Here is a 54,043-nt window from a genome sequence, read left to right as displayed (position 1 = left end):
CACTTGAAAAAATACTTTATGATTTCTGGTGCACATGGAGCATAACGAGCATCATAGCTTTCAAGCTCATAGCAATCAGGAAAAGTAGCCTTTATAAACCTGTCCCTGTAAGCTATTTCCAATTTTCTTTTGCTTAAGTAAACTTTAAGCAAATCTTTGAACTCTCAGAATGCAACCGAAGTGTCTGCAAAGTTCTGACAGTTATCCTGCGCTTGCAAAGATATCATAGTTTTCTATGGCCAAAGAGTTTTCGGATTTGTATTCTTGCGCATAGCAGGATGTTTTTGACCATTAGGCATTGGTCCTATAAAGTTCCTCTTGAAATGGCCACTTATCTTGTTTGAACTGCCACTAGGACGGCCTCTTCCTCTTTTAGGTGCGTTTGGGTCTATCAAGCCGTTCTTAATCGCCTCAATGGTTTTCTTGTTTAGGCTGCCTTTTGGTCGTCCGCGACCTCTTTTAGGAGCATTAGGTACTATAAGGCCTTGTTTCATAGCCTCGATAGTTTTCTTGTTTAGACTGCCTTTTGGTCGTCCTCTGCCTCTTTTTAAGCCGCTATCCTTTGCAGTTTCATTACCATCTGACACTATGGTTTTATGAGCTTGAGCCTCTGAGATTGCATCGACGTTTTGACATGCATCGTTTTGCTTGTCTGTGGTACGAGTTGGCAGTGACTCAACCTTGCTACTTTGCGCTTTTGACTCACGAGACTTTGGAAGTTTAGTGAGTTCTCCAGAAGGGTCATCAACTAAACCAAGCCTTGCCATAAGTGTAAATGAGGCATTTGATGCAGGCAAAACCCAGTGACCATCATCTATAAAAGCTTTAGCAGGGGCATTGACCTCCCTGTAGACATCTCTAAGTTCAGACATTCTAGAGGCAAATGTCGAACCGTCACTGCCGTAAAGCTTATCCATATCATTCATGGCATTTCTTAACTTGCATGCTATGAGCATTGCTACAAAGTTAATGAACTCATTACCAATAACAGATTCACGTGATTGAGCCTTAGTAATATCGAGGTCTAATGTGTTCTTGTATAAGTCGAATATGGTCTCTAACCACCATCTATTCTCGTAATGACTGAGAATGTCTAGAGGCGATAAGTCAAGATCCGACTCATACACAATCATTCCCATCTTAAGAAGCTTTTTTGAGTACTCTTCTCCATCGAAAGTACCATTGTTCTTAAGTCCTTTATGAATCATGCCACTCTGTTCTAACGATGCTCGCGACATATCTCTTATGCTAAAGAGGTACTTACCATTAGGCAAAGATACCTTCTTACAAAGGACATTCACGCCACTAGACAATGTTGCGCATTGTTCATATGAACACAAGTCAAGCTCATCAATCACCTTGGCATTGCATCTGTACGGTGAGATGTAGTGCAGATCAGGGTATTGTTCAATGAGATCCCTAATCTTACTTACAGGAAAGCCTTTATCACAAACAAGAATGCCTTTGGTGACGTTGTTGCTCTTAATAAAGTCTCTGAACGCTTTGTAGTCAAGCATGTTGCCTTGGTAAGCTTTTGAGCAAATTACCTCCTGCATATCGTGGCTATATGCATAGATTACAGAGTTTTCTTTATGATCTTTAAGGTGTGTCTTAGCAGAATCTCTAGAGAGATCATTATTGCCAGTATCTTGTTTAATGACACCATCAATAAAGATATTCTGGTTCTTTGCAACATGAGCAAGTCTGCAGCCATAGAAGCTCTTATGAGCTTGTGTGCACATGCCAAGATGCTTTATGAACTCAGATACCGCATTCTTTGTGAGTCCTATGCAAGGATAGAAGACAGATAAAAATGACCCCTGACTTTTTGAAAGGTAACGATTACAAGCTATACCTGGATCAATTACTCTCAATGAGGCAATGGTCATAATGCGGTTAGCATCTTCAGGATCGAAGCATAAGAGCAAGTCTTGATGAATATCCTTACACTTGTTTGCCACGAACGCCGGAGCGCCATACTGCATAACTGAGCGAGAGTTATGTGTTAGTAGCTTTTTCTCTTCTTGTCTTGGAACATACGCACCATCGATTATGTATCCAATGACTTTGCCATTCCTTGGTCCAGAGTAGTTTCCTTTTGAAGTCTTGTAGCCAGCCCTTTCTCTAACAAGATAACGCTTAGCTCCTTTGGATTTTGAGTCAACAACAACCGTGTTTACTGGTCTGCTAACTGCTCTTACATGCTCTGGTACCACGGTTTAATCACCTTTTAACTACAAGAAAATAATCAAGGTGTGTTTTAGCTTACGATAGTTCATATTCAAACCTTTATGAACTATATTTAACAACTATATATACACAAATTAAACACCACAAATCGTTATTTTACAGAACTTGTTTTGTAGTAATCTAATGGTGCTCTATTCACATAGTTCATAAACTTAGAACATTGTTATTTTGACTAAATCACTTGTTTATGCAGCCATAGCCTAGCTAAATTAGTAGCCACGGCGATCGCTGGTACCAAGCTTATATGGCAGCTACCAGGGTTTAATTAATAGCCACGACGCTCGTTGGTACCACGCTCACCAGTGTATGGGTTGGTATTGCCCTCAGTAGACCAATTGTTATCATAGCTATTGTCAGGTGCAGAACGATAGTGGCCACGTACTTGAGTGCCGTCTGAGCGGGTATAGCCGTTAACATACACGTCTTTTGCCTGAGCGTTCAGAGAAAATGACATTGCAGCGATAGCAAGACCTAAGAAAAATGCTTGTTTGATCATAACGATTACTCATGTGTTGATGCAGATATCCGATGCACAAGAAGAACAATTAACAGATATCTGGCGATTTTAGAAAAGATTGACGCTTTGTCTAAGACTTAGAAAGTGAGTGTATTGAGATCACTGTAAATCTGCTCTTTGCGCCAAAATGTTCTTTAAAAATTAGTCTTGGATATATTGTGGATCTTTCCCCATGTATTTACAAAATACAGTGGTAAAGAGGATATCTACTAGCCTAATGGGCCCCATTGTAACAGGCAAGCTTTATCTTAAGCTGCTCAGTTACGAGTCAAAAGCCAATCACTCACTATTGTAGTTAGATGGGTCTTCATAAAACGGGGGGCTTTGAGTGCACTGATATCAAAACACTTTAGGATGTGTTTAGTACGGCTATCTAAATGAGCATCTACTTTAAATGGCTCTAGTATGCCATCGCCAACAAGTCTGATACTCTCAAGCTGCTCAAGTGCTTTAGTAGCATTTAAGCATTGCTCAGTGTGATCTTTGATAGAACGTTGTATTTTAAGCTTGCTATTTATGTAACTTTCAAGCAAAGAACTTAGCATGCGTACTACACAAGAGCCAATCACAGCCTTTGGAATGACGCCAGATTTTAAACTTTGCTTTAGCAATAATTGAGGCAGCTTAATGACATTTTGCGTCTTTGTAAGACCATAGTAGCTATCGAACGCCGTTAAAAAATCCATACTGCTATCAGTGATAATGCATCTAAAGCCATGCTGATATGCTTGTAGCGATTCAATGATATTTGCGTTCTTAATGAGGCCAGCTTGTTCTTTTTCAATCAGGCCAAGTGCTTTAATCGACTCATCAAAAAACAAATGGCAAAAACGCACTTCACCAAATAAAACTTGGGCTCGAGTTATGCCATGAATATGTGGCAAATCTGCTCTTAATGGATCCTCTAAGCTAAGCAAATCCTCGCCATATTTATTGATTAGATCAGTAATCACATTAGAGCGTGCATCACAGTAGCAAACTATATTAAAGCCATTTGCCTCTAATTCCTGAATGTGCTTTGCACTATAGACGCCTTTATCCATAAATACTGTCTGTCTAGAGCAATCGTAGTCAGGTAGCTTCTTGGCAAAATCAAGTGTGGACTTCAAAGTTGGCTGATATGTCGGATACACGTTTAATTGCACTGGTAGGCCGTCATAAGCTCTTCTTGCAACAAGTGCATGCATAGAGTTTTTACGAATTGTCCTATATTCACCAACGTTTTGAATTATGCTCAGATTTCCTGGGCTCTGAGTATAGTCAGACATATCAACGGTGATGACTAACTCATCTAAGTTCTTAAGATCAGTGGTAAGACGATGACATAGAGGCTCTTTTAGATCAAAGATAGTATCTTTAAGCCAATTAGCAATTAGCTCCTTTTTTACGCACCCTAGGCCTTGAGAAAATAGATAATGCTCATGAGCATATTCATCAAAGTTATAATCGCAGCCTTGCGCGGTAAACAAACTATAAGCTGCAAGATCAATAAGCTCCTCATAGCTTATCTCTTCAGACACATCAGCATGTATCATCGCGCGTTTGATACTATTCTCAAGATTGAGCTCATCTAACACTTTAGCTAAGAGCGCATGAGGGCCATACTTCAGATCGTGTTGCTCCCTTGCCTCATCAACTTTTTCACTGATTACAGTCGGAGCATTGCTACTATCCTTCACTGATTTTGGTAAGGTATTAGCGCTATTAAGAGATGGCCAGAGAGTGTCAGCTACTATCCTAGGAGTGTTAGCCGTCTTAGTCTTTGATATTGCAGTTGCAACAGTTTGAGCACTTGTATCTTGAGCAGAGGATAGTGCAGTAGCTTGGGCGATTGAAGCTTGATTTTGCGCACCGGCTATTGCTGCAGCTTGGGCTCCTGATGCGGTATTTTGCGCTTCTGTAGCTGTCTTTTTAGCACTTTTAGCTTTCTTTTGGGCTGCGATCTGAGCGGCAGTAGTGCCTTCACCCTTTTTGCTGCCGCGAACAAAGCCTTCTTGGCAAAAGGTATATGCTGTACTACGTGAGATGCCTAAAGCCTCTCCAATATCAGAGAATTTAAGTCCCTGCTTGCGCAACTCTCGAGCTTTGAGCACCACAGTGTGATCGTGCATAGGCACAATAACCCTAGGCTTTTTACGCGGCTTTCGTGCCTCAGTGCTATTAAGTAACTCACCCCTGCACATAGCTTGAGCAGTACTATTGGCCATACCAAGAGCCTTAGCAATTTGACCGAATGATGCTCCAGCCTTGCGCATTTCACGTGCTTTTAGAACAACACTTTGATCGTACATAATCTTGCCCTGATCCTTACAGCCAAACCATACGTGAGTGCAATTATTACCCCCAAGTCTACTCTAGAATATACCACCTAACTAAGGCTAGCATTAGCATTTTTGATCTTTGCACCAGCATAATAGCCTTGAGGCAAGAGGTAGAAGTCTCAATAACAGCCCCGTTCTTGAGGTAGCTTACTTGTCTCTATCATCCGCTGTGGAAGGCGCATTGATTGAGGCTGTTACCTAATCTTGGCTGTTATCTAATCCAGTATGATACTATCTCTAGTCTGATACCTTCTTATCGGCTGATGCCGTCTTCTGGCCAGATGCCTTATCCTCGTGTGCTTTGTAGCCGTATGGATCATCACGATCAGAAAAGCTTGCAGCCATGAGTGAGGCAAAGCCGCCTTCTGCAAGTGGAATCTTAGCCTCGTTTTTAGTTGAGTTCTCACTCTTGCTCTCTTGGCTATCTGTGCTGTGGCGACTACTCTCAGGACTATAGTATGGGATGCCGCTAGCACCTGAGATAGCATCGACGCCTAAGGCCTCAGGTGATATGGATGTTGGCTCATCGATAAGTTTTGCTAGCAACATAGCATCCGTTTCTTCGGAGTTGATTCTCGATGGTTTTTGCTTGTGGTACAAAATGCCTTTAAAGTGTAGTGGTAGATTCAGCATAAACACAGTATGCATCATGATCAATGCAAGCTTGTCTGATAGCGTGCTGCTTACCTCTGCATTCGCTATGTATTTAACTTTAGTATCGATATAGTCGATGATAAGACCTCGACGGTAGAGTTTTATCAAAATATCGATATCAAAGCCAACTCTAGGCCTAAAGCCATCCTCCTTAAGACAAGCGACTGTGCTTGCGACAGGATAGACTCTAAAGGAGCAAGTACAGTCCTTAACTGCTAAGGTTAAAGTCTCAAAGGCCGCCATAAAGTTATGGAGTTTACTTCCAACTATCAATGAGAAAGGAGTTTTCTCATCATATTGAGGATCGCCTGAGATTACAAACGGAGGGAAGCGCAGTGACCTTAAAATCAAGGCCTTAATATCCTCAAAGTCATAGCGCAAATCGGCATCTAACTCGATTGCATGGGTATAGCCTTGCTCTAATGCATAGAAAAGGCCCTGTGCAATAGCATAACCTCTACCCTGTTGCTCAGGGTAAGATACCAAGTGCACTTTAGCTTTTGCATTGCGCCCAAGTACACTCCAGTCAAGCGCTTGTGCATTTGCACCTGCAGCATCGTCCTCTACTTTTGCATGTGTTGGCGCTGCACTTGCCTTGGCAGTATTTGAATAATAATCGTCGCAAGCGGCTTTAATAGCAGCACGCTCTTGCTCGGAGTTACCATCATCTACCAAGATTACAGGGAAGTTATATTGCCTGATAGCCTCAAGCAAAGTAGCGACATTATTGCTATTGCGACAAACTGGCACAACGAAACAGAACTTTTGGTAGGCCATAACTAATCCCTATCTTTTCTGATCTGTACTAATCTCAATCATGATTAGTAACACTGAGCTTGCACAACGCCACTTGCCTCAAGCCGATGATGTTAAAGTCTTTGATTATTTTGCTGCGTGAGCTTACAGCTACATCACAACCTATCTTAGAACCATGCTCATACAGGCACTGCTCAGATTATTAGCTGTTAGTGCTGAAAAACTCAACAATTAGCACTGAAATGTCATAAGTTGATCAAGACTTTTGTATCTACATTGAGAGCTTTGCTCATTAGAGCAGCATATTCCTGTCGTGCTCTTTTAGTTATGGCTAATGCTTTTGGTTTTGGTTTTGCGCATAGTCTCTTTTGATAAAAATCGGGGCGTTGCTTGCGCATCCACTTTTTTCAATCATGACGACGCTTTTGTCTCAGGTCATGCAGCTTTAACTTAAGAACGATCCATAATGTCGCATCGAAATAGTCTTCGCCTATTGCTTTAAAGTCGCTAATGGGCGCTACATAGGCAAAATGCCTTATATACAAAGATATTCTTTTGCTTAGATGCAAGAATACCAAGCGTTAGCTCAAATGTAGCTGCAAAGTATGGTATCTTGAGACTCTATGACGATTAAGCAACAATGATCAGCATTCATGCAAGCTTTGACAGTTAATCGATTTACCAACACTTTACTTTCACGAAGCTTAGTTAATTTGCGTACACCTGTATATATGCAGACGGCAAAGCACAGGTCGTGCACTTTACTTTAGAGGATTAATAATGGGCAAAAAGTCTCGCACTAAAAAACTGCGCCAATCTGGTGATTTGCCAAAGTTTTCAAGAAAAGATAAGAGTAATATCCGCTATCAACCATACAAGCAAGATAGCGACGATGGTGATTTATTACAGTCGCTATATCAAATGAAACATCAACTTGAGTCAGGGCAAGCTGATATTTATGATGTGGTTGCGCAGCTAATGAATAATGCAGGCATAGATCTTGGTCTAGGCCCATCAGAGGGCTCAATCAATCATGCACACAGTCTTCGTGCATTTATAGAAGAGAGCAAAACTAAATATTTAACTGGTCTTGAGAAAATAGCTGACTATCAGTCTTATTCACCAGAAAAGTCTTTGAAAGACGAAACAGCTAAAGCTGCAGGTTATAGCGATGAAGAGCTACAAGCTCGTGCATCTGTAACCGACTCTGACTCGTATCAAAAGAAGGTTGCCGATCTTCTAGGCATCAAGCGTACTGATGATCCTGAGCAGTTTAATTTAGGCGCTGCACCTATTATTGCTGGTGCACTAGAAAAAATTGGTGTGTTATCAACTATTGTTAAGCATATCGGCAACGAAAAGTTCAAAGGGCTTGTCAGCAATGAGCTCTTAGTTGGCAAGTTGTTCATCGACATGTTCCGTGACATGAACAAAAATACGCAGTACTTACAACTAGAGCGTCACAATTACAACAATCTGTATGCTGCATTGCTATTTACAGACTTTGAAGAAAGCTCTGCACAACTTTATCTCAACGAATACACTGGTATTTTAGGTGCTAAAAAACTTGGTCAATACAAGAACCATCAGAGCATCTATACTGACGTAATCAATAAACTTTTTAAGTTCTATTTTACTCCAGGTTTTAATCTAACAGCAGTACAGCTCATACAAATACCAAGAAACTTCATCAAGTTTGCTCATATCAATGAAAGCATGAAGGTAGAAGAGTGCGCAGATCTTAATAATAAGCTCATCTGCTTTTGCGATATATGGACAGGAGTACCTGTCTTAATTTGCCGCTCTAAAGGAAACTCTACCAAGAAATCAGCCGTTGTAGACTTAGCTGTCGAAAACTTAGCTTTACTTAGAAAACATTACCCAACAGTCAACACTATTGCTGTTAATGATAAATATGCAACCCCTAGTCTTTTAGAAGGCTGCAAAAATGCAGGACTGCAAGTCTTTTCCTATATCGAGGATGCGCAGAAGGCTGCTTCAATTAAAAACTCCTATTCAGATAAACTCGTCGACATAATATCCGGAAAACCTGATGATGCCATTGCAGTAAATATGAGCGAGAAAGGTGAGCAAGTAGAAGGCTTAGATGGTTTAATGCGCTATGGAACAATCGTTAGGAACGATTCCTATGAAGCACAGCTAAAAACAGAGCAAGCCATACGCAGACTGAGAACTAGTCTAATTGGATACTTTACTCATAAACCATTTAAATCTCAGCTTGAAGCCCAAAATGCCATAAAAGCACATGAGTCTACATTTAAGCTAGTTTCGGTTGATATTAATAAAATTGCTTATTTAGATCTCGACGATGGCAAAGTGGAAGTCAGCTTTTTTGGCGTAGATGATTCTTCTGAAGAAAGCTTGGCAATTAGAAACAGTGCATATGCTTTTAGCCTCTACAATAATCTTGTAGGATGTAAGGTACCATTGCTTTACCATATGTGCGAAGAAACTCGTCACAATGAGGAGCTTTGGAGCAAGTTAAAACCTTTCACTGCAATTGTGCCTGATTGCGCCATGCGCGATGAAGACATTAAAGCCGGCTTATTCTTGGTAAGCGATCTAATGATGGCTATTTGTACTGTCCTTGACAAGCATGTTAAAGCGCTCATGAATGATACTGTTGCAGAAGAAACTAAGTCAGCCAAGATCATGTCTATTGCGCCAACCCTCTACAAATACATCAATATGTTTGAACTGGAAGAAGGCTTAGAAGTAAGTTTCGACAGCGACGATATTACATTGGAAATAGATCCGTTAAGCGATTTCGATTCCATGAGTATTGAAAAGACCTGTGATGGCTTTGATGTTGATATTTTCGATTTAGACGCTGTTCACCTGCTTCAAAACCTAGGCTATGAATGGGAGCGCTTCCTAAGCGGTGAAGTTATTCGAGTATGCAGTTATTCTAAAGACGAATGGATTGGATGCACTATGGGCATTCCTTCCATAAGACAAGCTGACTACGACGATTATCAAACTGCCTCAATGCAATCGGATCTAGAAAATGCAAGTAGGTAAAGCCTCTTAGATTAGCATTGTGTCATTGGCTAAATATGCAACGGCGCAAGGTACATCTTGCTAAGGTACATCTTGCTAAAATACATCTTGCTAAGGTACATCTTGCGTCGGCACAGTGCTAATTTGAGCTAATCACCCTATCTTATGGCTCACTCCACATTAATATGAATGTCAGAGTGCATCAGGAGCATGCTAATAAGCTTAAGTTTGCGTCATTTTAATGCTCAAGGCAGACAAATGGCGCTTTGACTCACTTTTATAGCTCAAAGAATACCAAAGCCTTCATTTCTTTAATGATTTAGCCCATTTTGTGCTTTCTTTTACCTCATTATTGAGCTGTATCATACGACTACATACTTGCGGTGATTTTTATGCTGTACAAGTCAACCGTCAATCTTTCAGATATTCCTTGTCGCTACTACCTATCCAAGGCTAATGCTCAGGGTAGCCAATACGTATACGCGCACGTTGGCGATAAGTACAACAAGGAAAAGAAGTACAGTGTTCCAGTACGTTTAGCCATTGGTAAAGTCTGTGCTGACGATTCTGGCAAGATGTATCCAAACAATAACTTTTACGAGAAGCTCCCTGATGTCATAGTTAAAGAACAGCACCCCTCTCGCAGCATGAGTCAAGATATTGGGGCTTTCTTGCTAATACAGCGCGTATTCCATGAGCTTGGAATAGTCTCACTTCTTCAAAAGCATTTCTTAGATAAGTCTGCATTAGTCCTTGATTTGGCCACATTCATGATGATCTGTGAGGACAAGGCTTTATGTCATTTTAAGGACTATGCTCGCACCCACCCTCTATTTAGAGAGGATCAGCATATTGTCAGTGACGAAACTATCAGTCGTTTCTTATCAGATACCTCACAAGATCAGATATATAACTACATAGTTGATTGGAACGCTCAGAACAAGAATGGTGCTGAGATTTTCATCTTATATGACGCTTCAAATAAGAATTGCCAAGCTGGTGACATTGATTTCGTAGAGTTTGGTCATGCCAAAGCAAATGCTGACAGCCCAATTGGGAACTATGGTATCGGACTTGATGCTCATAAGATGCTGCCACTCTTCTACGATGGTTATCAAGGCTCAATACCTGACGTTTCACAGCTTGAACAGCTAGTAAACAAGGCAACTAAATTTGGCTATCAGAAGATAACTTTCATATTAGACAGAGGTTTCTTCTTTGATGGCAACATACGATACATTGATGAGTCAAAGTGCAACTTTATCCTCATGGTTAAAGGAAATAAGAAGCTTGTAGGCGAAATCATCGATAAGCTCAGAGGCAGCTTTGAGATGGATCATAAGTATCTTATTAAGACCACATCAGGAGTGTATGGATGCACAGAGAAAAGAGAATTTGCTGGTAAAGATCGATACTTTCATGTCTACTGCTCAACGCAAAAGCTTCATACTGAAAGTGACAAGCTATCTAAGCAGATTGAAGACCTAGAGGTCCATCTAAGAAGATGTAAAGGAAAAATCCTAGACTCAACCAAGGATTTTGACCCTTATTTTGATCTACAAAAAGATAAGTCAGGCAAGCTAATCTTCTTCGAGCGCAAATACGACGCAATTACAGCAGAGCTTAAAAGAGCAGGTTACTTCACGATCATTACATCTGAAAAGATGACAGCACAAGAGGCTTACCTGCTATACAAGAAACGTGATAGCTTTGAGAAAATCTTCTGTGATGATAAGGCATTTTTAAGCTCAGACAGCTCAGTTGTTCGCTCTACTCAAGCGCTTAGAACCAAGATGTTTATCGAGTTTATCGCTCTTATCGCACGATCTAGACTCTACTCTCTTATTCAAGATGCATCTATCAGAGTGAAAGGTTGCATGGTTGTACATAACGTTCCTGATACTTTAATTGTTCTTGATAGAGTCAAAGCTATTTCTCTTAAACCTAATGGCAGATACACTCTTCAAAATGGCTTATCGCGAACAACCATGCAGATTTTTAGCTATTTTGGTGTAAGCGAGATAGAGCTTAACAATATGGTCTCTAAGCTTTTATCTAGGCTATCGGCAGCATCAATAGAGTATGAAAACGATCTGCCTATTAATGCTACAGATAAGCTAGAAGATGGTTCTGACAAGTCATCCCATGATAGATAGTTTAGCTAAGCTACATCAATTCACAAGCTTGGCATGTACACATATCCATGGGTTAAAGGGATCCTTGTATGCAAAGTCGTAAACATTTTGCGCGCAAGCTGTAGTTGCAATAAAACAAGCTTATTGCGCGTAAACAAGTGCTAACTAAGGCCTATGATGGTAGATTAGATAGGCTAGTGTTCAGGCAACAATTTGTGGGGCTAAAGATTAAATGGCTAAAGTAGACAGTGATGAAGTTCTTTTAGACAATGCTCTGGTTGAGCTTTTAAGCAGCTTTAAATTTCCCTTGTTTGCTCAATTTGCAAGCACTGTTGGCAAAGACTACAGCAAGTTTAAAGTCAGCTCCCTTAAAGAAAAAGTCGCTATACGCGACATCTACAATCTTTGCATGCTTGAAAGCTTTGTCACTATGGGGCTTAGCGCCTCTGATCTAACTAGATTTGATTTCTACACAAGAAGCTATTTTTGCGATAAGAATGCCTTTGTCCGTGTTCAAGATCTATACAATTTCATTACTTTGGACAAAGGTGCGCTTAATAAAGAGTACGATTTAGACTTCTTAACTCTACTTAGTGGCGCTCTTGACCGCTTTGGGATTATCAAGAAATTAGTGGATATCCTTGGCCAAAAACAAACAGTTGGACTTAACACTGATGTCTTGATTGCCAAAGCTCTTTTTGACATGTACAGCGCCATGCATGAACAGTGCAAGTCATATCCTAAGGAGTTATCAAGCCCGCGCTTAAATATCTTTTACCCTGCCCTTATCAAGCTTAATCGCGCTCAAGACTATCTCTTATTCAATGAGTGCACTAGTTCTCTAGCATTTGCTGAGCTTGGTAAGCATAAGGATCTTGATGGTCTTTACACTGCTCTGTCCAAACAAATAATCGCCAGTATTGCACCTAATCACAAAGTCACATCTGTCTTTATTGTTACCGTACCACGTAGACTGTTCAGTGTTGACTATAATGATGATGAAAGCTACGAGTTTATCTGTGATGCAGCTACCGGAATACCTTTAGCCTACGATGTATCTACTACTACACCGCGTAATCGCACTGAGATAAAAGTATTTGTCTGGAATCACCTGCGTCGTGTGTTAGAACAATATCCTGACATTCAGAACGTCATTATTGATGGCCAGCTTATCTCTAATGCGTTAATTGAAAACATCAACAGTGAAGGTCTTAACCTCATTTGCAGGATGCAAAAAAATAGCCCCTTACACCTCGATCTTGTGCATGTTGATACTAAATACTTTCAACCTGTTAAAGATAAGCAGGACAAAGAGGTAGCTTATGGATTTCATTCTACATATAGAAGAACACTGCCGACTAAAAATAAGTCTTGGTTTAATTATGATCATTATTATGATGATGAGGACGAGGATAGTGCTCTAGATTTATCAGTTCTGGCTGACAAAACGCTTGTTGTTCAGTACTGTGACAAAATTTTAGATAAAGCGCGCGCAGAGACTATCGTATATCAACAATACATCAGCAAATACAATAGCCATGAGAGCGAAGGTTATGCCTACAGGCATCTAAAGGATTTATTAAGACAACTGAAGTACTGTCAGGCTATGGCCAAAGATGGTGGTGATCCCAAGATCTATCAAAACGAGCACGGCTCTTGGAGTCTCGATATACAATTTGCCATTAATGATGATGAAATAAAGAGATTATCTATATCTGAGACTGCTTTTGTTGTAGCTCAATCTAAGTTAGATAATCCTCTGACTTTAGAAGCGCTCTATCCACTCATGCTTAACTTTGACAAGTTCCAAAAACGTTGGCATGACTTGGCATCTACTAAACTCAAACTCCCAGCATACTACTCAAATTGTGAGGGCGCTACTAAAGGCTTTGTCTTCTTATCTAATGTGCTATTAATGACCTTAATCGCTTTAGGTCACCACATTGAGATCAATACTGACACCAAGATTACTCTGCGTAACTTTAAGAACGATGGTTTTGCTGTTAGCCCGTATGTAACTACACTTGCTGCCATGGCATGCTGCCTTAGCTCAGTAAAAGTTGCTTTAAAGCTAGCAATAATCGAACGAAGAGAGGCAGAGGATGATGATCTGATAAGCGATATAGCTGATGATGATCTCAAACTTAACTATATTTATGATGAGGCTAAAGACACATTAAAAAAGCTAGGTCCTGAGTGGTCTCGTTTTGCCAAAGGCCATATTTTACGCAACAGAAACTACTTAGAAGTGCTCAGGGAAAAAAGTCCATTAGAGCTCAAATTTGAAAAGCTTGTTAAAGATCAAGCTAAGGCACTCAAGGCCCCCGTACACAGCGAGGGTTCATTTGAACCAGACAGCATCTGTGCGGCTATCTTAACAGCGCTACAAAATGTTAATAATACTTCACACATAAGTAAAAAGAACAAGCATAGAACAACTATAAGTGAGATGGATGAGTTCTTAAACACACTTAGCAGCTACGAGTTGGCCTCTGAGAGCAAGGCATAGAGTTCTAACAACACCGCTACCTATCACTATAGGCTACATAGATAGCTCTTAGGCCGCCTCTAGTACCTTGTGCTGTCGAGGCAGACGGTATCGTCAGTGCCATGGTCACTACCTTGCGATGCCGAGGCAGACGGTATCGTGAGTGCCACTATTAGTGCCTACGCTTAATGCTTGGTAGATAGCATTGCTTTTCCAAGTCTTAGTCTGCTTGAGTGCAGAGCGAGTCTGCCAAATTAGCAACAAATGTAGGATCAATATCAAAGCACTTGAGGATGTGCTGTGAGTGTTGGTCGAACGGAGTTGCTAGCTTTAAAGGTACTAAATCGCCTCCACTAATGAGCCTAATCTTGTCTAAGTGCTCTAAAGCTGACAGTGTACTTAGGCTTTGCTCATGATTATCGGTTTTATCAGGATCAAGAGCTAGTTTGCTATTGATATAAGCTTGCAGTACAGAGCTAATGAAGCGTACTACACACGAACCAGTTAGTAACTGAGCAATGTCGTTGTAGCGTAGGCTTTGCTTATTTATGTTGCTTGGTACTTTTAACAAACTTTGAGTTTTAGTCAGTGCGCTATAGCGATCGTAGGCTTGAGCAGCATCCATTAGTTCAGTGGTAGCAATACAGCTAAAGGCATGTAACTTATCTTTAAGCGTATCATTAATTTGATTGCCACTCTTAACTTTTACCTGATTATTAAAGCTTATAGACGGAGTGCTAGCACCTCTATCATAGAAAAAGTGCATGTAACGCTCTTTGCCTAAAAACTTACCCTTGATGGTCTTTCCTGAAATTAATGGTGCTTTTTCACTAAGCATTTGCGCAGAGCTTGACAGTTCCATTCCATGCTCATTAACAAGCTTAGTGATAACAGCACTTCTGCCATCGCAATATAAGACTACATTGAAACCACGATGCTCAAGGTCATTAATAAAGCTGTCTGTGAATGTACCCTTATCTAAAAAGACGGTATGCCTGTCATCAGTGTCATCAGGAAGTGTGTTGTCAAACTCACTTAGGCTTTTTAAGCTTGGCAATGACTCTTTGATAAGCTCAAAGGTAAAAGGCATGCCATCATAAGCCCTGCGAGCCTGAGCTACATAAAAACCATCTAAAGTAGAGGCTGAACGAAACGATCTGCCATTGATAATGTTGAGGTTGCCAGAGGTCTGTAAACTATCTGATAAATCGTATGTAATTATCAGCTCATCTGATTTTTCAAATGTCTTAAAGAGTGTTTCGCTTAAGGCATGCTGCAGATTAAATAAAGGGCCATCAAGCAGTTGTGCTAAGTCACTTTCTCCAGGAAATTTTTGGTCCTGGTTAAATAAGCAGTGGTCAGCGGCATATTGCTCTAAGCTAAGAGCCTTTCCATCAGCAATAAAGATACTATAGCAAGCTAAATCAATAAGAGTTTCCACATGCACCTTGCTCTCAAGATGAGCAAGCTTGATGGCGCTCTTTAACGTTTTGTCCAACCTAAGGTCGTATATAGCTTTGCTTATGAGCGCATAAGATCCAAACTTAATACTTACATCTTCACTGTCTGAGTTAACAGATGGCGTAGATGATGGATTTGATGAGGCTTTTGATGGTGGATTTGAAGATGAATGTGATGATGCTTTTGATGCTACCGTTGAAGACGGCGTAGGCTCTAAAATTGAGCTCTTATCTTTAGTGCTAGCTTGAGACTCGTCATCTTGGCAATCACTGTTAGCTGTACTATTTGCGTTGGGCGCATTCTTAGCAATGTTAGCAACAGATGCACAAGTGTTAGTCAATTCATGAGTATTATCATGAGAAGATTGCTCATGCACTGCAACCACAGTTGTAGGGCCGCTGCTTTCTTTGCTGTTACGTCCTCTTGTCTTGACGAGATCCTTGCAAAAGGAGTAGACGCTGCTACGTGAGATATCAAGAGTCTCGGCAATTTGAGCGTAAGTATAATATCCAGATTGGTACATTTGACGTGCTTTTTCGACAACACTTTTATCCAACATACTGCTTATAACCTCGACTACTCAAGATATTACTCACCCTAAACGTTATAGCCCAAAACGCAAGGATCTTGCACGAAACTTTTAGATCTCGATGAAAAAAGGCAGCTGACGCTGCCTTTTTTGTGCCAACTAAGCTTTAGAGCAATGCTGTTAATTGCTCTAGCCTTGCTTGTGGTGTTGCTCATGCAAGGCTTGGCTTTGCTCTTAAGCTCTCTTAGCAATGCTCTTGTATAGCGTGGAGCATTGCTGTTAATTGCTCTTTGGTACTTAATGGGGCTTGGCCAAGTTCAAAAGAACTTGGCTTGTGTGCGTAAATTACTGCACGATCTCAAGACGCTTTTGGGCATCGTCGCGACGACGGCGGCGAGTTGGCTTTGGAGTTTCCTCTTCGTCCTTGTTGTTGTGAATTTCACCAACAGCGATCTCGGAGGAGTCTTTGATCTCCATAGCGTACTTGCGCTCTTCAGCTTCGGCACGCAATTTACGTTGTGCCTCACGCTTTTCATAGCCACTTAAGGTCCAATCCTCTGGAGTAGTTGGCTTGAACTTACGTGGATTGCTCTCAAGGGCAATATCGAGCACTTCATCGATAGTCTTAACTGGAACGATCTTAAGACCCTTAGTTACGTTCTCAGGGATATCCCACAGATCTTTCTTGTTATCAAATGGAATACATACAGTCTTAACACCACCACGCAGTGCAGCAAGGAGCTTCTCCTTAAGACCACCGATGGCCAGCACGTCACCTCGCAGTGTGATTTCACCAGTCATAGCCACATCAGAGCGCACTGGGTTGCCGGTTAAAGCAGACACAATAGCGGTGGTGGTAGCACTACCTGCTGATGGACCATCTTTCTTGATAGCACCCTCAGGGAAGTGAACGTTAAGGTCAACACTTTGATAGAAGTCTGGAGCTAAGGAGAACTCACGTGCGTGGGAGCGAACCCAAGCAATAGCAGCAAAGACAGACTCCTTCATCACTGAGCCAAGCTGACCAGTGAGCAGGTGCGTACCCTTACCCTCATTAGCGATAACTTCAACTTGCAGCATATCGCCACCAACTGAGCTTACTGACAGACCGTTGACGACGCCAACACGATTGTCCTTAAGCTTAGAGGTGTAGTCGTAGCGCTTAGGGCCAATGAGCTTTTCAATCTCCTTAACGCCTAAAACAGTCTTTTTAGGAGTCTTAGGAGGGTTAAGCATCAATTCCTTAACTACCTTACGGCACAGCTCTGCGATGATGCGCTCTAAAGCACGAACACCAGCTTCCATAGTGTAGTGCACGATCAGCTGCTTTAAGCCTGCATCAGAGATATCAAACTCATCCTCGCTTAAGCCATTTCTGCGCAGCTGCTTTGGCAGTAAGTGCTCACGAGCAATATGGAACTTCTCATCTGCAGTGTATGAGGACAGATCAATGATCTCCATACGATCAGACAATGCAGGTGGGATGTTGTAGCTGTTAGCAGTTGCAATAAACAGCACCTTAGATAAATCGTACTCAAGGTCAACGTAGTTATCTGAGAAGGTGGAGTTCTGCTCTGGGTCTAACACTTCAAGTAAGGCTGCAGAGATGTCGCCATGGTAAGTATTTGTTGAAATCTTATCGATCTCATCGAGCAAGAACAGTGGGTTATTCACCTCGCACTTGATCATGCCCTGAATAATACGGCCTGGCATAGCACCGATGTAAGTACGACGGTGACCACGAATCTCAGACTCATCATACATACCACCAAGAGCAACACGTACATACTTACGACCAGTTGCTTTAGCAATGGAGGCAGCTAAAGAAGTCTTACCGATACCTGGAGGGCCCATTAAGCATAAGATCTGACCATGGGTGTCAGTCTGCTCACGACGGCTTTGTACTGCAAGGAACTCTAAGATACGGTCTTTAACTTTCTTAAGACCATAGTGCTCTTGCTCTAAAACATCACGTGCCTTAGCAAGCTCCTTATTGATTTCGGTGCTCTTAGACCATGGGATGGAGAGCAAGGTATCAATATAGTTGCGCACCATGGAGTTTTCGCCAGTGTTAAGCGGCATGATGGCAAGACGAGAGATTTCCTTTTGCAGACGGTTAATAACCTCTACAGGAGCATCTAAATTAGCAACCTTATTGCGGTACTCTTCAAGATCATTGCTGTCATCTACCTGAATGTTAAGCTCACGCTTAATAGCCTTGAGCTGCTCATTTAAGTAGAAGTCACGCTGTGATCTATCCATAGCAGCACGAGCATCTTCAGCGATCTTCTTATCAACTTCAGCCTTGTAGGAGAAGTTGTTTAAGAAAGCGATCACTGCCTTAGCACGAGCAACTGGATTTAAGGTCTCTAAGATGTACTTCTTGTCGAAGAATGGCAGATTTAAGATCTGAGCTAAACCATCAGCAAGCTGACCTAATACAGCAAGCTCACGAACAGCGACAATTAACTCAGATGGAATGTTCTTCTCGATGATATTGCGGCCACCGTGCTTTTGCACCTCAAGAGCATTGTCTAAGGCGTTTCTTAAAGCGTCGATGTAACGCTTCTCGATAACTGGGTCGACCTCAACTTCCTTTAAGAACTTGACCTCAACATGGCGTACTTGATCGGCTGGATCATCGATGATACGAGAGATCACAACACGCTCGTAACCACGAATAGTGGCACGGTACTGTTCTTTGTCGTTGTAAGCGGCGCTTAAAACCTTTGCCACTACACCCACACGGCCTAACTCATCTTTAGTAGGACGTACATCGGAGTCAGCAAGCTGTGTAAATACAGCAATATTCTTGTCGCTCTTTAATGCCTCTTGCAAGGTGAGCACGGTGTTTTCGCGTGCTGCAATCAGTTGCACATTGGCAGATGGAGTAATAACAATCGAGCGCAGAGTTATAAGCGGGAACTTAGCAGTACGAGTATTGCCTTCATTATCGGTTACCACCTCGTAATCAGAGGTTGATGTATTCTTGTCAGCAGACACGTCTTTCTCCTTATCTGCGCTTAAATCATCACTATCAGATTGCTTAGTTGAAGAACGTTTAGCTCTCTTAGACTTGACTGTATTCTCTTGAGTCTCAACCTTTGAGCTATCAGTAGCGTCAGCATCAGTTACTAGCGCTGCCTTATCTTCTTTAGTCTCTTCAACAGTCTCATGAACTGCAGCGGCTACTTCTTGTTCCTCATCAACCTTTGCTTGGGCCTCTTCATTGGCCTTGTTCTTACGTCGTTGTAAGAAAGCGTTGATGGCAGCAGCCTCTGCCTCTTGAGCTTCATTCTTAGTTAAAGTTGCGCCCTTAACCTGATCTGCGCTGACATTTTCCTCAGCTACAGGATCACGAGCGATACGATCTTCGGCCATAGCTGCACTTTTTACAGTGCTCTTTACCTGGCTCTTAGTTACGCTCTCTTGTGGCGCTGCCTCTTTTGTAGAGGCCTTTACATTCTTTGAGCTTGCGCTCTTTGCAGCACTATCAGTAACAGCACGCTTAGACACGCTCTTAACACTTGCACTCTTTGCCTCAGAGGCAGCCTTGCTCTTAGCGCTAGTGGTGCCTTTTGCAGCAGTCTTGCTAGCAGCGCTCTTGGTAGCTGCAGTCTTACTAGCAGATGCCTTGGTAGCTGCACTCTTGCTAGCAGCGCTCTTGGCAGCTGCGCTCTTAGCACTCTTGCTTGAACTGCTCTTGCTTGCACTAGCGGTGCTCTTTAAGGTCGAGCTATCCTTAGTTGCTGATGCAACCTTGGTGCTAGAGGTGCGTGAGGATGATGCACGTGCCTTGGTGGCAGATGCTTTAGATGTCTTTGCAGCTGCTTCAGCCTTAGCATTAGCTTCTTTCTTATCACTAGAGGCACTAGCTGGTGCCTTAGTTTTGGCATTTGTATTTTTTGATGAGGCCATAGAATTAGACTTAGTGGTAGTTGCAGAGGCTAATGTAGTTTTATTTCGCACAGTGCGCTTAGAGCTGCTAGTCGTCGCTGCAGCTTTAGTTGCGCCTGACTTACTTACCTTATCCTTTTGCTCGATATCTGCTTTGACAGAACTATTAGCTTTCTTTGCTCGTACCATATTGTGTCTTAGCGGCTAATACAAGCCGTCACTGAAAGTGGAAACGAAATCTTTTAATGGTAAGGCTACAAGAGTAAGTGCTCTTAAGCGCCATCCATTATTTTTAGCAGCTTTGTAGATAAGCTATACGTAAAGCATGCATAAGTTGAAGATCTTAAATCCTAGCTTCACAATTAAGCGCATTGACCTAACTTATAGGCCAGTTGTTGCCATCTTAATATGCTCTGATGAGCCATATTTGGTAGGCTCAATTGAACCAAATTAAGATGGTTAATTGCTATTGTTCATGTAAGCATAGCGTATCTGTTTTAGCTGGCACTTAGTAGACCTTAGATAGTGCGTGCAAAATGAACCACGCTCTAAGACAACTTTGTGCAGCTATGATTATTACATCTATAGAGCGGTTTTTAACGAAAAGTGCGAAATAAGTTGCAATAAGGCCTAAATATGCCCACTGCTTAACACTTCTAGCAAGTTATAAATGCCAAAATATGGTTGCAATAACAACACCATGAACCACTTTTCACCATATATGCATCGCTAAAACATCAAAATTACATCTAGAGCGCTCAAAAAATAACATTGAGCCAAAAATTTTAACCTCGCCAAAGCTCAAGTCGACACATACAAGACCATGTCCATTTTGCTAACTGCAATCAGCCAGCAAGCATATAGTCACTAAGCGGCATAAGCGCCAATTCGCTGTAATACCTATTTTCATCATTCAATCGTGCTTCGCAAGCTGCAGCTGATCTCTTTGGTGCTTTGCTGCTGTTTATTGAGCTGAATGGCGCTGTAGCATTTTGCGTGTGCTTTTGCTTTGCTCGCGCTTTTTTGAGTTGCTTCTGCTTTGTTGCTTTGCTTTTGATTTGTTGGTTTTGCTTTGTTGCTTTTGGGGCTGCTGTTTTGGCTTGTGGCTGTGGCGCTTGGGGCTTTGCTTTACAGGTTGGAGAGTTGGTTGTGGGCGGCCTAAAAGGGCAAAGGGCAGCTAAGGTTGAGTTTTACCTTGGCTACCCTTTGCAAATCACTGATGGTGATGATCTAGATTAGCTGTTGGAGACTAACTCAGACTCTTCAGTGCTCTTAATGATCTTAGGCTCGGTACCGTTGCGTACGCAGTCCTCGTCCACGATAACCTTAACTACGTCTGATACTGATGGCAGATCGTACATGGTGTTGAGGAGGAGGTTTTCTACTACGCTACGTAAGCCACGAGCGCCAGTCTTACGCTCAATAGAGATGTCAGCGATAGCTGAGAGTGCATCTTCGGTGAACTCAAGCTCTACTCCCTCAAAGCGGAAGATGGTCTCGTATTGCTTAATTACAGCGTTCTTTGGCTCAGTTAACACGCGTACTAATTGCTCGCGGTTAAGCTCTTCAAGAGCACTGATAACTGGGAGACGACCTACAAACTCTGGGATGATACCAAACTTAACTAAATCATCAGGCTCAACCTTTTGATACTTCTCAGTTAAGGTCATGCGCTCATCTTTGCCTTTAACCTCAGCGCCAAAGCCCATGCCAGAGTTCTTGGCAAGACGCTTATCCACAATCTTCTCCAGGCCATCAAATGCACCGCCACAGATAAAGAGAATCTGAGAGGTGTTAACTTCGACCATTGGCTGATTTGGATGCTTTCTGCCGCCAGTTGGAGGCACGGAAGCGGTGGTACCTTCGATGAGCTTTAATAAAGCCTGCTGCACACCTTCACCTGATACGTCACGGGTGATGGATGGGTTTTCACTCTTACGTGCAATCTTATCGATCTCATCGATATAGATAATGCCCTTTTGAGCCTTCTCAACATTACCCTCACAGGAGTTGAGCAGACGTACGATCACATTCTCTACGTCCTCACCTACGTAACCTGCCTCGGTTAAGGTGGTGGCATCAGAGATAGCAAAAGGTACATTTAAGAACTTAGCTAAGGTCTGTACAAGCAGAGTCTTACCTGAACCGGTAGGACCAATCATTAAGATGTTGGACTTGCCAAGCTCAACATCAGAGTCCTTACCAGAATGTCTTAAACGCTGGTAGTGGTTATAAACTGCTACAGATAAAACCTTCTTGGCATCTTCCTGACCGATTACATACTGATTGAGGTGATCTGCAATCTCATGTGGGGTAGGAATGGTATCAAGGTTAATATAACCTGGATCGTTCTTGCTCTCTGCAATCTTTTTCTTCTGCTTGATGATATCAGCGCAGCGCTCAATACACTCTGAGCAAATGCAATAGCCAGAGTTGGATTGAATTAAAGCACGGGTATCTGATGATGACTCACCACAAAAGAGACAGGAGTTTTTATTCTTGTCAGTCATTAGGCACCTCTATTACTTTCTGCTGTCGCCTGAATTGTCGCTCTTGGATCTAGACTTGCCCTTGGAAGTCTTAGCGCCAGTAAATAAACGATTGTCCTGCTCAGGCTTTTGCTGATTTGGCCACATAGGAGGCTGCATTTGACCAGGCATCTGATTAACACCTGGCATTGGCATACCTGGCATTGGTGGCATATTGCCCTGCATGGCAGCGCTTTGCATAAAGGCCTGCATAACTGGATTTACGCTAGCCATACCCTGCAGTGCTTGCATATTAGGAATTGGCTGATTTGGGTTTAAAGGCTGATTTGGAGCCTTATTGTTATCCATCATGGCCTGATTATTGGCCATCATGTTTTGCATCATTGGGTTAACGCCCATAGCGTTAAAGCCCTCTGACATAGAAACTTGCTGGCTAATCTCTGGGAAGAACTCTGGGCCTGGACCTGATGAGCTTGGACCGTTGCCATCAGGATCGCCATCAGGACGCTCAGCGCCATCCTCACCACGGCGAGTAATGACCTTATCAATGAGGCCATAAGCTAATGCCTCGTAAGAGGACATAAAGTTATCACGCTCACAGTCAGCCATTACCTTCTCGTGTGGCTGTCCAGTGTTTTGAGAGAGCAGTGAGGTCAGAGTGTGCTTGATACGCTCAGTTTCACGAGCGTGGATCATGATATCAGTAGCCTGACCTTTGTAACCGCCTAATGGCTGGTGGATCATGATACGTGAGTGAGGCAGCGCCATACGCTTGCCTTTAGCACCACCGGCAAGTAAGAAAGAGCCCATGGAGCATGCCTGACCGATACATAAAGTGCAAACATCTGGCTTGATGTACTGCATGGTATCGTAAATGGCCATACCTGCAGTCACTACGCCACCAGGGCTGTTGATGTACAGGTAAATATCCTTATCAGGATCATCTGACTCTAAGAACAAGAGCTGAGCAATGATGAGATCAGCCATGCGATCTTCGACTTCACCAGTTAAGAAGATCACGCGATCTTTTAACATGCGTGAGTAGATGTCGAAAGAACGTTCGCCACGTCCTGTTTGCTCGATCACCATTGGAACGAGACTGGACATTCTAGTTGGAAGGTCAAATCCTGACATGAAGAGCTCAACTCCGGTTAATTAACAGTACTCTCAGTGTAATGAGTTTAGGGCAAGTATAAGCACCTTACATCTAAGCGACAATAAAGCCTAGTGATAAGTTTGCTAAAGATAAGTGCCTGATCTTATCTATGATACCCCCGCAATAGATGTTTTGGCTATCGATCGCGATTAAATTCTTTGAAGGCACCTAGATCGCCTTAAAACAACTACGCTTGCCACGCCTTTAAATGCAATGGCTATTGCGATCGCGGAGCGCTAGCAATGCTATGGCACATGCGATCGCAGTGCGATAGCAAGTGCAATCGCATCTGCGATTGCGACTGCCGATGCGAGTGTAACTGCAGTTTTAACTGCAGTTGTTCTTGCGCGAGCTTGAGCACAAGCTGACAGCAAGATCGCCACGCGATGATTGCGAGTTGTACGCTAAATAAGATCGTGATGATCTAGGCTTTAAGGTACTTAATTTTAAGATCTTAGCTTATTGTGTAGGCACAGCACCCTAAAAAAAGAGCCCGCTCGTAAGAGAAGGCACTTTCTTTAAGAAACTGATGGCAAGTAATTGCCCTTGAGTAGCTTCCTGTCTAAAGAGGCCTCCAATTGGAAGCCTCTTTTTAAGCATTTAAGCTTATGACTATACTAACTTAAAGTCAGTATTACTCAGCATCCTGCTCAGACTTCTTAGCGATAGAAGCCATCATACGCTCACGAGCACGCTCCTGAATAGCGTTCTCCTGCTGCTCGCGTAACTTCTGGAACTCTTCAAATGACTTGTCAGCAGTGTTAGCGTTTACTAAGCCAGATAAGAAGTTCATGAGCTTAACGTTGCCAGCAGCGCGAACTACGTTCTCGAGTAATTCCTTGTCCTTACGAACCTCAGTCTTGAACTCTTCTGGATCGTCGTAAGAAATAGCAGCCTTAGCGATCTGAGCATCAACTTCAGCGTCTTCAACCTGAACCTTGAAGTTCTCAGCAGCAATCAGACCCTCTAAGAGGCACTGCTCATTAGCCTGATCCTCAACCTGAGCGGCAAAGCCACCTAACAGAGCGTTCTTTAACTTGTCGTCGAGCTTACCGCCGAACTGACGGGAAAGCTGCTGCTCAGCGATGTAGTTAACCATTGCACGTGGAGCAACAACATCAGGATACTTAGTAGCAATTGCCTTCATTAAGGCAGTGATGTTGTAGTTGGTTGAACCGATCTCAGCCTGCTGCTCAAGGTTAGACTTTAATGAGCCCTTGAGTGCCTCAATACCCTTATCCTCAAAGCCAAAAGCCTTTAAGAAGTCAGCGTCGATCTCTGGGAGAACCTGCTTAGATACTGAGTTAACAGTAATGTCAAAGGTAGCCTTAGCACCCTTTAACTCTTCTGCGTGGTAGTCCTCAGGGAAGGTGCACTCGATGGTGAAGCTATCGCCAGCCTTGTGACCAATGATGCTCTCAGTGAAACCTGGGATCATCTTAGCGGTCTTGATGTTGAGGTTGAAGCCTTCAGCCTTGCCACCTTCAAATGGAACGCCGTCCTTCTTACCTAAGAAGTCGATGTTAGCGGTGGAGTCCTGGTCTACTACAGCACCGTCTACAACCTGCCACTTGCCCTGCTGCTGGCGCAGACGCTCGATCATAGCATCAACATCAGCGTCAGAAACGGTTACATTAACGAGCTCAACGTTAACGTCCTTGAGATCCTTCTTCTCAACGGTTGGATAGATTTCACACTCGCAGGTGTAAACAAAGTCGCCAGACTCGTTGTTGGTGATTTTGGTTACGTTTAAGGAACCTGGGTATACCTTAAGCTCAGTCTTCTTTACAGCCTCTGGGATAGAGGAGTTTAAAGCATTGTCTAAAGCTTCGCTGTTAATACGCTGGCCATAAGCCTCTAAAACTACGTTGCGTGGAGCGTGGCCCTTACGGAAACCTGGAATAGTAACGGATGCGGCTACTTTCTTGAAGGCCTTATCAACATAGGTATTAAACTGTTCAGCTGGAAGTTGAACCTCAAAAGAAGCATTGATGCCTTCTACTTTAGTTACATTAACCTGCATTATCAAACCTCAAAATGCGAGTGCAGTACGATTAAAATTAAACGTGTGGACTGTTTGCAGCTGTTACTGCTTGCCGCACCAAGTCGCAGCTCTTTAAAAAGTCGCAGTTCTTAATAAAAGATGGGAGATTAAACCTCCCCAAAGCTTTAGCTTTGCGCAAAAACTGCCACTTGGTGCAACAAGTCGAACCGCATCGGTTCAAAAGAGCAAAGCCCCTTACTTGTCCTTCACAGTCTTACGAAACTCAAGATTATAATAGCAACTTAGGTAAAATGCCACATTCGGACGCAAAAACAGGCCAAAATCAGCGTAAATCAACGCAAAATCACCTGCAAAAGCCCCTTAAATCCAACAATTGAGCCTAGATAAGCAAGCTTACTTAAGCAAATGATCTTAACTTTTCCCCCTGCAATATGTTTATAGTGACACTATCGTGCCCGTCATAAGCAATGTTGCCAATTTTATGTATTTGTTGAACGATACCTTACCTACCAACTTCAATGACCATGATCCTAAGCTCGCCAAGAGCCCCCACTCTCTTTAACAGATTTCGCGTCTATTCAATGCCCTTTCTTTCCTGATGCTACTTTTCTTAGCTTATGCTCCTTTGCCCTCCAAATGTTATGAAGACATCGATGGCTAATTGACATCAAATGTTGTGGGGTAGTCAATTGATTTTGGGTCATAAAATTCTGTGAAGTCATCAGATGCTGTGGGGGTCATAAAATTCTGTGAGGTCATCAGATGCTATGGGGTAGTCTATTGTTTTTGGGCATCATGAGGTCAAAGGATTCTCTTTAAGTCATCTGATGCTCTTTGGCTATCTACCGCCTGCCTATCGCCATGATCTTATTTAGCGAGCTATCTTTTTCTATAAGCTTACTGCTAGGATGTCTCACAGCATCTTTACAATAAGTTCTAGCCTGATGACTAGATGTATTTAGTGACTGATCTTGCAAAGATTAGTGGGCATAGTTGACAAGAATTATCACAAACCTACAATTGCAACATTGAGCAATTTACTCGTAATCTCGCCATTTTATTTGGCATTTTTACCAACGTTTTATAGCGCTGCATTGCTACCTTGTACTTAAGAGACAAGATAGTAATGAGTTGGTTAGCTTTTTTTGGTAATTATGACCTTGTTTTGATTTTGGTATGAGCACTCTTATCCGTGCTACAAGATCATGGCCATGTAGATGACACGGGCTGACTGCTTTTATAGATTTGCTAGTATGCACTTATATTACAAGCTAGCGATCTTAGTTAATATGGAACATTTGATCTTGGCTTGTTTGATCAGTTGTATGAGTTTGACAATGCTGATCTTATGAGATGATTTGTCTCGTTTGCTCTAAGGGAGTTTGGTTTTAGATGGACGCAGCTTATCTAGGTATTATCGAGGGCTTCTATGGCAAACGTTACGCCACAGAAGAGCGTGAAGCTATCTTTAATTTTGCAGCCAACAATGGCTATAGCTTCTACATCTACGCGCCAAAGGCAGATAAGCAACTGCGCGATGAGTGGTTAAATGAGATCTCTCAAGAGTACAAAGAAGAACTTAAAGATTTTGCATCTAAAGCTCATGCAAGTGGCATCGACTTTGGTGTGGCCTTATCTCCACTCAAGCTAACTGCTAATTTTGAAGAAAACCAAGCCGTTCTTTTAGAGCGCGTAAAAGAGCTTTGCGCTGCATCTTCTTGCGATATCTTCTGCCTCCTCTTTGACGATATGGTCAAGGACTCTGAAGACTTTGGCAAGGTACAAAATAAGATCATCAAGCTTGTTGAATCTCAGCTCCCTGAGCATGTTAAGCACTTTATCATCTGTCCTTCTTACTACACTGATGATCCTATCTTAGACAAGCTCTTTGGTCAGCGTCCTGAGCATTACTTTGAAGACTTGCTCGAGGGCATGCCAGAGCGTGTCAACATATTCTGGACGGGACCTGAGGTCTTATCTAAAGACATCACTGTTGAGCACCTTGAATATGTAACCAAGTTACTTTGCCGCAAGCCTTTTATCTGGGATAACTACCCTGTTAATGATGGCAAGAAGATCCATAACTTCTTATACATTAACAAGTTCCAAGGTCGTCGCGGATTAGCTCCATACGTAACAGGCCATGCCGTTAACCCAATGGTACAACCTCTCCTTTCAACCTTAGCTGAGGTTACACTGCCGCTCATCTATCAAGATAAGACCAACGAAGAGATCAACTTTGCTCACTTACAGCGTGCACGTGAACTCTTTGGTAAAGCAACCTCAATGATCATCAAGTACGACAATCTCGACCTGCTCACCAGAATTGGTCTAAACAATATGTCTACTCGTGACAAGGTACGTTTCCTTGAGTTTAGCCAGATGGAAGATCGCCCAGCTTTAAAAGAGCTTGCTGACTTTATTCAAGGGGATGAGCGCTTTGATCAAACCATCATCAATGGCACTCACATCATCACTCAGGCCTAAAGAAAACGCTTAAGCCTAGTTTTACAAATACAAGCCATATACATCACTTGAAGCTACTCAAACCAAGCTTCAGTGGTCGCTATAAAGCCCATTAGCAACTAACCTTGCTCATGGGCTTTGTCTTTTTGCAGCCATGCATACACAAAAGAAGACCGCTGCCCTACTCTCCAGAACAGGTCATGTATAGCCTTGATCTTGGCATGAGCATGCTTGTTGCCTTTAGCTCTATGCCTAGAGCAGATGCTGCATAAATACAGCATAGGAATGTGCCAAGCACATGAGACCACGGCCTTGTCTTGGCAATTTGCTTTATAAACGATTGAGTCTAGTTGGTAGTTCTCAAATGAGCTTTATGGCTCATGTGCGCTATATGTGATGAAGCGGCTGCATGTACTTGAGTGTGAGGATGAAAGTGGTGGAGTGGCTGCATGTGCTTGAGTGTGAGGATGGAAGTGGTGAGGTTAACAGTTGCGGGATACGTGGTGCTGTGTCTCTTAAGGCAAATTGCTATGGCGCATAAACAACAAAGCCACCGCATGGTGGCCTTGCTGTTAAGTACTTAATGGTACTTTAGTAGATCTTGTTGAGCTGACCTGTTTCTTTGTTGCGCAGTGGCTGTACCTCTAAGAGAGAAACAGGAGGCACAAAGTCATCCATGTTATAGTCAGATGGGCTTAATGGAGGCTCAGGACGTGGCATCTTGGTATCAGCAACAAAAGGTGCAACACCAGTAGATGGCGAGTACTGCACGATTACCTTCACAAGCTCTGGGCTTAAGATTGGCTCATTGTTAACTGCCAGCTTAGAGATGTCAGTTACACTAGTGAAGTTACGAGCACCGTAACGATCTTTAAAGGCCTTATCTAAGGTGCTAACTGACTCATAAAATGAGAATGGTCTATCCATGACCTCGCCAGTGGTTGGATCCTTAATCTCTTGCTGAGCTACAGGATCACCTTCACGATAAGCGATATTACCGCGCAGCACATTGTTTGAAACTACTAAGACCTGCTTTAAGATATCAGCCGGCTCAATACGCTGCTGCAGTAAGTCGATGATGCTCTTAGCTGGGCCATAGACTTTAGAGATCTCAAGTAAGTCATCAAATCCACGGCTAAACTCTTTACCAGCACCAATACCTGACATGAGCATTAAATCATAGATAATGCGGCCAGAGAGATCATTTTGCTCAACAGCTGCAATTCTAATCCAGTTACCTGCCTTAGTAAGTGCATCAGGAGTATCGGTTTCAGTTAAAGCAAATACGCCTAAAGCAGTAGATGCTGGACCATAACCATTAGCAGCTGCAGTATTAAACAGCTGAATACCCATCTCATCGCCGCCCTTAGCTCCAGAACGTAATGAGATTAAACCTAAAGAGTACAGAGCAATTGGATTTTTCTTATCCACAGCTGCAGAGTACATATCGATAGAATCTTGAGGATTACGCTTAGCTGCATAGCCGTGCCAATAAACACCACCAAGACGTACATAAGCATCGGTAATGCCCTTGTCTAAAGCAGCTTTCCAGTACTCTAAAGCAGCCTGAGCATTAGATGAAATCTTGTCGTTACCCACAAAGAGCATATCGCCCATTTGCATCTCAAGATCTTTAGCACCCTTTTGCTTAGTCTTTAAAATAAAGTCGATATAGTCTTTTTCATTGGTCAGCAGTGGCAGTGCACGCTTAACCATTTGTGAGAAGTACTCAGTTGCCTGTAAGTTGATATCACGAGGAACCATGTTAAGTGGATCGCCGTTATACCAATTGTTCTTAACCTGTAAACCTTGCTTAATGAGAGCAGCTTCGTCATTGGCTCGACGGATAGCGCCTTGCTCAAAGAAAGAAATGGCCGCATCAACACCTTTAGCACGACCAAAACCGATTAAGGCTAAGTCGCCTAAAATCTCATAGGCAGTGTGGCGCTTAAATTTAACAGCCTTCTCTGCATATAAAGCAGCGTTATCGTACTGACCACTTGTGACGTAGAAGTAAGACAAGAACTCAGAAGCGTATGGGTCTTGTTCTGCATCAGCTTGCTTTAACAGTGCTTCAGCGCGATAGAAGTCAGAGTATGCTAAAGCCTTGATACCCTCGGCAGTAATTGCCTTACGCTCAGACTCTGCATTCATGGTATATGCGTAGAGCAATCCATAAAAGATAGCAGCAAAGAACAATACGCCAATAGCTACCATTGCATAGCGCTGGCGCATACGGTTTCTCTCCCTATGCTCCATTGCCTTGATCTTTTTTAACATGTTTGCCATAGCAAAATTTCTCTCTAGACTTAGTTCTAGCGCAAGCTTGCTACATGACCAAGTTCGTCATTCAAGCCTGACCTCATCACCTTTAGTAAATTGACAGCAATTGAATTACTAAAGTACAAGGATTTGTCTTATGGTCGAGTTTTTAAGGTAAAAACAGACCGCTTATAGTGTAAAACAGCATGCCTTTTCAGGTCATGCTGTTGTAAAAGTAATATAAAACTTACTACTCGTTCTCGGCAGAGTACCAATCTTCTGGTACACCAACATCAGGCATTTCAACCTCAGTTCTACTGTCAATCTTGAACTGATCACGTTGCAGCTCAACAATGGCTTTAGAAGACTGTCTGCGCTCTGAATCGGTATAGCCAGTAGTAGCTAATTGCTCATCACCGTAAGTACGAATTTCAATGATGTCCTTGTTAATACCAGCATCAGTGAAAATCTTGGCAATATTGTCACCACGGCGCTTAGCAAGATCGATATTATCTAGGTTATCTTCGCTACCTGAGCCGAATGATGAAATGATGATCTTATTTACAGAAGTATCAATCTTGCAGTACTCAATCTGCTGATCTAGACGCTGCTGTGAAGAAGGAGTTAGACGATTCTCGGTCTCGTAGAACATTAAAGCTACTAAGTTAACATCGGTATAACCAAATGGCAGCAGCTGAGCTGAGCAGTCAATAAACTCCTTGTATGGCTTAGCAAAGCCCATTGGGCTTAATACTGGCACGATACTCTCAACGAAGTTTGGATGCTCACTTAAGTATGGGAATAAGATACGCTGACCGTTGCTAAGCTCACGGAGCATAGACCAGGATACAGAGTCACCCACGAATGGACGGAAACCACGGTATAAATCGATTTCACCGATCTCGTTTTCTACACCCTGTGGACGCCACTCTGGTGGAGCGGAGATGATACGCATCTTAGATCTTGAGATGATCTGAGTAGATGGGAAAATTTCAAGGCTCAGACGGCGCTTTACGCCAGACAGTAAAGTAAAGTCTGCGCGACCATAACCACTAATGTTAGAGGACAGCACACAGGAGATCCTTGATGAGGCTGTAGACCAGTCTTTGGCCTGAGTATCGCTAATGCTTGCCTCGTAGCGTACATTAGCTGAAGCACTTGTAGCACTAAGCAAAGCTGCTAAGGCCAAGCTAATCAATCCTGCTTTACGCATACGTTTAAGGTCTCCATCTTTTACGTAAACTGCCAACATAGGCAGGCGGTATCGGCATAAACTTTTACATGCACCGAGTTTTAATCGGCACCTAGCGTGTCTCAAAGCGCATATAAATGGGCAAATAGCTATTTAAACACTAAGAAACAGCGTTGTATTTTAGCACGAGCGCTAATGCTTATCTTTGCATAACATCACGCATCTATAACAGCGACTATAAATCGCTTAAAAAACGTAGCTTTATGCACAGGCCTTGTGCATTCTTAGGATTGCATTATGTACTAATGAGACAAAATAGAGAAACTTTTAGCTCAAAGTCATAGCCTACAAGCCTTGTGCACACAAAGGCGCTCATCGCACTGTTAGCAAAGACAGTGCCAATAAACTCGTCTCACTTTTTCGACACCATCTAAACAAATGCCGAATCTAAGCCATTTTCATCGCCTAATCCGGCCTTTTTAGTGACAAACTAGATAAACACCAGTCCACAAGCGTTAAGCACTAATAAGCACTCAAGTGCAACAAGCGTTCAGATAAACATATCTCAAACTGCTAACTAGCAAACATATCCCTCATGAGGGCAAGGCAAAACGTTAGTTATAGTCTGTGAAGCTATTTCGTAAGCGCTGTGAAAATTTACAGAATGTTACAAATTTTCATAAATTTTTGTCAAAGCAACTGTGATTTTATCTAAGAGTTCACACTTTTATGGTTACTAATTGCTAGATTTATTCCACAACTGTTAGCTTTGCAGTACAATCAAAAGTTAAGCGCTATTATTTTTTATGGGCGCAACATTTTCAGCATATTTAGGCAGATTTGCCTATAGCCTGGATAACAACGCTTTAAGTACAAGCCATCTCTTTTCACTTGGCTTTACTTAGGCCGATACACACTTTTATGCCAATGGCTTTTTCTAAAGTGCATAGCACTTAGAGCATTGCCCTTGTGCACAGCACCTTTGATTCATCTGCTAAGGAATAGCTTTCTTAATGAGAGCACCATTCCTTGCAGGTATTGTTTAGGAAAGAGGCATACCCCTCAAGCACTACGCTGCAATAAATCTGCAGACTGTCAGTTTGGTCAAATACTGCCGATGCTCCTAGAGCAAGCTTGAGTTTCGTATAGCCATAATCCTTAATGGAGATAGGTATGGGCTTTTTTGACAAACTCTTCGGCGGCAACAAACCAGCAAACATTACTTTAAAGTCACCAATCAAGGGTGACATGATCAATGTTACTGAGATTCCTGACCCAACCTTTGCTGAGTCTGTACTCGGTCCTACCACCTGCTTCAAGCCAGGCGATGATGGCACTGTTTACGCTCCTTGTGATGGTGTTGTAACTCAGATCTTCAAGACTGCTCATGCTGTTACCCTGACCTCTACTGACAATGTAGAAATCCTCATCCACGTTGGTATCAACACTGTAGACTTAAAGGGCGAAGGTTTTGAGGCCTTAGTAAAGGATGACGATCAGGTTAAGGCTGGTCAGCCACTCATCCGTTTTGATAGCAAGGTAATTGCAGATCACGGTTTATCAAACCTTGTTCCTGTTGTTGTATGCAATGCTAGCGACTTCAAGAGCGTGGAGTTTATCGCACCTAAGGCCGTAACCACTGACGACGACATCTGCACCATTCAACCTGCGGAGCAGTAAACCATGTATACAGGAAAAGGTCGTTGTGCCTGTGCCGGTATTACCTTTGGTAAAGTCCTGCACATTAAAACCCCTGAAGTGGTTGCATCTGACAGAGATTGCCTAAGTGTTGATCAAGAGCTTGAGCTCTTTGAGGGCGCTCTTAGCAAGGCTGCCACAGAACTTGATCGTCTTATCGAGAAAGCTCGTGAAGAGATCGGTGATGAGCAGGCAGAAATCTTCGAAATTCACCGCATGATGCTCGAAGATCCGGACATTTGCGACAACATTCGTGACCGTATCAAAAAGGGAGGCATCAATGCAGCTGACGCTGCTGTTAGCGTTGGTAAAGAGCAGGCTGCTGACTTTGAGGCCTTAGATGATCCTTACATGCGTGAGCGTGCTGCTGACGTTAAGGACGTAACTGGCCGTATTGCCCGTATTTTACGTGGTGGTGAAACTGTTGAGCTTACCGAAGCTTGCGTTATCGTTGCTGATGATCTGCAGCCATCACAAACTGTAGCTTTAGATCGTTCCTTAATTTTAGGTTTTGTGCTGCGCCATGGCACTCAGAACTCTCATGCTTCGATCTTAGCTCGTACCATGAACATTCCTCTTATCATCAACTCTAATCTGCCAAGCAGCCTTGATGGCGATGGTAAGGCAGCAACTGAGTCTGAAGAGGCAATGGACTTAACTGGTCATACCATTGGTCTTGATGCTGTAAAGGGCGAGTTCTTCATAGATCCTGATCAGAGCACCATTACCAAGCTCATGGCTGCTAAAGACGCATTTGAGCAACAGCGTATTCGTCAGCTTGCTCTGCGTGGTCAGCCAGGTATTTCTAAAACCGGTCACCGTGTTTATACCTTTGCCAACATCGGTCAGCCTGATGATGTTGAGCAGGTATTAGAGAACGATGGTGAAGGCATTGGTCTGTTCAGATCAGAGTTCTTATACTTAGGTAGATCTGATCCACCTAGCGAAGAAGAGCAATTTAAGGCCTACGCTAAGGTAGCTTCCGCTATGAACGGCCGCCTCGTGATTATCCGTACCTTAGATATCGGTGCGGATAAGCAAGTAGATTACTTCGATCTGCCGCATGAGGAAAACCCAGCATTAGGCTTACGTGCTCTGCGTATTTGCTTAACCAAACCAGAAATCTTTAAGACTCAGCTGCGTGCTATTTACCGCGCTGCAGCTCGTGGCAATATCGCTATGATGTTCCCAATGGTTACCCGTCTTAAGGAAATCGAGCAGGCGAAGGCCATCTGTGCTGAGGTTGTTGCTGAGCTTAAATCTGAGAACATCGAATACGGCGAGCCAAAGATTGGCATCATGATCGAAACTCCTGCTGCAGCAGTGCTCTCACGTCAGCTTGCTGAGCATGTAGACTTCTTCTCTGTAGGTACTAATGACCTCAATCAGTACACCACTGCTTGTGATCGTCAGAACCAAAACTTAGGTGACTTCTACGATCCTCATCATGAGGCTGTATTAGAGCTGTTACGCCAGATTGCATCTAATGCTCATGCTGCCGGCATTACCGCCGGTATTTGCGGTGAGCTTGCTGCCGATCCTGAGCTTACTGATAAGTTCATCGAGATGGGCTATGACGAGCTGTCTGTGTCTCCTGGTGCAGTATTAGCATTAAGAGAGCGCGTACGTAACAGTGAAGCTGTATGCTTAAGCTCACTTAAGAACCCAAAGATCTCCTTAGATCCAGTCAAGAAGATCCACAGCTAAGTAATACAAGGCAAATCATTAACTGATTAAGCCACAGCCAAGTTCTAAGTCGCTTGGCTTTCAAATGCCAGACAGCCCCAAAGGCTCTCTGGCATTTTATTTTTTATCAACCAATGCCCCACCTCCACTCACTATTCTGATTATTCTTTCCAGCTTTACTCACCTACCTACTCAAATCTGAAAAAAATCTCCAAATATACTTATCAATACAAATTTAACTCATATGTAAGTTAAAGGTTAAAACTCTATCATCACACCCAAAATTTCCCCTAAAAACATGGTTATGTCATATATATTTTGTTAAAAGATGGCTTAAATACTATGTTTGAAACTTTTCTAGACACAACGTGAAACGTTTCTAATGTAAAGGCAAATTTCGTTTTGTGTAATCCACGCTATTACTTTAATGGTACAAACAAAAAACTAAATGCGTTGTATATGCGCTAAATGTTATATCTAGATTTGGCCTTTTTACTTAGTTGTAAAACATATTTGGAGTGAATTTTCAGATTTTTCATAAATGACATTCACTCCCTAGATACAAAGTCGTTAGCTAGAAGAGAAGAACGACTGCACAAGTCGTATCTAAAAGATTCAAACAAACGTAAGGAGTTACGTTATGGCTGTATATGTAAATACTAACTACAGCGCCCTTCAAGGCCAGCGCAACCTTAGCAATGTCCAGAACCAGCTCACTACTACATACCAGCGTTTATCAAGCGGTATGCGTATCAACAGTGCCAAGGACGACGCTGCTGGTCTTCAGATTTCTGACCGTTTAACTTCCCAAATCAACGGCCTCAATCAAGGTAACCGTAACGCTGCTGACGGTATTGCATTAGCACAGACCATCGAAGCTGGTATGGACGAAATCTCTGGCATGCTCCAGAAGGTTCGTACTCTTTCAGTACAGGCTGCCAATGGTACCAACACTCAAGCAGATCGTGATGCTTTAGCAAAAGAAGCTTCATCTTTAGTTGCTGAAATGCAGCGTATCTCTCAGCAAACCACTTACGGTGGCAAAAAGATCCTTGCTGGCGGTGATGCAGCAACTGGTGGTACATCAACCATCTACGGAACTGCTGGTGCTGGTGCTAATGGTGGTTCTATGACTTTGCAGGTCGGCTCCAACAAGGGTGATACTATCTCATTCTGCGTAGCAAACTTTACTTTCTCAACCTTAGCTAATGGTATTACTGAAGGCTTTAATAGCAAACAAGATACTGGCACCAAACAAGTTTCAAGAGGAACTGCAGTAGCATTCTCAAGTGCTGAGCAAGCAGCAAAGCTTATTGACTCTATGGATAAGCTCATCGCTAAGGTAGACGGTCAACGCGCCAACTTAGGTGCCATGCAGAATCGTCTTGAGTCATCTATCCGCAACCAGTCAAACGTTGCTGCTAACGAAGCTGACGCACGCTCACGTATCCGTGATGCTGATTTTGCTGAAGAGTCTGCAAACCTTACCCAGCAGAACATCATTCAGCAGGCTGCATCCTCCATGCTGATGCAGGCTAATACCCGTCCACAGCTTGGCTTAAGCCTGATTGGTTAATTAGGAGAGGCTTAAAATGGCAGTATATGTAAATACAAATTACAGCGCTCTTCAGGGCCAGCGCTACTTAGGCAACGTTCAGAGCCAGCTCACTACTACATACCAGCGTTTATCAAGCGGTATGCGTATCAATAGCGCCAAGGATGACTCTGCTGGTCTTCAGATTTCTGACCGTTTAACCTCCCAAATCAACGGCCTCAACCAGGGTAACCGCAACGCATCTGACGGTATTGCACTCGCCCAAACAATCGAAGCTGGTATTGACGAAATCTCTGGCATGCTCCAGAAAGTTCGTACCCTTGCAGTACAGGCCTCCAATGGCACTAACACAGCTGAAGATCGCGGTGCTTTAGCAAAGGAAGCATCCTCTTTAGTTGCTGAGATGCAGCGTATTGCAACCCAAACCACTTACGCTGGAAAAACTGTTTTAGCTGGTAACACAGATAAATCCATCTTCAGTGGCGGCGGCAAGTGGAGTGAAGCAGGCAAAATGACTCTTCAGGTAGGCTCCAACAAGGGCGACACCATTTCTTTTAACGTTGAGTCATTCGTATTTTCGCAGCTTGTAAACGGCAACTTAGGTGGTTTTAACACTGACCAAAACTTCAAAGGAAAAGAAGCCTCCAAAGGTCAAGCTGTTGCTTTCTCAACTGCTGAAACAGCAGCTGCACTGATTGACACTATGGATAAGCTAATTGCAAAAGTTGACTCCCAGCGTGCTGATCTAGGTGCCATCCAAAATCGTCTTGAGTCATCTATTCGCAACCAGTCTAACGTTGCAGCTAACGAAGCTGATGCACGCTCACGCATCCGTGACGCTGACTTTGCTGAAGAGTCTGCAAACCTCACTCAGCAGAACATCATTCAGCAGGCTGCCACTTCTATGCTGATGCAGGCTAACACCCGTCCACAGCTTGGTTTAAGCCTGATTGGTTAATTAGGAGAGTCTTAAAATGGCAGTGTATGTAAACACAAATTACAGCGCTCTTCAAGGCCAGCGCTACTTAGGCAACGTTCAGAACCAGCTCACTACTACATACCAAAGATTATCAAGCGGTATGCGTATTAACAGCGCCAAGGACGACGCTGCTGGTCTGCAGATCTCTGATCGTTTGACCTCACAGATCAACGGCCTCAACCAGGGTAACCGTAATGCCTCTGACGGTATCGCTTTAGCTCAGACTGCTGAAGCAGGCATGGACGAAGTTTCTGGCATGCTCCAGAAGATCCGTACTCTTGCTGTTCAGGCATCTAACGGAACAAATACTTTATCAGACAGACAGGCTCTTGCTAAAGAAGCCTCATCCTTGGCAACTGAAATTAGTCGTATTGCAACCCAAACTACTTATGGTGGCAAGACTATCTTAGAAGGTCAGCAGAATGATACCTCTGCAATCTTCTCAAAAGCAGGTAATGCAAATGATGTTGGTAAGGCTGGTACTGTAACTCTACAAGTTGGCTCCAACAAGGGCGATACCATCTCAATGCAAATTGCTAGCATGGTCTTCTCAAAGATCGGTAGCGCTGCAGGTTTAGCTGATACTGACTTTGCGGATGCTGCTGGTACAGCAGCCTTTGTAAAAGATGGTAATGGTGGCATCAAAGTTAACTTTACAACTGCCGGCAGCCCTGACGCCATTATCGAGATGATGGACAAAATGATTGGTCAGGTTGATGGCCAGCGTGCCAACTTAGGTGCAATCCAAAACCGACTTGAGTCCTCTATCCGCAATCAGTCTAATGTTGCAGCTAATGAGGCTGACGCACGCTCACGTATCCGCGATGCTGACTTTGCTCAAGAGTCTGCAAACCTTACCCAGCAGAACATCATCCAGCAGGCAGCTTCATCAATGCTGATGCAGGCTAACACCCGTCCACAGCTTGGTTTAAGCCTGATTGGTTAATTAGGAGAGGCTTAAAATGGCAGTATATGTAAATACAAATTACAGCGCTCTTCAGGGCCAGCGCTACTTAGGCAACGTTCAGAACCAGCTCACTACTACATACCAGCGTTTATCAAGCGGTATGCGTATTAACAGCGCTAAGGATGACTCTGCCGGTCTTCAGATTTCTGACCGTTTAACATCCCAAATCAACGGCCTTAACCAGGGCAACCGCAACGCTTCCGACGGTATCGCTTTAGCTCAGACTGCTGAAGCAGGCATGGACGAAGTTTCTGGCATGCTCCAGAAGATCCGTACTCTTGCTGTTCAGGCAGCTAACGGCACCAATACCTTAGCTGACAAACAGGCACTTTCAAAAGAGGCTTCTTCTTTAGCAACTGAAATCAGTCGTATTGCTAAGCAGACCACTTATGGTGGCAAGACTATCCTCCAGGGTTTAAAGGATGATGAGTCTACAATTTTCACTAAAGCAGCAAACACTGATGTAGGCAAAGCAGGTACTGTTACTTTACAAGTTGGCTCCAACAAGGGCGATACCATCTCAATGCAAATTGGTAGCATGGTGTTCTCCAAAATCGGTAGTGCTGCAGGACTTAAAACCGGCGACTTTGCTGCTGCTGCTGGCACAGCTGCATTCGTAAAAGGCGCAAATGGCGCTATTACAGTTAACTTTTCTACCGCAGGCAGCGCAGATGCCGTTATCGAAATGATGGACAAGATGATTGGTCAGGTTGACAGCCAGCGTGCCAACTTAGGTGCCATGCAAAATCGTCTTGAGTGCTCTATCCGCAACCAGTCTAACGTTGCTGCTAATGAAGCTGATGCCCGCTCACGTATCCGTGACGCTGACTTTGCTGAAGAGTCTGCAAACCTTACCCAGCAGAACATCATCCAGCAGGCAGCATCCTCAATGCTGATGCAGGCTAACACCCGTCCACAGCTCGGCTTAAGCCTGATTGGTTAATGGGAAAGTCTTAAAATGGCAGTATATGTAAATACAAACTTTAGCGCCCTTCAAGGCCAAAGACATCTCAATAATGTCAACAACCAGCTGACTACTACTTATCAGCGTTTATCAAGCGGTATGCGTATTAATAGCGCTAAAGATGACGCTGCAGGCCTGCAGATCTCTGATCGTTTAACCTCACAGATCAACGGCCTCAACCAAGGCAATCGCAATGCATCTGATGGTATTGCTTTAGCTCAGACCATTGAGTCTGGCATGAGCGAAATCGAAGGTATGCTTCAGAAGATCCGTACCTTAGCCGTTCAAGCCAACAACGGTACTAATACAGCCGCTGACCGCGAAGCTTTATCTAAAGAAGCTAGCGCTCTTGGCAACGAAATTAGCCGTATTGCTAAGAAGACAACCTATGGCGGAAAGACCGTACTTAACGGTACAGACGTTCAAGGCAAAAATAGCTCTATTTACGCTGATGGTCAGAACGCTGGCGACGCTGGCAAAATGACACTGCAGGTCGGTTCCAACAAGGGCGACACCATTTCTTTTGATGTTCAAAACATGGTGTTCTCAAAGATCGCCGGCACTCATGACACTATTGGTGAGCAAGATAAATTCATCAACATTAATAAAACCACTGGTGATATTACATTCGATTTCAATGCAAAGCCACAAGCACAAGGCGGTGGTGCTGCAGTTTCAATCTCCGATATCATTGGTCTCATGGACTCAATGATTTCTAAGGTTGATGGCGAGCGTGCTAACTTAGGTGCCGTGCAAAATCGTCTTGAGAGCTCTATCCGCAACCAGTCTAATGTTGCTGCTAATGAGGCCGATGCTCGTAGCCGTATTCGTGATGCTGACTTTGCTCAGGAGTCTGCAAACCTCACTCAGCAGAACATCATTCAGCAGGCTGCTGCCTCTATGCTGATGCAGGCTAACACCCGTCCACAGCTTGGCTTAAGCCTCTTAGGCTAATGGGAGATTAGTTACATGGCTGTATATGTAAATACAAATTTTAGCGCCCTTCAAGGCCAAAGACACCTCAATAATGTCAACAATCAGCTGACTACTACTTATCAGCGTTTATCAAGCGGTATGCGTATTAATAGCGCTAAAGATGACGCTGCTGGTCTTCAAATTTCTGACCGTTTAACATCCCAGATTAATGGCCTCAATCAGGGCAACCGTAACGCATCTGACGGTATTGCTTTAGCTCAGACCATGGAAGCTGGTATGAGCGAAATTGAGGGCATGCTCCAGAAAATCCGTACCCTTGCAGTTCAGGCATCAAACGGCACTAACACTGCTCAAGATAAGGCTGCTCTTTCTAAAGAAGCCTCTTCTTTAGCAAATGAGATCAGCCGTATTGCTCAGAAGACTACCTACGGCGGCAAGACCATTCTTAATGGTCAAAAAGCCGATGAATCAACCATCTTCTCAAAGGCTGATAACGCAAATGTTAGCAAAGCTGGTACCATTACTCTGCAGGTTGGCTCAAATAAGGGCGATACCATCAGCTTTACTGTTGAAAACATGCAGTTCTCCAAGATTGGTAGCCGTGCAGATGGTACTTTTAAAGATAAGGTGGGTGCTCCAGCCGATAAAAAGCTGATGAACATCGATAAGGGTGTTATCACCTTCCAGTTCTCTGTTGCTGATCCTACTGACGCTATAAAGCTCATGGACGATATGATTGCACAAACTGATAGCGCTCGTGCTGGCTTAGGCGCAATGCAGAACCGTCTTGAGAGCTCTATCCGCAATCAGTCTAACGTTGCTGCTAATGAGGCCGATGCTCGTAGCCGTATTCGTGATGCTGACTTTGCTGAAGAGTCTGCTAACCTCACTCAGCAGAACATCATTCAGCAGGCTGCTGCCTCTATGCTGATGCAGGCTAACACCCGTCCTCAGCTTGGCTTAAGCCTCTTAGGCTAATGCGCTTTTAGCATTTAGCTAGGAGATAAAGCTCCTTGGAAGACCCCGCTTTATGCGGGGTTTTCTGTTTTTTTGGCAATACCAATTCACAAGAAACTTTGATCTTGGGTGTGCTTCAAAGTTGCTAATTATGGCGTTAAACTGCTCTATTGAAGAGAACTTCTTGTCTGATGAGAGGATGGGGATCGTGGGGTTTGTTGGGGTATAAACTGTGGCGATCTTGGAGGGAAGTTAGATGGGCTTTGCTTTTGGGGCTTTGGTGGGCAAGAATGGCTTTTTTCACAAAATGTAAACGTTTTCACAAACTCAAGATTACTCTATACACAAATGCTCTTATCGCGGTATGATAGTAAGACTGCAAGATTTGCAGTTCAGGATTTGACAGTTTTCTAAATCGTTTGATACAGCTCAATTGTGTATGGCTATGTCCTATATTTAGGCACATACAGATGCACAAAAGATGAGGTTTTGTTTATGAAGACAATTACTTACAAGATCACCGACCCACGTGGTATTCATGCTCGTCCAGCTGGCCAGCTCGTTAAGGTCATTGCAGGCTTTGCATGTGACTGCAAGATGGGCAAGCCTGATGCTCTTATCGACGGCAAGCGCTTATTAGCCGTTATGAAGCTTGCTATGGCACAAGGTGATGAGCTCACTTTACAGTTTGACGGTGCAGACGAAGAAGCTGCAGCTGAAGCTGTATTAAAGTTCTTACAGGAAAACCTGTAATCCTGAGCCCACGCTCAGTCAGCCTAGAGCATGCTTAGCATGTTAAGAAGATCGTAGGCTGATTTTGACCTTACAACCGCTCTTGCTATAACTTTAGCAAGGGCGGTTTTGCTTTTTTGGCAGTCCATTTTCGCTGCTAATTGAACAATGATGGCTTTACTGCAATTTTCCGTGGAAACGTTTACATTGTGATATTTATAGGATCCACTGTTTTTATGTGGCCGTGATCTTGCTACTTTGGCTTGTAAGTGGCGATCTTACTAGTCTTTATCAGTAACTCTGATCTTTTTACACGCGAGAAATTACAAAATTTGTGTTGATTTTGTTTAAAAAATCATTTTTGGTGCAAACACCATCACTCACACATTGTAAACGGCTTATATATCTTATTTATGCTCTGAAACTTTATTTCATTTGCATGTTTTTTTATGGATCAGAGCAATGTGTTCTTCATCTCAATTACCATCTTCACTTGTGATACAACATGATGCCTTTAAATGGCTTAGATTTGCCGAATTTTCCTTAGAAAATGGCATGTGGATCACGGTTAACTAGGTGGTATCGCCATATCAAGTTTTTGCTCGATTTTCGTAAAAAGTGAAAATCTGTTTCACAAATGTGCACGATCGCACAAATTGAAGTGATTGCTTTTGCTCATTTGCTCGATCGGTCGGATAATTTCAATGACAGATGAGCTGACATTTTGTCCGCGCATCTACAGGGTATTAGAATGCAAAAGCAGTCGCCATTCAAAACGACATTTGCCGATTTCTCATCCCACCAGTCACCTTAGTGTGTTCTCTCTCTTGCAGCGCACTCTTGAGTACTTAGATCTTTGCCTAGTTTCAAGAATGCATATGCAAAGGCAGGTATTAGAATTTACACACTACTCTGGCGATTCTCTCTTGCTTAAGGAAATCTGACTTTTGTGCAGCTAAGATTAAGTAATCATTGTAGAGAGTGACGTAGTGACAAATCATCACATGTTGCGAGCTCATTTGATAGCTAAGATTGTCTGACACAAACCTCAACCTTTTCTTAAACTGTTTGCCGTATGGCATAAGGGCTTTAGGCCGCTAGTTTTCAAACATTCTTGTTTTTCTAGAGCTTAATTTCCCTTCGGTAAATGACGTGGCTACCGCCTTTGCACGGGATGTCACATTTGGTTGGAAGTATAGTCTATGATGAAGTATCTTCAGCGACTTGGTAAGTCATTAATGCTGCCTGTCGCATGTTTGCCTGTTGCAGGCATTCTTATGGGTCTTGGTTACCTGCTCGCTCCTACCACCATGCAAGGTGGTGATGTAGAGGCTACCGCTGCAGTTCTGCTTGGTAACTTCTTCGTAAAGGCCGGTGGTGCCATTATTGACAACATGTCTGTTCTCTTTGCTATCGGCGTTGCCGTTGGCATGGCAAAGGAGCAGGACGGTACCCCAGCTTTAGCTGGTATCGTAGCTTGGTTTGTTCTTCAGACCTTATTAAGCCCAGGCTTCGTTGGTGTCCTTACTGGTGAAGCAGCTGATCCTGCTTTCAATAAGGTTAACAACCAGTTCATCGGTATTCTTTCAGGTATCGTTGGTGCTACTTGCTACAACCGCTTTAGCACAACTAAGCTCCCTGACTTCCTCGCATTCTTCTCAGGAAAGCGCTCAGTTGCTATCGTAACTGCTTTAATCTCCATTGTTCTTGCAGCTATCCTCTTCTTCGTATGGCCTCTGCTTTACAATGGCTTAGTATTACTCGGCGAGTCCATCATCTCCTTAGGCGCTGTTGGTGCTGGTATATACGCTTTCTTAAACCGTCTGTTAATCCCAATCGGCATGCACCACGCTCTGAACGCAGTATTCTGGTTCGACGTTGCAGGCATCTCCGATCTGACCAAGTTCTGGTCTGGCACTGGTGAGTACGGTGTAACCGGTATGTACATGACTGGCTTCTTCCCAGTTATGATGTTCGGTCTGCCAGCTGCTGCCCTTGCTATGTACCACACTGCTAAGGATTCACGTAAGAAGGCTGTATTAGGTCTGTTAGCTTCTGCTGCATTCTGTTCATTCTTCACTGGCGTTACCGAGCCACTCGAGTTCGCCTTCATGTTCTTAGCACCAGGCCTCTACGTTTTATACGCTGTAATGACCGGTATTACTGCAGCTATCACTGTTATGCTGCCAATCCGTGCCGGCTTCGCATTCTCAGCAGGCTTCCTGGACTTATTCTTCTCCTCAACCACTCCACTGGCTCAGAACCCATGGTTCCTGATCGGTGTTGGCTTAGTTGTTGGCGTTGTTTACTACATCGTATTCCGCTTCGCAATTGTTAAGTTCGACTTCAAGACCCCAGGTCGTGAAGACGACGAGGCTGCTACTACTACCGACTTAAAGGGTGACGCTGCTTTCGTAGCCTACGCTGAGAAGGTATTAGAGGGCTTAGGCGGTAAGGAAAACATCGCTTCTGTTGACAACTGCATCACTCGTATCCGTTGTGAAGTTGTTGATGGCTCTAAGGTTAACGACGAAATCCTCAAGTCATCTGGTGCAAAGGGTGTTCTGCATCCATCAGATACTGCCGTTCAAGTTATTGTCGGCACTCAGGTACAGTTCGTTGTTGACGAATTAAAGAAGATGCTCAAGTAAGAGTGTCTTAAATACCTGCCTTAATCTGTCTTTAGATATCATCTTTTGACAGTACCTAAAGATAGTTTTACAAACGGCACCTTCGGGTGCCGTTTTGTTATGTACCTTCTTTAATGCATGCCAAACAGCAGCAATGGGCAATTTGATGCTACTGCGATGATGCCATTACCTATTACTAAGTCATTGACTTTTAAGTACCCCTTTGCTCTTGCGTAGCCATAAAAGCTAATTGGTAGTAAGTGTATTTGTATTGATTGTTAGGTGCTTTTAGCTCAGTTGTTTTACTAGTGTCTTTTCGTTAAAGCTTTGTTTTTGCATGGCATTAATGCCATGGTTTGCTGTAAACTAGTCTTGGTAGCTAGATTAGCTGTTTACTTAATTAAAATGGCTTTTCTATGCTGCACTGCAACAGGCTTATAGCTGTATTCTCTAGAGCTTTAATGAAAAAATACTCCACATTTTTCTAGATCTTGAAAATATTTTGGAGTTTTTATCCATACCTAACACTAAGGGTATATACTGTTGTTTACATAATGTCCTATGAGGTTTACTTGTCGTTGTGTATTCCTTGTAGCATATGGAGCTAACATGATTAAGATCCCTTTTAACACTGATAAGGTCGAACTTGCTTTAAACCATCACCTGTGGAACTGTGTTGTAAAGCCTGAGACTAAGGCAACACTGAGCATGGATGATAAAGGACTGCACGTTCACTTTGTTGTTAGCGAATCAAATCCTCAAATCACTGCCAAAGAGCAGCAAGAGCCAATGCTCATGGTCTGCCAAGATAGTGCTGTCGAGTTATTCTTAGCTTTCCCTGACGAAGAGTTCGATGAGAACTTTAAGCCACAGCTTGAGCACTGTCTGTATTTAAATATTGAGATTAATGCTGCTGGTATTTGTTACGCAAAGCACGGTCATTCTCGTAAAGGACGTACAGCCTTCACCTTAGATGAGATTCGTGCGCTCAACATTCAATCAAGCATCAGTGACAATGAGTGGACGATTGACTTAACCGTCCCACGCGACTTTATCAAGGGACTTGCTCATTACGACGCTTTTAGTCCTAATCACGTGTTTGCTCTAAACCTGTACAAGATTTCTGAAACCAAGGAAATCGAGCACTACATCGCATATAACAAGGTGGATGTTCCTGCTCCTAATTTCCATCTGCCAGAGTACTTTGCTCTGTGCAAGGTTGAGGCATAAGTCTTACTTTATTGACGCTTAATTCTCTTTTTGCGTTTAAGACTTTCTTTAAGGCCTCTTTCATACTGGATTGTTTTTCGTAGAGTCAAGCTACAACAATTTCGCGGAGTTCACATGATTCTTTCAAATGGTTACGTTTATACCAAGGATTTCCGTTTCGCTCCAAACAGCCGCATTTTGGTTAATGGCGAGCGCATTACTAAGGTAAAAGAGAACTTTACAAGTTGCTGCAACAAGGGCTGTGGCTGCGCCACTAGCGGCGAAGTTGTTGACTTAAAGGGCTTATTAGTCATCCCAGGCCTCATTGACGTGCACTTCCACGGCTCTGTTGGCTACGACATGATGGATGGTACCGAAGAGTCCTTAGACGCTATCGCTAAGTACCAAGCTAAGTCAGGTATTACTGCTATCTGCCCTGCCACCATGACCATGCCTGAAAAGGACATCGTTAAGGCTTGTGAGAACGTACGTGATTACAAGGTCAAGGAAGACGGCGCTGACGTTGTTGGTATCTACATGGAAGGCCCATTCATCAGCCCTAAGAAGGTTGGTGCTCAGAACCCAGAATACGTTCATAAGCCAGATGTAGACTTCTTCCGTCGCTGCAACAAAGCCTCAGGCAACAAGATCAAGATCATGGCTATTGCACCAGAGGAGGAGGGCGCACTTGCAGCTATTAAGGAGCTCTCTGGTGAAGTTTTACCTTCTATTGCTCACACTGTAACCGCTTACGATGTTGCTAAGAAGGCTATCGCTAACGGTGCTAAGCATTTAACTCACTTATACAATGCTATGCCTGGCTTAGCTCACCGCGATCCAGGTCCTATCGCTGCTGCAGCTGACGCTCAGTGGTGTGAGGCTGAAATCATCTGTGACGGTATCCATATTCACCCATCTGCAGTACGTGCTGCTTTCAGAATGTTTGGTGAAGATAAGATGCTCCTTATCTCCGACTCCATGATGGCTGTTGGTCTTGAGGACGGCGAGTATGAGCTTGGTGGCCAGAAGGTATTCGTTAAGAACCGTGTTGCTACCTTAGCATCAGGTACCATTGCTGGTTCAGCTACTAACCTCTATGACTGCATGAAGACCGCACACCTGAAGATGGGTCTGCCGCTTGAGACTGTAGTACGCTGCGCTTCATACAACCCAGCTCGTTCTATCAAGGTATTAGACGACTACGGCACCATCGAAGAGGGCAAGGTTGCATCCTTACTCGTAATCGACCGTGAGTTAAACTTAAAGGGTGTTCTCTTACGCGGTAAGTGGCTCTTTAAGAACTTCTAATCTTACGAAGTTTATTTAATAGCTTCACAAGCATGTAATGCTTGCGATATCAGCGCCCATGTCTTTGACATGGGCGTTGTCGTTTAAAGACCCACTATGACATGATCTGTAGCTCCTGCCTTGAAAATCCTATCTCCTATTGCACTTGCGATCGCTTAAAGCGACCATATTGCCCAACTCCCACTCATCTAAGGCTAACTGTTAATTGATCCTGCATCGCTTGCTTCTTTACGCAAACAGGATGCATTGTCGGTTATTGGTAGTGGCTATTGTCTGCGTGTTTATTTATTGTGTTAATGGTTGCTTGTTTGGCATGTGGTTATGCAAGTTTTGCAAAATTTGAATAGCATCATTGCTTGAGTTTCTCCAAACTATTTAGCTTTAATGCAAATTTTGCAGCTTTTATGATGTCTTTTGCTTAGTACTTGTACGATGACTTCATTGCCCTAGTCCTGTATCTAGTATCAGCACTTACATTTGTAACAAGGTTTTAGCAAGATGAGCTAAGTTAGACGCTCGTAACTAGGCTCAGACAAGGCCGGTTTTTCTTGAAAGGCACAGGCATTCAGCCTATAATTTACGCTCTCATTGGTGCTGATAAATATTAGCAGCAAGGACATTTAAGTAACGATCTTTTAAGCAACTTTTTGCTTAGCAAGAATGGCATCACTAATGTTGTCCGCGTGCTTAATTAGAACTTGTTTTGCTCTTATTTCATAGCCATTGAGGTGAGCCTCGATTAGATCAGTGCTTATTAGCTGTTCTTTTTCTTGTTCTCAACCACGCTCAGCTCCCAAGCCGCTAGTGATTTTTTCTTTTGCCCTTTCTTTGTAAACGCAACTAAGCTTGTATACGCAAGCTTATATGCATGAGTGGCATAGCCCATCACTAAACACTCCACAGCTGACGAGACTCTACTAAAAGTTTTAGCTCATAGCTAAGCTTTACTAGCCCATAGCCTTATAGCATACGGCTATCCACACTATCACCTGCTAAAAATAAAACATTAGCTTAAGTCACAGAGACTGACTTGAGCCTATATGCCATTGCAACAAGCAAGGTAGCGATACAGCTATCCCATTGCAAAACAAAGTGGCGATACAGCATACACATCTTTGATAAGTCTTATGCTGTTAGTTTTGATCTTTTAGAGGCCTATATTTACAAACGTGGAGTGCACAGCATAAGGATCCCATGGCAAATAGCGACTTTTTTGCATAGTCCATGAGTGAATACGAGCTAAGTAACTTTTTTATTAGAGAATTGCAAGATTTGCCCAAACCAATTCTTGTCTAATTACATATGCGTGGTATTGAATAAGCAAAGTAAGACTGACTGTATTTAGGCTACTGTCGTGCAAATACATATCTCTGGTTGAAAAATGCAGAACTCAGATCGCTTGGTTCCAGCACTCTTTACCTGCTTTAAAGAGGGCTACTCATTTAAAACACTGCGTTCAGATGTTATCGCTGGCCTCACCGTAGCTATTGTGGCTTTGCCTCTGGCTATGGCTATGGCTGTTGCATCTGGTGCTTCTCCTGATAAGGGCTTAGTAACCGCTGTAGTAGCCGGTTTCTTCATTTCCTTTTTAGGCGGCTCTCGCGTTCAGATTGGCGGCCCTACTGGTGCATTCGTAGTCGTTATCTTCGATGTTATCGCTCGCTATGGTTTAGATGGCCTTATCGTCGCATCTGTCATGGCCGGTATCATCTTGATCATTGCCGGTTATGCACGACTTGGTAAGCTCATTAAGTACATTCCTTACCCTGTTATTACTGGTTTTACTACTGGTATTGCGGTGATTATTGCCTCTTCACAGGTTAAAGATTTCTTAGGCCTTACCTTTACTGACGTACCTGCTGAGTTCCTTGAAAAGTGGATGGCTTATTTTGCCCACATCAATGAGACTAGCATCTACGCTGTAGGCTTAGGCGTATTTGCTCTGGCAGTGATTTTAGTTTGTAAGAAGATCTCCGATAAGATTCCTGCTTACTTAGTAGCTATCGTCGTTGTATCTTTAGCCTCATTTGTCTTCTCTTTACCAGTTGACACCATTGGCTCACGCTTCCCTAACATGCCAGAGGGTCTTCCAACTCCTACTTTGCCATACTTAACTTTAGAAGAGGTTAGAGACTTAATCCCATCTGCCTTTACCATTGCTTTCTTAGCTGGTATTGAAGCACTGCTCTCTGCTGTAGTTGCTGATGCCATGATTGGCCAAAAGCACTCCTTAAACCAAGAGTTAGTAGGCCAAGGCGTAGCTAATATTGCCTCAGGTTTCTTTGGTGGTCTTCCTGCAACTGGTGCAATTGCACGTACTGCAACCAACGTAAAATCTGGTGGTAAGACTCCAATGGCAGGTATTTTCCACTCCCTGTTCTTACTGGTGTTCTTATACACCATTATGGATATTCTTGCCTATATCCCAATGGCTGCTTTAGCTGCAGTACTGTTTATGGTTTCTTGGGGTATGTCTGATATCAAGCACTTTATGCAGATTTCACGCATCTCTCCATCAGACCGTACCATTTTGTACATGACCTTTGCACTTACCGTCTTAGTTGACCTGACTGTTGCTATTGGTGTTGGTGTTACTTTCGCATCCTTGCTGTTCATGCGTCACATGTCAAAGTCCATCGAGATTCATCCTCAGATGCGTCTTACTCAGTTTGACAATGATGATGGTGAGAACGACACTCCTGTTGATTCAGCTCGTGCAAGCTCCAAGGAAATCGTTGTTCCTGATGGCGTAGCTGCATTCCAGATCAATGGCCCACTTTTCTTCGGTGTAGCCAATGAGCTATGCGATCGCATGAAGGGCTTAGTCACCATCCCACGCATTTTAATTTTACGTATGCGTTTCATGCCTTACTTAGATGCCTCCGGTGAGTCCTCTATTGAAGAAATCGTTAAGATTTGTCATGAGCACCACAGCTTCATCATCTTTGCAGGTATGAGAAAGCAGCCTATGGATATGCTCTTTAAGGCAGGTCTGTCAAAAGACTCTGAAGTTGCTTTCGTAACCAACTTTGATGAGGCCTTAAAGATGGCTACCAAGCTGATGCAAGATCCTGACTTCGTATCCAAGCATCAGGACATCTAAGCACCACAAATCTCATCGTAGGCCCATCAATGGCCTACGCCACAAGAGCCATGTACTCAAATCCTTAAGTGCATGGCTCTTTGCTTTTTCAATGAGGCAATGCACTGCCATCAAAGCAACATCATCAAGCGCCATCATAAAAGCAACGTCATCAAAACACCGCAATAAAATCGGCTTCTCCAAAGTCCAATAATCAAAGCGCCATCCTACCTTCACTCGCTGACCATTGGATGAGTGCAAAAGACCACAAACCAGCCCCTATCACAACCGTTTAATCGCGTGTGCAGCCAAGCTGTCGTTAACTCACTCCCACAAATTTTTGCCCATCGAAAACTATCATTAAGCCCTTAGAGTTTTTAAGCTAAAACTACGCTATAAAACGGCATATTTACGCCATTTACAGCTACAGTTATCGTTATCGATACACAGAATAATTTACATTAAGTAAAACTTTTTTCGCAAAAGTCAAATCGCTGCTTGTTACCTAAGTTTTGTGATGTTATTCTTTGTTCAAAGAGCATAAAGAGTTAAGTGTGTAGTGGTGCTTAAGTAAAGCTTTTAGGCCATAGATTCTTTTGCTCTGAGCATCTTTTTAATAATCAAATACATATTAGAAGTTTTGGGAGGGCCTATGTTGAGAAAAACCTACATCACTCGTAAGAATGATATGCTATTCCAGAACTTTAATGCGCTTAAAACTGTTGAGCACGTAATCGCCGAAGTGGATACCGGCCTTGGCAATAAGTCCCGTAATATCGACAACTCCTCAATGCCAGAGGTATTAGCCACTGCTGTGGGTATCGGCTCAGGCTCTGCCATTAGCTTTGCTGCTTTATATCTTAGTGGTAGCGTGATTGGCGTATCAGCCGCTGGTATTGCATCAGGTCTTTCTGCAGCTGGTGCAGTAGTTGGTGGTGGTGCTGCAACTGGTTTCTTAGTGCTTGCTGCCCCAATTGCTATCTTAGGCTTCTTAGGCATTCGAGCTGCCGCACGTAAGCGTGCAGAGCGCCTAATGTACGCAAAGATTATTTGCTACAAGCGCTGCTTAGCTCACTTAGCGTCCATTAAGAACGCCATTCAGATGGAAGCAAAAGAGGCAGATGCCGAGCGTATTGAATACCTCAAGGCATTATCCATTACCTTGCAAGCCGCGATCAAAGACTTAAAACACGATCTTGGCATTGTCTAATCAAGATTAGCTAAATTCTAAGCTCACTCAAGCTAGCCAAAGCTACTTGATTCTTACCCCGCTAAGCTAACCAAAGCGGCTTGGTTCTAACCTCACTAAGCTAACCAAAGCAGCTTAGTTCTGACCTCGCTAAGCTAGCCAACAGGACAATAAAGCAGTTCCCGTTGGCTAGCAATAGAAGCATTCTCATCCTTCGCATTAAGACTAAAGAGCCAAGCTATCCTTTCATAGTAGCTAGCAGTTGACTAAGATCTTTGGCTGCAACCAAAGGTGTGGACTCTAACCAGCTTCAAATCACTATCCATAGCTTCTGAAGCTAAAGCTATGTGCATTAGTCTTTTCGAGAGTGATTGTTAGCTTTAACAAGCTCTTAATGCCACCTCAAGGCTGTCACTGTTATATGACCAATATGTAGCGCATTGAGCTCTAAGCATCGCCCATTCTTTCTATTATTGCGTAACATTTCATATTGCTTCACATGCTAAGCATGTGCGTTGTACTACTGCCAATCGCTGCAGAGAGCTTGTGCATTCTAATGAAATGAGCTCTTCTAATAACGGCTACTTATGGCAAATCCCTCAATCACTTTAGCTTGAAAGCTAAAGCGTTTTTGCTGCATTAGCATCTGTCTTGTCTGATTCTGCTCATACCTACCACCTAGTTACATACACTAACTACTGTTTTAACCGTAAAACAGGCGTAATCAATTGTTATTTAGCCATATTTACAAAAAATTTTAGCCACATGCGCAGTATTTGTGTATTATTGTTAGCGTTAGCTAACTACAATTAGGAATGACTAACAGGACAGTTAGTCTATATGCGATTAAGACAGTAAGCATAGCTTTTGTGATTGCCTCTTACTTCTACTCATAAGATGAGTTCATCTATCAGTAATTGAACATACTTATATTGGGGTAGAAATCATGAAGCTATGTGTACTACTTGCTGTCTATTTGTAATGACTTGGATAGTTTGAATGAATAAGACCATCATCGCTCTTGCAGTAGCCTCTTTAACTGTTGCTGCCACTTCCTTAACCGCCGCTAACGCTGCAGCTGTCTATGACCAAGACGGTACCTCTTTAGATGTTTACGGTCGTGTACAGTCTGTTCTCTACTCTGGCAAGCAATCAGGTGTTTTAGATGACAAGGCAACTACTATCACTACAGGCCGTTTAGGCTTAGACATGCGCTCTACCATCACTGGAGATATTGCTGGTTTTGCCGCTGCTGAATGGGATGTATCTGATGGCAATGAAAACGAGTCATTTAATGCTCGTACTTTATGGGTTGGCTTAGACTTTGGTGATGCTGGCTTAGTAAAGTTTGGTAAGTTTGAGCCTGCTATGAAGTACGCCATCTCACAGACCGATATCTTTGAGGATTTTGGTGGTGTTGGCTTTACTGGCGGTGATGACAGACGTCGTGGTGTAGTGCAGTACGAGTGGGCCGGCATGGGCTTTAACGTACTGGCCTCTTATGTCTTTGCTCAGAAGGCAGAGCACTTAGATGGCGCTTACATCTTTGGCTCTGATCCAGATGGTGCCATTAGTGCTGATGAGACTGTCGATCTTAACTACACCGTATCTTTTGCTGCAGGCTACACCTCTCCTGACGTTCTCTTTGGCCCAATCGATATCCGCTTTGGCTATGAGAAGGGTGAGTTTGCTGACAAGGATCTAGGCTTAAACACCTTTAGCTTAGATGGCTTAGGCGGCTCCAACTCTGGCGCTCTCTTAGGCCTCGCTCAGCGTCACGACAATACCATCACCGCTATTTCCGATAGCTCCATTCAGTATGATTCCTACGATCAGTTTGCTGTAGGCCTGTCATGGGGCACCATGGATGTAGGCCCTTACTTTGGTGCCATGTACCAACAGCGCACCTTTGATGTAGTGTCCAGTGCTAAGATTACTCGCACTGGTGGAGCTGCAGCTGCAGTCGGCAGCCTCGGTATCGATGAGCTTGAGGTGTCAGGCTATGAGTTTGTAGCTGCTTACACATTTGAAAATGGCGTCAGCGCCCGCACTGGTTACTTAGCACGTAAGTACGATGCCGGTATCGTAGGCGAGTTTGAGGCTAAGGTTATTCCTGTGTTAGTAGCATGGCAGGTTACCCCACAGTTCGACGTATGGGCTGAGGCACGCTTTGATGCTGGTACCGACAATAGCGAAACCACCATTGTTGTGGGCAATGTTTTTTTCCTGCACAGTGACAGTATGAATTTTCTGCTATTTTTGTGAGCACTATCACGATTTTAAGTGCATTTTAAAAATTTTTCTTTCGTTTTAGCTTTTTTTTCTATATCTTACTGGCCCTTATTACATTTGCCATTAATAGTTTATGATTAGTGAAAAGCAACAATTAAAGCTTAGAGAGCTCCATGCAGATGGACATTCAGTGAAGGACATTGCTGAAACTCTACAAATATCTCAGCCTACTGTCCGCGCATATTTGAAAGACAAAAACAGAGGAGTGGTAAAGAAAGAAAGAAAATCTAGAGCAAGACTACTTGAGCAAGCAGATCAGA

General features: G+C 43.2%; 31 protein-coding genes and 1 pseudogene. 21 read left to right on the top strand and 11 right to left on the bottom strand.

What is annotated here, in order from left to right; translation table 11 throughout:
* Positions 1 to 233: 233 nt before the first annotated feature.
* From H524_RS0104640 to H524_RS16410, 4 genes are all read right to left on the bottom strand, one after another.
* Positions 234 to 2,216: a transposase gene (locus tag H524_RS0104640; protein ID WP_027939378.1), complete on the bottom strand. Its 1,983-nt coding sequence runs from the start codon at positions 2,214 to 2,216 to the stop codon at positions 234 to 236.
* A gap of 299 nt (positions 2,217 to 2,515) precedes the next feature.
* Complete coding sequence (locus tag H524_RS14310) at positions 2,516 to 2,746, bottom strand: hypothetical protein (protein ID WP_052338916.1); 231 nt, start codon at positions 2,744 to 2,746, stop codon at positions 2,516 to 2,518.
* A 278-nt stretch (positions 2,747 to 3,024) separates the two neighbouring features.
* Positions 3,025 to 5,058: a hypothetical protein gene (locus H524_RS0104630; RefSeq protein WP_027939377.1), complete on the bottom strand. Its 2,034-nt coding sequence runs from the start codon at positions 5,056 to 5,058 to the stop codon at positions 3,025 to 3,027.
* Between the two features lie 267 nt (positions 5,059 to 5,325).
* The gene (locus H524_RS16410) at positions 5,326 to 6,519 is read right to left on the bottom strand and encodes a glycosyltransferase family 2 protein (RefSeq protein ID WP_052338915.1); all 1,194 of its coding nucleotides are present in this window, start codon (positions 6,517 to 6,519) and stop codon (positions 5,326 to 5,328) included.
* Between the two features lie 759 nt (positions 6,520 to 7,278).
* Between H524_RS16410 and H524_RS0104620 the strand changes: the two genes are divergently transcribed.
* The 3 genes from H524_RS0104620 (at position 7,279) to H524_RS0104610 (ending at position 14,163) form a co-directional block, all read left to right on the top strand.
* Positions 7,279 to 9,540 (top strand): hypothetical protein, encoded by a 2,262-nt coding sequence (locus tag H524_RS0104620; protein WP_027939376.1) that lies wholly within the window; start codon positions 7,279 to 7,281, stop codon positions 9,538 to 9,540.
* A 371-nt stretch (positions 9,541 to 9,911) separates the two neighbouring features.
* Complete coding sequence (locus H524_RS0104615; protein WP_027939375.1) at positions 9,912 to 11,675, top strand: IS1634 family transposase; 1,764 nt, start codon at positions 9,912 to 9,914, stop codon at positions 11,673 to 11,675.
* Positions 11,676 to 11,886: 211 nt separating this feature from the next.
* Positions 11,887 to 14,163: a hypothetical protein gene (locus H524_RS0104610; protein WP_027939374.1), complete on the top strand. Its 2,277-nt coding sequence runs from the start codon at positions 11,887 to 11,889 to the stop codon at positions 14,161 to 14,163.
* 199 nt (positions 14,164 to 14,362) lie between these two features.
* Here the strand turns inward: H524_RS0104610 and H524_RS0104605 are convergent, their stop codons facing one another.
* Complete coding sequence (locus tag H524_RS0104605; protein WP_044121499.1) at positions 14,363 to 16,162, bottom strand: helix-turn-helix domain-containing protein; 1,800 nt, start codon at positions 16,160 to 16,162, stop codon at positions 14,363 to 14,365.
* A 315-nt stretch (positions 16,163 to 16,477) separates the two neighbouring features.
* Entirely contained in the window at positions 16,478 to 20,218 is a 3,741-nt protein-coding gene (lon, locus tag H524_RS14300) for an endopeptidase La (RefSeq protein WP_052338914.1), read from the bottom strand.
* Positions 20,219 to 20,983: 765 nt separating this feature from the next.
* Between lon and H524_RS0104585 the strand changes: the two genes are divergently transcribed.
* Entirely contained in the window at positions 20,984 to 21,268 is a 285-nt protein-coding gene (locus tag H524_RS0104585) for a hypothetical protein (protein WP_027939372.1), read from the top strand.
* On the opposite strand, the gene clpX is transcribed toward H524_RS0104585, so the two are convergent.
* The 3 genes and pseudogenes from clpX to tig all read right to left on the bottom strand — a co-directional run bounded on the left by clpX (position 21,265) and on the right by tig (position 25,697).
* On the bottom strand, positions 21,265 to 22,539 hold the full coding sequence (gene clpX, locus H524_RS0104580) for an ATP-dependent Clp protease ATP-binding subunit ClpX (protein ID WP_027939371.1): 1,275 nt from the start codon (positions 22,537 to 22,539) through the stop codon (positions 21,265 to 21,267). The genes H524_RS0104585 and clpX overlap by 4 nt on opposite strands.
* A 501-nt stretch (positions 22,540 to 23,040) precedes the next feature.
* Positions 23,041 to 23,652: pseudogene (gene clpP / locus H524_RS14295) on the bottom strand (ATP-dependent Clp endopeptidase proteolytic subunit ClpP); the annotation flags it as partial.
* 656 nt (positions 23,653 to 24,308) lie between these two features.
* Entirely contained in the window at positions 24,309 to 25,697 is a 1,389-nt protein-coding gene (tig, locus tag H524_RS0104570) for a trigger factor (protein WP_027939370.1), read from the bottom strand.
* A 1,374-nt stretch (positions 25,698 to 27,071) separates the two neighbouring features.
* On the opposite strand from tig, the gene H524_RS14290 reads away from it, so the two are divergent.
* Positions 27,072 to 28,166, top strand: a complete 1,095-nt coding sequence (locus tag H524_RS14290) for a beta-N-acetylglucosaminidase domain-containing protein (protein ID WP_052338913.1) — start codon at positions 27,072 to 27,074, stop codon at positions 28,164 to 28,166.
* A gap of 570 nt (positions 28,167 to 28,736) precedes the next feature.
* On the opposite strand, the gene H524_RS0104555 is transcribed toward H524_RS14290, so the two are convergent.
* The gene (locus H524_RS0104555) at positions 28,737 to 30,434 is read right to left on the bottom strand and encodes a tetratricopeptide repeat protein (protein WP_027939369.1); all 1,698 of its coding nucleotides are present in this window, start codon (positions 30,432 to 30,434) and stop codon (positions 28,737 to 28,739) included.
* A 223-nt stretch (positions 30,435 to 30,657) separates the two neighbouring features.
* The gene (locus H524_RS0104550; protein ID WP_044121497.1) at positions 30,658 to 31,620 is read right to left on the bottom strand and encodes an OmpA family protein; all 963 of its coding nucleotides are present in this window, start codon (positions 31,618 to 31,620) and stop codon (positions 30,658 to 30,660) included.
* Between the two features lie 1,152 nt (positions 31,621 to 32,772).
* On the opposite strand from H524_RS0104550, the gene H524_RS14285 reads away from it, so the two are divergent.
* From H524_RS14285 to H524_RS14270, 16 genes are all read left to right on the top strand, one after another.
* A complete protein-coding gene (locus H524_RS14285) occupies positions 32,773 to 33,279 on the top strand; it encodes a PTS sugar transporter subunit IIA (RefSeq protein WP_044121496.1) in 507 nt (168 codons plus the stop codon).
* A gap of 3 nt (positions 33,280 to 33,282) precedes the next feature.
* Positions 33,283 to 35,004 (top strand): phosphoenolpyruvate--protein phosphotransferase, encoded by a 1,722-nt coding sequence (gene ptsP / locus H524_RS14280; protein ID WP_084281661.1) that lies wholly within the window; start codon positions 33,283 to 33,285, stop codon positions 35,002 to 35,004.
* A 619-nt stretch (positions 35,005 to 35,623) separates the two neighbouring features.
* The gene (locus H524_RS0104535; RefSeq protein ID WP_027939367.1) at positions 35,624 to 36,559 is read left to right on the top strand and encodes a flagellin N-terminal helical domain-containing protein; all 936 of its coding nucleotides are present in this window, start codon (positions 35,624 to 35,626) and stop codon (positions 36,557 to 36,559) included.
* A 16-nt stretch (positions 36,560 to 36,575) separates the two neighbouring features.
* Positions 36,576 to 37,496 (top strand): flagellin N-terminal helical domain-containing protein, encoded by a 921-nt coding sequence (locus H524_RS0104530; RefSeq protein WP_027939366.1) that lies wholly within the window; start codon positions 36,576 to 36,578, stop codon positions 37,494 to 37,496.
* Between the two features lie 16 nt (positions 37,497 to 37,512).
* On the top strand, positions 37,513 to 38,463 hold the full coding sequence (locus H524_RS0104525) for a flagellin N-terminal helical domain-containing protein (RefSeq protein ID WP_027939365.1): 951 nt from the start codon (positions 37,513 to 37,515) through the stop codon (positions 38,461 to 38,463).
* A 16-nt stretch (positions 38,464 to 38,479) separates the two neighbouring features.
* Positions 38,480 to 39,427 (top strand): flagellin N-terminal helical domain-containing protein, encoded by a 948-nt coding sequence (locus H524_RS0104520; protein ID WP_027939364.1) that lies wholly within the window; start codon positions 38,480 to 38,482, stop codon positions 39,425 to 39,427.
* Between the two features lie 15 nt (positions 39,428 to 39,442).
* Entirely contained in the window at positions 39,443 to 40,402 is a 960-nt protein-coding gene (locus tag H524_RS0104515; RefSeq protein WP_027939363.1) for a flagellin N-terminal helical domain-containing protein, read from the top strand.
* A gap of 15 nt (positions 40,403 to 40,417) precedes the next feature.
* Positions 40,418 to 41,362, top strand: a complete 945-nt coding sequence (locus tag H524_RS0104510; protein WP_027939362.1) for a flagellin N-terminal helical domain-containing protein — start codon at positions 40,418 to 40,420, stop codon at positions 41,360 to 41,362.
* 474 nt (positions 41,363 to 41,836) lie between these two features.
* Positions 41,837 to 42,094: an HPr family phosphocarrier protein gene (locus tag H524_RS0104500; protein WP_027939361.1), complete on the top strand. Its 258-nt coding sequence runs from the start codon at positions 41,837 to 41,839 to the stop codon at positions 42,092 to 42,094.
* A gap of 1,181 nt (positions 42,095 to 43,275) precedes the next feature.
* Positions 43,276 to 44,724, top strand: coding sequence for an N-acetylglucosamine-specific PTS transporter subunit IIBC (gene nagE, locus H524_RS0104490; RefSeq protein ID WP_027939360.1), 1,449 nt, complete (start codon positions 43,276 to 43,278; stop codon positions 44,722 to 44,724).
* Positions 44,725 to 45,312: 588 nt separating this feature from the next.
* Positions 45,313 to 45,933 carry a carbohydrate-binding family 9-like protein gene (locus H524_RS16405; RefSeq protein ID WP_052338912.1) on the top strand — a complete coding sequence of 207 codons (621 nt, stop codon included), beginning with the start codon at positions 45,313 to 45,315 and terminating at the stop codon, positions 45,931 to 45,933.
* Between the two features lie 114 nt (positions 45,934 to 46,047).
* Positions 46,048 to 47,220, top strand: a complete 1,173-nt coding sequence (gene nagA, locus H524_RS0104480; RefSeq protein WP_027939359.1) for an N-acetylglucosamine-6-phosphate deacetylase — start codon at positions 46,048 to 46,050, stop codon at positions 47,218 to 47,220.
* Positions 47,221 to 48,601: 1,381 nt separating this feature from the next.
* Complete coding sequence (locus H524_RS0104470) at positions 48,602 to 50,323, top strand: SulP family inorganic anion transporter (RefSeq protein ID WP_027939358.1); 1,722 nt, start codon at positions 48,602 to 48,604, stop codon at positions 50,321 to 50,323.
* A 631-nt stretch (positions 50,324 to 50,954) separates the two neighbouring features.
* Positions 50,955 to 51,512 (top strand): hypothetical protein, encoded by a 558-nt coding sequence (locus H524_RS0104460; RefSeq protein WP_027939356.1) that lies wholly within the window; start codon positions 50,955 to 50,957, stop codon positions 51,510 to 51,512.
* A 978-nt stretch (positions 51,513 to 52,490) separates the two neighbouring features.
* Positions 52,491 to 53,756: a porin gene (locus H524_RS0104455; protein ID WP_027939355.1), complete on the top strand. Its 1,266-nt coding sequence runs from the start codon at positions 52,491 to 52,493 to the stop codon at positions 53,754 to 53,756.
* Between the two features lie 100 nt (positions 53,757 to 53,856).
* A partial coding sequence (locus H524_RS14270) for a helix-turn-helix domain-containing protein (protein ID WP_027939198.1) occupies positions 53,857 to 54,043 on the top strand: 187 nt, incomplete at its 3' end.

The organism is Anaerobiospirillum succiniciproducens DSM 6400 (assembly GCF_000482845.1).
GTDB classification, from domain to species: Bacteria; Pseudomonadota; Gammaproteobacteria; order Enterobacterales; family Succinivibrionaceae; genus Anaerobiospirillum; species Anaerobiospirillum succiniciproducens.
This window is presented reverse-complemented; position numbering and strand designations above follow the sequence as displayed.

Excerpts from the sequence above, each read along its gene's own strand:
- clpX (WP_027939371.1), bottom strand. The coding sequence starts at position 22,539 with ATGACTGACAAGAATAAAAACTCCTGTCTCTTTTGTGGTGAGTCATCA.
- H524_RS14310 (WP_052338916.1), bottom strand. The coding sequence starts at position 2,746 with ATGATCAAACAAGCATTTTTCTTAGGTCTTGCTATCGCTGCAATGTCA.
- lon (WP_052338914.1), bottom strand. The coding sequence starts at position 20,218 with ATGGTACGAGCAAAGAAAGCTAATAGTTCTGTCAAAGCAGATATCGAG.
- H524_RS0104615 (WP_027939375.1), top strand. The coding sequence starts at position 9,912 with ATGCTGTACAAGTCAACCGTCAATCTTTCAGATATTCCTTGTCGCTAC.
- nagE (WP_027939360.1), top strand. The coding sequence starts at position 43,276 with ATGATGAAGTATCTTCAGCGACTTGGTAAGTCATTAATGCTGCCTGTC.
- H524_RS14285 (WP_044121496.1), top strand. The coding sequence starts at position 32,773 with ATGGGCTTTTTTGACAAACTCTTCGGCGGCAACAAACCAGCAAACATT.
- H524_RS0104550 (WP_044121497.1), bottom strand. The coding sequence starts at position 31,620 with ATGCGTAAAGCAGGATTGATTAGCTTGGCCTTAGCAGCTTTGCTTAGT.
- H524_RS0104460 (WP_027939356.1), top strand. The coding sequence starts at position 50,955 with ATGTTGAGAAAAACCTACATCACTCGTAAGAATGATATGCTATTCCAG.
- H524_RS0104620 (WP_027939376.1), top strand. The coding sequence starts at position 7,279 with ATGGGCAAAAAGTCTCGCACTAAAAAACTGCGCCAATCTGGTGATTTG.
- H524_RS0104455 (WP_027939355.1), top strand. The coding sequence starts at position 52,491 with ATGAATAAGACCATCATCGCTCTTGCAGTAGCCTCTTTAACTGTTGCT.
- H524_RS0104535 (WP_027939367.1), top strand. The coding sequence starts at position 35,624 with ATGGCTGTATATGTAAATACTAACTACAGCGCCCTTCAAGGCCAGCGC.
- nagA (WP_027939359.1), top strand. The coding sequence starts at position 46,048 with ATGATTCTTTCAAATGGTTACGTTTATACCAAGGATTTCCGTTTCGCT.
- H524_RS0104555 (WP_027939369.1), bottom strand. The coding sequence starts at position 30,434 with ATGGCAAACATGTTAAAAAAGATCAAGGCAATGGAGCATAGGGAGAGA.
- tig (WP_027939370.1), bottom strand. The coding sequence starts at position 25,697 with ATGCAGGTTAATGTAACTAAAGTAGAAGGCATCAATGCTTCTTTTGAG.
- H524_RS14290 (WP_052338913.1), top strand. The coding sequence starts at position 27,072 with ATGGACGCAGCTTATCTAGGTATTATCGAGGGCTTCTATGGCAAACGT.
- H524_RS0104510 (WP_027939362.1), top strand. The coding sequence starts at position 40,418 with ATGGCTGTATATGTAAATACAAATTTTAGCGCCCTTCAAGGCCAAAGA.
- H524_RS0104525 (WP_027939365.1), top strand. The coding sequence starts at position 37,513 with ATGGCAGTGTATGTAAACACAAATTACAGCGCTCTTCAAGGCCAGCGC.
- H524_RS0104520 (WP_027939364.1), top strand. The coding sequence starts at position 38,480 with ATGGCAGTATATGTAAATACAAATTACAGCGCTCTTCAGGGCCAGCGC.
- ptsP (WP_084281661.1), top strand. The coding sequence starts at position 33,283 with ATGTATACAGGAAAAGGTCGTTGTGCCTGTGCCGGTATTACCTTTGGT.
- H524_RS0104610 (WP_027939374.1), top strand. The coding sequence starts at position 11,887 with ATGGCTAAAGTAGACAGTGATGAAGTTCTTTTAGACAATGCTCTGGTT.
- H524_RS16405 (WP_052338912.1), top strand. The coding sequence starts at position 45,313 with ATGATTAAGATCCCTTTTAACACTGATAAGGTCGAACTTGCTTTAAAC.
- H524_RS0104470 (WP_027939358.1), top strand. The coding sequence starts at position 48,602 with ATGCAGAACTCAGATCGCTTGGTTCCAGCACTCTTTACCTGCTTTAAA.
- H524_RS0104515 (WP_027939363.1), top strand. The coding sequence starts at position 39,443 with ATGGCAGTATATGTAAATACAAACTTTAGCGCCCTTCAAGGCCAAAGA.
- H524_RS0104630 (WP_027939377.1), bottom strand. The coding sequence starts at position 5,058 with ATGTACGATCAAAGTGTTGTTCTAAAAGCACGTGAAATGCGCAAGGCT.
- H524_RS0104500 (WP_027939361.1), top strand. The coding sequence starts at position 41,837 with ATGAAGACAATTACTTACAAGATCACCGACCCACGTGGTATTCATGCT.
- H524_RS16410 (WP_052338915.1), bottom strand. The coding sequence starts at position 6,519 with ATGGCCTACCAAAAGTTCTGTTTCGTTGTGCCAGTTTGTCGCAATAGC.
- H524_RS0104605 (WP_044121499.1), bottom strand. The coding sequence starts at position 16,162 with ATGTTGGATAAAAGTGTTGTCGAAAAAGCACGTCAAATGTACCAATCT.
- H524_RS0104530 (WP_027939366.1), top strand. The coding sequence starts at position 36,576 with ATGGCAGTATATGTAAATACAAATTACAGCGCTCTTCAGGGCCAGCGC.